The sequence below is a fragment of the Alloalcanivorax gelatiniphagus genome (assembly GCF_005938655.1).
GTDB lineage: Bacteria > Pseudomonadota > Gammaproteobacteria > Pseudomonadales > Alcanivoracaceae > Alloalcanivorax > Alloalcanivorax gelatiniphagus.
In genome coordinates, this window is the sequence record NZ_VCQT01000033.1 from 1 (window position 1) to 56,739 (window position 56,739).

Sequence of the window (56,739 nt, forward strand, 5' to 3'; positions counted from 1 at the left end):
CCGCGATGAACCTTTTTTTATGCCCCCTGCCCGGCCTCCCCCGATTCTCGACCAAGGTCTAATTCCCTCTCCGCCCCGGCCCCGGATAATAACCGCACCTCCACGGTGGCCGGGGAAACCGCCGTGTATCCGCCAGACTTTGCCTTGCTCCGCCGGTATTACGGCTCAGGAGAGTTTCCAAGGCGCCCCCTGACCGGGGCGCCTTCTCTTTTTTGGGGACGACTGTTTCGCCGCCGATGGGCGCCAGGGCACGGCAGCCGGATTATTGCCGTGTATACTGCCGGGATAACGAGTCACAGGCCCTAATAATGAAAATACTGATCGCCGACGACCATCCTCTTTTTCGCGCCGCCTTGCGCCAGGCCGTGGACGTGAGCTTCCAACGGGCCGAGATCGTCGAGGCGGACTCGTTGGCCTCCCTGGAGAAACTGGGCGAGGATCAGGTCCCCTTTGACCTGATTCTGCTGGACCTGCACATGCCCGGTACCCATGGCTTTTCCGGGCTGATCTATCTGCGCGAACTGTACCGCAAGGTGCCGGTGGTGGTGATCTCCGCCAACGAGGCGGTGGAAGTGGTGCAGCGCTCCCTGCAGTTCGGCGCCGATGGCTTTATCCCCAAATCCGCCTCGGTGGAGGCCATGACCCGGGCGCTGTCGCGGATCATGGACGGTGAACGCTGGGTGCCCGAGTACGCCCGCCGCCATGCGCCGCCGGACCCGGGAGAGTTCGCCGGCATGCGCGAGCGCATCACCCAGCTCACGCCGCAACAGTTCCGGGTCATGGGCATGCTGATGGAAGGCATGCAGAACAAGGTGATCGCCTACGAACTGGACGTCTCGGAAGCCACCGTCAAGGCCCATATGACCGCCATCTTCCGCAAGCTGGGGGTACGCAACCGCACCCAGGCGGTGCTGGCGTTGAAGGACCTGGCCATCGAACCGCCGGGCCTGGAATAGGCCGGCTAGAGCCCGCGCAGCACGTCGAGAATGGCCCCTTCGCTGACCGGCTTCTGCAGAAAGCCGATACCTCGCTCCTCCGCCTCGGCGCGGATGTCCGCCCGGCGGTCGGCGGTGATCAGCACCGCCGGCACCACCTCCTCCCAATGGCCGTCCAGGGCATCGATGACATGAAAGCCGTTTTCCCCGTCGTCCAGTTGATAGTCCACCAGCAACAGGTCCGGCTCCGGTGCGTCGGCGGCCTTGCGCAGGGCCTCCTCCCGGGAGCGGGCGGTGATCGGGTCACAGCCCAGCGCCCGCAGCAGCGCCTCCAGGCTGGCCAGCAGGCCGGGATCATTGTCCACGCAGAACACCCGGGTGCCGGCCAGATCGCGCCGGTCCGCCAGCGGCGCCGGTACCGGCGCCGGGGCCGGCGGCTGGGCGGAGTCGGCGGCGGCCAGCGGCACATACACGGAGAACACCGTGCCCCGGCCCGGCCAGGAATCCACCGTGATGCGGTGCCCCAGCAGCCGGCAGATGCGGTCGGCGATGGCCAGCCCCAGGCCCAGGCCCTTGACCTGCCGGCGGCCCTGCTGGGGCAGCCGCATGAATTCATGGAACACCTTGGTGTGCTGATCCTCGGGAATGCCCGGGCCGGTGTCCCAGATCTCGATGCGCAGGGTGTCGCCGCGCCGGCGGCAGCCGAACAGCACCCGCCCGCGCTCGGTATAGCGGACCGCGTTGGACAGCAGGTTTTGCAGCACCCTTCGCAGCAGCGCCTCGTCGGTGCGCACCCGCAGATCGCTGAACACGGTGTGCAGGTCCAGGCCCTCGGCCCGGGCCAGCACGCTGAACTCCTCGCCGAGCTGCTCCATCAACGGCCGCACCGCCACCACCGACGGGTGCGCCTGCATGGTGCCTGTGTCCAACCGGCTGATTTCCAGCAGCGCCGAGATAATCTGCTCGGCGGCCCGCAGGGAGCTGTCGATGTGCCCCAGCACCTGGCGCTCGTCGCCGAACTGTTCGCCGCGCTGGCCGAGGCGCTGGGACAGGGACGAGGCGAACAGCTGGGCGGCGTTGAGCGGCTGCATCAGGTCGTGGCCGGCGGCGGCCAGGAAACGGGTCTTGCCCTCATTGGCCTGCTCCAGCTGGCTGTTCACCTCGGACAACCGGCGGGTGCGCTCCGACACCATTTGTTCCAGGTTCTCGTTGATCTGCCGCAGGGCGATCTCGTCACGCTTGCGCTCGGTGATGTCCATATAGGTGCTGACGAAACCACCGCCTTCCATGGGGTTGCCGCGCACTTCCACGATCACGCCATTGGGCAGCTCCCGCTCGAAGCTGTGGGCGCTGCCCTCGCGCAATAGCTGCACCCGCTTGAGCACGTCCTGTTCCAGATCGTCGCCGGCGTAGAAACCGCGCTCCGCGTTGTGCCAGTACACCTCCTCGATGGGACGGCCCAGGCGGATAAAGCCTTCCGGGTAGCCGAACAGATTCACGTAGGCCTGGTTCCAGGCCACGATGTTCAGGTCCCGGTCCACCACGCAGATGCCCTGGCTGATGGTCTCGATGGTGGTGCGCAGAAGCTGATGGTTGAACTGAATCAGCTGCGACGCCTCGTCCATGATGCGCACCATGTCATCACGGCGCACACTCTGCTTGCTGAGCAGCGACCCCATCACGATGCGCGCGGTGGACGCGCCCATGGCACCGGCCAGCAGCCGCTCCACGTAGCGCACCAGATGCAGCGGCGCCGGCAACGACGGGTCCTCGGAAATCTGCCGGCGGTGCAGATAGTCGAAAAACAACGGCCGGGCCCGGGGGTGGCCCAGACCGCGCTCGCACACCTGCAGCAGTTCCCCGGTGGTGATCAGCGGATGGCCCATGCCCTCGCGCCACCAATCCGTGGGCGTGTCCACGAAGCGGGTGGCCTGGGTTTCTTCCAGCGGGCTATGGGTGGCCCGTCGGGAAAAATAAATATAGGCCAGCAGGTTCAGGCTCAGGCTCCAGAACACCCCATGGGTCAGGGGCTCCAAGCCCTCGATACCGAACAAGGCGTTGGGGCGCAGTACGCCCAGGCCGAGCAGGCCGTGAAGGTTCAGGTAGCCGACCCAGTCCATGGGCAGCACCAACGGCAGCAGCAAACAGTAAAACCACACCAGGAAGCCGAGGATCAGCCCGACGAAGGCACCGCTCTGGTGGCCGCGCCGCCAGTACAAACCACCGAGCAGCGCCGGCGCCAGCTGCGCCACCGCCGCGAACGACAGCAGGCCGATACGGGCCAGCCCCTCGAAGCGGTCGATCAGAAGATGGAACAGGAACGCCAGCGCCAGCAGCACCACGATGCTCAGCCGCCGCAGCAGGCGCACCTGGTTGCTCAGGTCGGACAGTTCCTCGTCGCCCTGGATGCGGTACTGCACCCAGGCCGGCATCAGCACCTCGTTGGTGAGCATGATCGCCAGGGCCATGGTGGACATGATCACCATGCCGGTGGCGGCGGCGATGCCGCCGATGAACGCCAGCAGCATCATGCCGTTGTTGCCGGTCGCCATGGGCAGCGACAGCATGTACATATCGGCCTGCGCGGACGGGTTCTGGGTAAGCAGGCCGGCGGCCACGATGGGAATCACGAACAGGGCGAACAGGGCCAGGTACAGCGGCATCAGCCAGCGCGCCTTGCGCAGATGTTGCAGGTCGTTGTTTTCCACCACCCCGGCATGGAACTGGCGCGGCAGGCAGAGAATCGCCAGCATCGACAGCAACAGGGCGGTGACGAAGTTCTGCGAGAACAACGCCGGTTCGAAGGTGCCGCGAATGCGCGGCGACGCCATCATGTTGCGCCACAGATCCAGGGGCCCGTTGAACACCACGAACAGACAGAACAGGCCGATGATCACGAACGCCACCAGCTTGATAAAGGACTCGAAGCTGACCGCCAGCATCAGGCCGGACTGGTGTTCGGTGGCGTCGATATGGCGGGTGCCGAACAGCAGGGTGAACACCGCCATCAGCGCCGACACCGCCAGGGCGATATCCAGGGGCGGCGTGGCGCTGGCGCCCACCACATGCTCGAAGGACAGGGTCACCGCCTTCAGCTGCAAGGCGATGTAGGGCAACACGCCGACAATCGCCACCACCGTGACCAGCACCGCCAGCTGCCGGGATTTGCCGTAGCGCGCCGCCAGAAAGTCGGCGATGGAAGTGATGTGGTGCTGCTTGCCCACCGACACCAGCTTGTAGATCAGCTCACCGCCCAACAGCATGGTGAGGATCGGCCCCAGATAGATGGGCAGGTAGGTCCAGCCACTGTGCGCCGCCTCCCCCACCGCGCCGTAGAAGGTCCAGGAGGTGCAGTACACACCCAGCCCAAGGCTGTAAGTCCAGGCATTGTTGACCACGCGCAGGCCACGGCGCTCGGCGCGATCGCCCCACCAGGCGATGATGAACAGCACCATTACATACAACAGGGCCAGCAGGCCCAGCTGCCATAGACTCAACAAGGTGTCACCACTGAAACAGAACCTGACAGAACCGTACCACCACCGCCAGGATCAGCACCAACAAACCGGCCCGCTGTATCTTGAACTCCACCACCGAGAGCGTCATGCCCCGGGTCCAGAATCGCAGCACGCCGCCCCAGTCGCCGGTGCGATGAATGTAGTGGCCATAGGCGAACAGCACCAGCGCCAGGCCCAGCAGCAACAGAACACTTTGCAGATATGCCATCAGAGGTCTCCTTGGCCGGTGGCGGCCATGGGATTCAGTTTCAGGTACATCAGCGCCGCCGTGGTGGCGTCCCCCCGGGCGGTGTGGCGGCCGATCACCGGCACCCCGAGTTTGCCGGCCACCTGTTCGAAGCGCAGGTCCGGCAGACCATTCGGGCTGCGGTAGTGCTCGCGCTTGCGGAACAACGCGGACAGTTCCACCACCGGATTGGGCAGTTCAAAGCCCAGCGCCGGTCGCAGATAACGATTGATCACCGCCAGGTCGAAGTCCACGCACCAGCCCACCAACGGCCGGTTGCCGATAAACGCCAGCAGCTTTTCCAGCGCCTCGCGGACCTGTATCCCCTGGGCCAGATCCACGCCGCGCAGGCGGTGAATACAGATCGATTCGCCGTCCAGGCTGGCCGGCGCCGCCAGATGCAATTCCAGGGCGGCGCCGGCGCACACCCGGCCACCGCGAATCGGCACCGCCGCCACCGAGACCAGCTCCGCCCGGCGCGGGTCCAGACCGGTGGTTTCGCAATCCAGCGCCATCAACTCATGGCCGTCCGGCGCCTGGAACAAATGCCCGTAGGGGCCGTTACCATGGCGGCGTTTCTGAACCAGTCTTTTCAGCACGGCAATACTCCCTATGCCTCAGTATTCGAGATGGAAACGCCGGGACAGGCGTTTCTTGAATTCATTGACCACCTGCAGTGAGTCGCGCAGCAGATCCCGCTCCAGGGCGGACAGGCGTTCCACCAGCAGTTGATTGCCCGGCGGGTGCTCCCGATCCTGGCCCTCGCCTTCCAGGCGGGCCAGTTGCTGGCGCAGGCGCAGTTCCGCGAACAGCGCCATGGCCTCGCCCAGCTCCTCGGCGAACCCGGCGTCCAGCTGCCCGGCGTCCACCAGCTTTTCCAGCCGCGCCAGGGTACCGGTCTCGGTGATGCGCTGTTCCAGGCTCATGGCGCGCACCCCATGCACCACCGGGAACAATCCGCCCTTCTTGATATCGATGCCCTGGTCGGGCTTTTTCAGGGCGCCGAACCAGTTCAGGGGTGTGGAGAACTTCAAGGACGGGCGGGCGAACCGGGACAGCAGAATCTGGTCGCCGCTGCAGCGCTGGAACAGCGTTTCCCGCAACGTATCCACCAGCTCGGTGCGGCCGGCCACCGGGTGCGCGTCGATCAGAATGGCCAGGTTCATCATCGCCGCGTCGTCGCCCTGCCCGGCCCAGCGCGACACCTTGGCGCGCCAGTCGGACACCGACCCCACCCACTCCGGGTTGGACACCATGATATTGCCCGGGCAGCGTGGATAGCCCAGGGTCAGCAGGGTCTCGGTGAAGCGGCGCATGTGCTCGTCACGGTCCGGCCAGTGGGCGGCGTCGTCGAGAATCAGGGCATTGTCCTGGTCGGTCTTCAGGATCTGCTCGCCACGGCCCTCGCTGCCCAGCACCAGCAGACAGCCATGGTCCTGGCTGGCCTCCGGCACCACGAACTGAAACGCCTTGCTGATGATGCGGCCGTTCAGCGCCGCCAGCAGGTCCATGGCGAAGCGCATTTTCACCCCCTGGGCCATCAGCGCCCGGATCAACTCCGGCAGGCGGGCGCTGGCCAGGGACAGCGCTTCCAGATTGTCGGCGCGCTCCACTTCCAGGCCGACCACATAGGAGCGGCTGGAGAAAAAGCTGAGCACATCGGTAAGTTCCACCACCCCCACCGGCTTGCGCCCTTCCATCACCACCACCCGCTCCACTTCATGGCGGGTCATGCTGACCAGGGCGGCGAACAGGTACTCATCCGGCGGCACCTTCACCAGCCGGAAGGTGGCCAGGGACAGGGCCGGCGACGCCGGTGTCAGCCCCTCGTCCACTAGCCCCCGCAGCAGGTCGGTCTTGGTGATCACGCCGACCCGGCCGTCGCGCTCCACCAGCAGGCTGTCCGCCTGCCGTTGGTTGAGCGCCGCCACCGCCTGCTGCACGGTGCCGCCGGTGGGCAGCACCAGCGGCTCACGCATGCACTGGTGCACCCTGGCGAGCATGAAGCCGGCCATGGTGACGCCGCCTTCCCGGCGTTCCGCCAGCAGCCGGTTCTTGCCGGCCAGACGTTGGCGAAAGTGGTCGGCGAATGCCGGCTGCTCCTCACAGAGGGTTTTGAACAGCGCGGCGGGAATCAGATAACAGAGGGTTTCTTCCTCGGTAATGAAGCGGTAGCGGCTGCGGCCATTGAGCACGCTCAGCGCGCCGAACACATCACCGGCGGTGTACACGCCCAGGCGCCCGGCGTCCGCCGGCAGGGTCGGGTCCAGTTCCAGTACCGCGCCCTTGTGCACCACATAGACGTAATCCGAGGGCCGGCGGGCTTCCAGCAGCACCTTGCCGGCTTCGAAGAACGCCATTTCCATGGCCGCCTTGAGCCGCTCCCGATGGGGCTCGTCCAGCAATGAGAAAGGCAGTTGTTCGAAATCCAGGTCGATCATGGCGATGCACCGGGTATTACAACGGCAATCGGGGCGGCGCCGCGCGCCACCCCGATAATTACTTTACTCCGTTTTCCGTGACCGGGCGTCAGTGGGCGTGGGCCGCACCGGAGCCGCGCGGTACACGGATGTCCTCGACGATATGCTGGATGTGCTCCGGCGGCGGCGCGGTGACGCGGGACACCACCAGGGCAACGATAAAGTTGAGGATCATACCCACGGTACCGATGCCCTCCGGCGATACGCCGAACAGCCAGTGGGCGGCGGTGTTCATCTCCGGGGCCACGAACTTGAAGTAGACGATGTAGCAGAACGTGAACGCCAGGCCCACGGCCATGCCGGCAATCGCCCCTTCCTTGTTCATGCGCTTGTAGAAGATGCCCATGAGAATCACCGGGAAGAAGCTGGCCGCCGCCAGGCCGAACGCGAAGGCGACCACCTGCGCCACGAAGCCCGGTGGATTGATGCCGAAGTAACCGGCGATGATGATCGCCACCACCGCCGCCAGCCGCGCGGCCAGCAGTTCCTGCTTCTCGCTGATATTCGGCTTGAGGGTCTTCTTGAGCAGGTCGTGGGACACCGCCGAGGAGATCACCAGCAACAGGCCCGCCGCCGTGGACAGCGCCGCGGCCACGCCACCGGCGGCCACCAGGGCGATCACCCAGGCCGGCAGATTACCGATCTCCGGATTGGCCAGCACCATGATGTCCCGGTCCACATAGATTTCGGAACCGTTGTCCGTGGGCGTATTGGTAATCACCCGCTGGCCCACCGGCCCGGTGGCTTCCTCACGGCTGCCGGCGAAGGTCGGTGCGCCCTTGAAGGGGTCGCCGGCGGCCATCTGCACGCGGCCGTCGTTGTTCTTGTCCAGCCAGCCGATCAGACCGGAGTTTTCCCAGTTGTAGAACCAGTCCGGCAGTTGCTGGTATTCGGCGTTGTTGACGGTTTCGATCAGGTTGGTACGGGCGAAGGCACCCACCGCCGGTGCGGTGGTGTACAGCAGGGCGATAAAGAACAGCGCCCAGCCGGCGCTGATGCGCGCGTCGCGCACCGTGGGCACGGTAAAGAAGCGCACGATCACATGGGGCAGACCGGCGGTGCCACACATCAGGGCGGCGGTGATAAAGAACACGTCGATGGTGCTCTTGGAGCCGTCGGTATAGGCGCCGAAGCCCAGGTCCTGAACAATCTGGTCGAGGCGGTCCAGCAGGTACACGCCGGTGTCGTTGCCGGCGGCGTCGAGCACGGTGGCGCCGAAGCCGGTCTGCGGCAGCACATGGCCGGTCATCATGATGGACAGGAACACCGCCGGCACCAGGAAGGCGAAAATCAGTACGCAGTACTGGGCCACCTGGGTGTAGGTGATGCCTTTCATGCCGCCGAGAACGGCATAGAAGAACACGATGGCCATGCCGATCACCACGCCGGTGTTCACATCCACTTCCAGGAAGCGGGCGAACACAATGCCGACGCCGCGCATCTGCCCGGCCACATAGGTGAACGACACGAAGATCACGCAGATCACCGCCACGGTGCGGGCCACGTTCGAGTAATAGCGGTCACCGATAAAGTCGGGCACCGTGAACTTGCCAAACTTTCGCAGGTAGGGGGCCAGCAACATGGCCAGCAACACATAGCCGCCGGTCCACCCCATCAGGTACACCGAGGCGTCGTAGCCGGCGAAGGCGATGATGCCGGCCATGGAGATGAAGGAGGCCGCCGACATCCAGTCCGCCGCGGTGGCCGCCCCGTTGGCCAGCGGCGATACCCCGCCCCCGGCCACATAGAACTCTTTGGTGGAACCCGCCCGTGACCAGATCGCTATGCCGATGTACAGCGCGAACGATCCGCCCACAAATAGATAGGTGAGAAATTGAACATCCATCTTTCAGTCCTCTTTGTTATTACTCTTCGTGGACGTCGAATTTGCGATCCAGCTTGTTCATGGAGCGCGCGTACATGACGATCAGCACCAGGAACACATAGATCGAACCTTGTTGCGCGAACCAGAAGCCGAGCTTGAAACCGAAGAACTGAATGTTGTTGAGCGCATCCGCCAGCAGGATGCCGCAGCCATAGGACACGACGAACCAGACGACCAGATAACTCAGAATCAGCTTTACGTTGGCGGCCCAGTAGGCGCGGGCATTTTCTTCTCTCATTGGTCTACCCCTCTGCGTACTCACTGGAAAACTCTTGCGAGTCTTGCAGCAGAGACTAAACAAAGGGGTGGTTGCCCACAGTATGACTTTAGTCGAAGGGCCCGAAGCGGCTCAGGCGGGGGATCCGGTGACGGGTCGGGCGGCGGGTCGGGAGGGCAGCCGGGTGGCGGCCTGATGAAGTGCCTCGGCCAGGGGTTCGATAAGGGTTTCCCGTTTTACCGATTCCAGCAGCGGCCCGGCCTCGGGCCAGCGGCGCCGGGAGTAGCTCAGCCACTGTTTCACCCGGCCGCACAGCTGGGCGTCGGTACCGGTGCCGACAATGCTGTCGGCGAAGCGACACAGCACCGCCAGCACCTGGTCCCAGGTGGCCGGCGCGCCGGCCTGCCCGTGCTGGTCACGCAGCTCCCGGCATAGCAGCGGGTTGGCAACCGCGCCGCGCCCCAGCATCAGGTCCTGGCAGCCGCTTTCGCGCTGGCAGCGGCGGGCGTCCTCCAGGGTCCAGATTTCGCCATTGGCGATTACCGGCACGGTGACCGCTTCCCGAATATCACCGATGCGATCCCAGTAGGCCGGCGGCCGATAGCCCTGGCGCTTGGTGCGCCCGTGCACGGTGAGCCAGGCGGCGCCGGCACTCTGCACGCCCCGGGCGTTGTCCAGGGCCCGCTGGTCGTCGTCGTTGCCGAGTCGCATCTTCACCGACACCGGCACCGTGGCCGGCACCGCCCGGCGCACGGCGGCGGTGACCGCGTGCACCAGCTCCGGTTCGTCCAGCAGCACCGCGCCACCGCGATGGCGGTTCACGGTTTTCGCCGGGCAGCCGAAGTTCAGGTCGATGGCCGGTGCTCCCAGCTCCACCGCCAGGGCCGCGTTGTCCGCCATGCAGGCCGGGTCCGAGCCCAGCAACTGCAGGTGCACCGGGGTGCCCGCCAGGGTGCGGGCGCCGTGGCCCAGTTCCGGGCACCAGCGGTGCAGCACCCGGGGCGGCAGCAGCTCGCCGTTGACGCGCACGAACTCGCTGACGCACCAGTCGTAGGCGGCGCAGGCGGTGAGCACCTGGCGAACCCAATAGTCCGCCAAGCCCTCCATGGGGGCGAGGATCAGTTTCATGGGCGCGGAGTATACAGCAGGGAGGGTGGGGGCAATGAACCCCGCCGGTACCGCAAGCGAAACGCCATAGATATAAGGAGATCAGAGGAAGAAGCCGCTTGCGACGACCCGGCGGGCATTTCACTATAGGTGGCCCCTGTTCGCGGCGGAAGGCCGTGGTTAGACCCATTTGGAATGAGGAATTTGCCCATGAGTACCTACCAAGGCGGCTGCCTGTGCGGCAAGGTGCGCTACCAGATTCGCGGCCCCTTTCATCAATTCCATCTATGCCACTGCTCCCGCTGCCGCCGCTTCAGTGGCACCGCCCATGCCGCCAACCTGTTGGTGCCGCCGGACCACCTGGAGTGGCTGGAGGGCGAGTCGCTGGTGCGCCGCTTCGATCTGCCCGGGGCCAAATTCTTCGCCCGCGCGTTCTGCACGGAATGCGGCAGCATGGTGCCCCATGCCCGCCAGGACGGCAGCCTGGCGGTGGTGCCGGCCGGCGGCCTGGATCAATCTCCGGAAATGGACCCCAACGACCATATTTTCTGGGATGACCGGGCCGACTGGTACGAACACGGCCTGGGCGCCAAGAAGTACCCGCAGGGCCCCCAGGGCTGATGGCCCGAATTGACCACCCCGGTGGCGCTGCGGTACCTTGGCGCCCCCGTTCCGAGAGAGAGCCCCATGGCCAACGAAGCCCCACAACTGGAACAAGCCCTGGACAACCTGGAAGCCCTGGTGGAGCGGATGGAGTCGGGTGAACTCACCCTGGAAGAGTCCCTGGCGGCCTTCGAACAGGGGGTCAAGCTGACCCGCGAATGCCAGCAGGCGCTGACCCGCGCCGAGCAAAAGGTGCGCATCCTGCTTGATCAGGACCCGGAGGCCGAGCCGGCCCCCTTCGAGGGCGACGCCCCGGCCCCCTAAACCGCCGGAAAGTGCATGGTGAAGGTGGTGCCCCGGCCCTCCTCGCTCTGACACTCGATGACACCGTGGTGCTTGTCCACCACGGTCTTCACGAACGCCAGTCCCAGCCCCACGCCACCGGCCATATTGGCGCTGTCAAAGCGCCGGTAGAACTCGAACACCCGGGGCACCCAATGGGACGGAATGCCCACCCCCTGGTCGCTGACCCGGCAGAACACCCGGCCGGCCTCGTACCACACCGACACCGTCACCGCCGACCCGCGCGGGCTGTATTTGATGGCGTTTTCGAGCAGGTTGAACAGCGCCCGCACCAGATAGGACGGGTCGCCGTACATCAGCGCCTTTTCATCATCGATCACCCCGGTTTGCAGCCGGATCGACTTGCTCCGCGCCAGCGGCCAGGCCCGGTCCAGGGCCTCCAGAGCCAGGTGCGCCGGCAGCACTTCCTGAAAGCGCAGGGCGCCGAATTCCACCTTGGCCAGCTGCATGAAATCCTCGGTCATTTGCAGGGCCAGACTCATCTGGCGTCGCAGGCGCCCCAGGAATTCCTCTTCCGGCAGCGCCGCCGGACTGCTCTGCAGGTCCAGCAACGCCATCACACTGGCCTGAGGGGCCTTCATGTCGTGGGATAGAAAACGCAGCATATGGGCGCGCTGTTCGGCGGCGCGGCGCTCGCCGGTCATGTCCACCAGACTCACCAGCCAGCCGTGCACCCGGGCCGCCTCGGCGGCATAGCGCACCACATCCAGGCGGAAATGCCGGCCGTCCCGGTCCACCAGGGTTTCCTGGTCCCAGCGGCTGATGTCGGTGCCCCGGTTCGGCTCGGTCAAACAGGACGGGCAGCCGTCCAGGGCGCACAGCTCCCGCAGGGCGGCTCTCAGCAGTATCTTTTCCGGTTGCTCCCGCAGTTGCAGCCATTGCCGGGCGCGACCGTTGGCGATCAGCACCCAGCCGGCGTCATCCACCAGCAGGGTGATCACCGGCAACGATTCCAGCAGGTCGTTGACGAACCGGCTGGAGGCGCGCAGCCGGTTCAGCCCGCCCTCCAGCAGGGCGATTTGCCGGTGGGTGCGGCTGCCCCAGCGCACCGGCGCCCGCGGGCGTGGCACCGGCAGCCGGTTGGGTTCCAGGTCGAGCCGGTCGATCTGGCGACTGAACCAGTTCAGCGTCACCGCGCTGCTACGCCAGGACCACAGCACATAGAGCAGCACCGTGCCCAGCAACGACGCCATCGGCGGCCACCACAGACCCAGCTCCAGCCCGGCCCAGGAGACCGTCGGTATCAGCACCAGCATCGCCAGGAAAGGCCCGTGCACCCGCTCCAGGCGGGTCAGCACCACGATGCCGGCGAGCAGCAGCACCGGCAACAGCGACAGCAGCACCCGCCAGGGCACCGACATTTCCTCGATCACATAGCCGCTCAGCAGGCCATCCAGCAGGTGCGCCTGGATTTCCACCCCGGCCATGCTGCCCCAGCGCCCGGAAACCGGCACCGCGTAGCGGTCCCCGAGGCCGGGGGCGGTGGCCCCCACCAGCACGATGCGGTTCTTCAAAAAGCCGTTCGGCACTTCGCCGTTGAGCACGCTGACGTAGGGCACCTCGGGGTAACGCCCGCGCGGCCCCCGGAAAGGAATGCGCACCACATGGTCGGCGAACCAGTGCCCGCCCGCCGGCATCGACTCGCCGGGCATGGTGGTGGGCACTTCGCCGCGCAGCGCGGCGTAGACCCGCCAGGCCAGCTGCGGCCACCAGCGCTGGCCATCCCATTCGCGCAGGGCCACGCGGCGAATCACGCCGTCGGTGTCCGCCGCCGCGTTGATGTGGCCCAGGCCGGCGGCCGCCTGGCGGATCACCGGCACCGGCTGCACGAACTCCGGCGCTTCCCCCGGCGCCGACATGGATGCCCGGAACACCGGCACGAACACCCGCCCCTGGTCGGCCATGGCCCGGGCCAGGCGGCTGTCCGCCTGCGGCGCGCCGGGCTCCACCAGCAGAATATCCAGCAGTACCGCGCGGGCATCGCCCAGGCGTTCCAGCAGGCGCCCGTGCACCTCCCGACTCCAGGGCCAGCGGCCCAGCTCCCGCAGGCTGCGGTCATCGATGGTGACGATCAGAATGTCCGAGGCCGGCGCCCGCTCCGAGACCCGCATCAGCAGGTCGTAGAAGGGTTCGTTGAATGCGGACAGTTCACGGGAGGCGAACCAACCGGTGAAAACCAGGACCAGCACCAGCAGCGTGGCGCCATCAAGCGAAAGGCGTCTGAACAACGCCGCCTTGCTGTCCGGCGTCATGATCGCCGCACGCCGTATCTACTCAATCCGGCCTCCCCTCGTTCCAATAGATGGTTCCAAATAGATGGTTCCAATAGATGGTTCCACTCAATGATTCCAATCAGCTGCCACAAGCACGGTTCGCGATCAGGGGGGACGGCGAAAAAACAGCACCGTTTTGCCGGGCAGGCCTTCAATGCCGTAACCGTCGATGGCGGTGAGCCGCAGGTAGTAAGCACCGGGCTTGACGCCGCGCAAATGAAACTCGCCATCCTCGGACACCTGTTCCTTGACCAGCGAACCGAAGTCCTGGTCCAGGGACATCTGCAGCCGATAACCATGGGCATTGGGCAGCCGCCGCACCGTTGCGAACAGCTCATCGCCGATGCCCCGCCAGGTGGGCTGGAACACCGGCGCCGGCAACAACGGCGTACGCACCACCTGGCCATCGCCGGCCAGCCATAGGCCTTCGCCATCGGCGACCTGCTGCCCGGCGGCACTGCCTCCCGATAGAGCCACCAGACCGTCGAGGACGCTGGTGGTCACGCCGCCGCGCTGGGCGCGCACCCGGAAATGGGTTCCGCGCACCCCGATCACCCCGGCCGGGGTCGAGATCTGATAGTGACCGTCGCCATGCTGAGGCATGACCCGGGATTCAATGCCGCCGCTCATCAGCTCCAGCAGCACGCCACCGGTGTCCTCATTGGTGCTCAGGCGGATGCGGGTGTTGGAGGGCAGCACCATGCGCGAGCCGTCGCCCAGGCGCAGGGAAACAAAGGCAAAGGGCCCGGTGGTCAGCAGCTCCCCCACTTCGAGGGTATCGCCGACCGCCAGGGGCCGGCGCCCATGCTCCGCGTTTTCTCGCCAGGCGCGCCCCTCCAGATGGGTCACCTCCAGGCGCACCGAGGTCAGTTTAAGCACCATGCCCGGCCGCAGCGTGCGGGGATCGTCGATCGGGTTGATCCGCAGCAAGTAGCGCCACAGATCACTGTCTCCCCAATAGTGCTCGGCGATGCTCCACAGGGTCTCGCCGGGCAGCACCCGGTGCTCGGTGGCTGGCGCCGAGGGCGGTGCTTCCGCCTGGGCCCGTCCGCCGAGCAATACCATGGCGACCATGGCGACGCGGGCCCCGGCCAGTACCAATCCGTTATTCAGGTGCTCCTGTGGCATGGATGCATTCGCCTCAACCGCCACCCCTAGCGGTATTCAATGGTGAAGGTGGCCAGCGCCCGGGTGCGGCCCGCGCGCACCACGGGTCCGGTCTGGTAATAGCGGGCTTTCAGCGGCAGATTGAGAACCTGGCTCGGGTCGCCGGCCACCACGAAACCCAGGTCCACCGTCTCGCCATTGTTAATGGCGCCATTGTCCCGTCGATCAAGCAACTGGATGCCCACTCCGGTGGCGGCCTCGGCGTCGTTATCCACCTGGATCACCCCGGGGGCACCGGAGGCATCCGGCGTATAGGCAAACGAGAGGCGCACCAGATCCTGGCCCATGGTGGGCCCCGCGCAATGGAGCTGGATGGCGAAGTCCTGCTCATTCAGCGTGCTGCCGGGGCCTTTGAAGGAGGCCGCCGAGGTGGTGCCGAAATTCACCGCGATGTTACGTGATCCGGCGTCCACCTGGCAGGCCGAGGAAATAATGGTGATGGCGTTGGCACTCAGCGATGAAGTGAGCATGGGCCGTCCCGGGCCGCTGCCATCCATGTAGTAGTTGGTGTAGCGGCCCGCCGCCAGCGAACCGGAGCCGGTGGCCGGCGCGATCTTGATCACTTCCACCCGGAAAAAGCCTTCACTGAGCCGCAAGCTGGTGGTGTTGTATTGAAAGGAGTGCGGGTAGTACACCACCTGGTTATTGGCCTCCAGGCGCCGGGACAGGCGCACGCCGATGCCATCCACATTGGTGGTGTAAATCCGGTTGTCCAGGGCGCTGGGGGAACCCTGCAGCATCTCACCGATGGTGGAGCCCCGGATAAAACAGTCGCCCACATTTTCGATGGCGCGAATCGGAAATTCCCGTTCTTTCAGCACCTGGCCCACGGCGGCATCCGGCGGCACGATCACCTGCCCCATCACCATCTGGATATCCTGGGCGTTGACGCCCCAGGACACATTGCAGGCCGCCCAAACCGACGCCGGCGTCAGCCACAGCAAGGCCAGCCCGGCCATACGCCCGATCATGTCAATCTTCACAGCGTGCCTCCAAATGCAGATAAGGGCGCTCCGCTTCCGCCCGCGACCGGGGCGGCAGCCGGTAGTCGATATAACAGCCCTCCCCGCCGGCCCAGGAAACGCGCAACCGGCCCTGCTCTTTTTCCGTGCGCAGATAGACCACGCCACCCTGGCCGACCAGGCCCACCGGCTGGCCCGCCGGGTCCAGGACCTGGGCCCCGAACGGCAACGGCCGGCCGCCGTCACGCCGCGCCCGGATCAGCAACGCCCGCCCACTCACGGTTTCGAATTTCAGACGCGCCACGGCGCCGGCGTAGGGGGCCACCTGATGCTGGCTGGTTTTCAGCTCCACGCTGTCGTCCATGTCGTTGGGGTCCAGGGTGACGGTGTTCAGGCGGTAGGGGGACACATAGGGCACCAACCCGTAGCCGTTCCGGTCGATGCGCGCCCCGGACATGTTCATCACCCGCGCGCCCACCGCCTCCGGCGCCTCCACCAGCACCATGGTGTCGCCGCGCTGGGGGCTCACGGTCACGCCACCGGAATGGGCCACCACCGTACCACTGGCGCCCACGCTGGCCTGGCGGTAATCCCGGCCCTCGCTGTAGCCCGCCCGCAGAGCGGTATAGGGTGACAGGTACTGGGCACCGAGTTCTCCGGAGGTGCCGCCGTCGGCCCGGTCGCTGGCGGCCACGTTATAGACCAGATTGTTGTCCACCCCGGCGCTGCCGGTGAGACCCAGGCGGCTGCTTTCATAATCGTCGGAACGGGTGGTGGCGCTGCCCATCAGACTGACCCGGGGGCTGATGCGATCCAGGGGCACGGAGAAGTTGAGGCTGTAGCGGTTGTCCTGGCGCTGGAAGGCGTCCTCGGTGCGGAGCATGGAAATGCCGTAATGGAGCCCCCGGTAGCTGTTGTTGTAACCGACCTGAATCTGCCGGGTGGTGCCCCAGCCGCTCCAGTAATCGCGCCGCGAACCGGTCAGGTACAGGGAGCCCCGGCGCCCGCCCAGGCTCTGGTTCAGGGTCAGCTGGAACTGGCTGCGCTGGCGCAGCACCGCCTGATAACCCAGGCCCCGCTCTTGGTAATCCCGGGCCTGGATGGCATCGCGCAGGCTCATGAATCCGGTGGTCGAGTAGCGGTACGCGGCCACCGTGATATTGGTGCCGCTTTGCGGCAGAAACTTGGCGTAACCGAGCCGGTAGCTTTGCCCGCGCTGGTCCTGATAACGGCTGAACTCACTGCGCGCGTGGGTAACGTCCACGGAGAACGCCCCCACCGGCGTGCCCACGGCCACGCCGCCCAGCCAGGACTGGTAGTCATCACTGACGCTGGTTCCGGCGTAGCCGGTAAGGCGGTTGCTAAGCCCGCGCTGGTAGGTGCCCTGCACCAGCCAGGGCTCATCGTCCAATGCCGCCTCCCGCACTTCGCCGGCGGTGAGGCTGTAACGGCTGGTGCCGGGCCGCAGCATTTGCGGCACCGAGGCAAAGGGCACCCGGAAGCGCTGCTCCGAGCCATCAGCCTCACGCACGGTCACGTCCAGGTCGCCGCCATAACCGGTGGGATAAAGGTCATCGACGACAAAGGGGCCCGGCGACACCGTGGTGCGATAGATCACCTGTCCGTTTTGCCGCACCTCCACCAGGGCGTTGCTCTGGGCCACGCCACGCACCACCGGCGCATAGCCGCGCAGGGAATCCGGCAGCATGCGGTCGTCGGAAGCCAGCCGGGCGCCACGAAAGCCCATGGAGTCAAACAGGCTGCCTTCGGTATAGGCATCGCCCAGGGTCAGCATCCCTTGCACCGACGGCAATGGCCGGCGCAAATAGGTGGCGGTGCCGCGCCACTCACTGCCCTCCCCGGAGCGCCGGGACAGGCTGCCGTCATGGCGAGCCTGCCAGGGGCCCAGGTTGAGGCCACTGTTGATCATCAGATAGGCGCTGTCCTGATCACCGCCGCCGTGGTTTTCCATGTGCAGGGCATTAAAATTGTAGCCCACGAAGCCGGCGTTGATGCCCGGGTCCCAGAACGCCGGCGACACATAACCGCGCGCCTGCCGGCGCATGTTGGCCTGGGGAATGGTCAGATCCAGTCGCATGTTGCTGTTGTCGAAGCGCGCGGTGGCGCCGGGCAACCAGTCCTGCAACGAGCGGCACTCGTCTTCCAGGGCGTCGTCCACGCCGTCCACGGTGGCCAGGTCCACGCCATAGGCGGCAAGGCGGTCCAGCGAGAAACAGGTGTGCGCGTTGATCTGGCGCGGAAGGCCTGTTCGTTGCGGCCTTTCCAGCTTCCGTTAACGTACAGATCCAGATAGTAATCACCGGCCAGCACCGGGTTACCATCGCTGTAACGGGAGACATCCACGCTGCGGGCGTCACCGCGCAGAAAGGCGCTGTTGAAGCTGACCACGGGCTCACCGCCCTCCGCCACCGGGGCCAGGCCACCGGTGAGCAGCAACACCATCACCGTACCGGGCGCCAGCAAGGCACGGACGTAAACAACGAAAAAGGATCTCACTGCGCGTCCCCCAATGGATGATTGGCACTAGCGAGCCAGGGGCACGGTCCGGGTGACCCGACCACCGAAATCGTTAATGGTGGTGATCTCGATGCTCTCGGCGGTTTCCGGCAGGTCCGCCGGCAGCGCGAACCGGGCACTACCCAGCGGGTCCAGCATGCTCCGGTCACCGAGCGGCACGGTCTGGTATCCGGCCGCCGAGGGAATACGCAGGCGGGCCAGGGACACATGGTAGGGGGTGGGGTTTTCCACCCGCAGCGCCGGCCCGCCGCCCTCCGGCGCCGTCAGCGACCAGTTCAGCGACTCCGGCGCTTGATTGGCGTTGCCTTTCAAACCCCGGGGCCGGAAGAACAGCTTGATCCGCGAGCGCACCGCCAACTGCATGTAGTTTTGCGGCACCCTGCCATCGCCTTCCGGCAAGGGCGGTACATCCAGCACATTGAGCCAGTACACCGATTCCCGGTTCTCCGGCAGGTCCGCCTCGCCGGTGAACGCAATGCGCACCACCTGCCCGCTGGCCGGCTCGATACGGGATAACGGCGGCAATACCACGAACGGTACCCGCGCCGCCTCCGGCGTCACCCCGGCATCGCCGGCGTCGATCCAGACCTGCACCAGCGCCGGTGAATCGCCCTGGTTCATCAGTTGCACGGAAACATCCCGCTGGCTGGCCGGGTACACCACCCGGGTGCCACCGATCACCACACTGGCGGACGCCGAAGACACGCAGCCGATCAACCCCAGCAGGCACAGCGCGAGGTATCCTCCTACGCCATATCTCATAAGCGCCCCCCAAAAATTCCTTGCGGCGCCGGCGGCTTGAAACACCGGCGCCGCGCGTTGTTACTTGTAAATGATGGTGTACTGCACGTTGCTGGAAACGTCGCCGGCGCCGCTTTGGCCGGTGGCGTAGTACTCGGCGTAGTAATGGAGGTCCGCCCCGCCGCCGCCGGCCGGCACCGTCACCCACTGGGAGTTCTGCTGGGCGCCATCACCACCGGCGGCGAGTATCGGCACGAACTGGTTGTTCTCACCGAGCAGTTGAATCTGCACGTTGGTTGCCACGGTGTTGCCAGCGGCCTGGTTGACCAGACGACCGGTCTCGAAATCCACGGACGGGCCGGGCTCGAAATAGGTGGCCACGTCGCCCTCGGCGCAATCACTGAGATTGATGGAGAAGGGCGTGCGACCGGCCACGTCACCGGCGGAGGCCAGGGTAGCGGCGGCCACGGTCGGCAGGGTCACGGTGAAATCGGCGCCCCCCGGCGTGGTGATGTTGCAGGTTTGATCGATGATTTTGCCGGTGAAGGTAATGGTGCCGTCGGCGGCCATGGCTGAGCCGGCGGCACACAGCAGGGCCGCCGCCGCCATTGAACGAAAAGTAAACATGGAGTCACCCCATAACGTGATTAACGCGAACGAAGAATCGGCCCGAAGGGGCCGGCGCGCCTTACCTTCCCGGGAGATATCCGGCTCGGGCTGCCGTTAATCGCCAAAATCAAGCAGAGGCCAATCCAAATCAGGGCGGCAAGGCGAGGGGAACATTAGGGAGGTGCTGAGGGGGCCGGCAACATAATGACACTTTTGTTCACACGGCATTCACGTTTGTTAATTTTGTCGTAGCTAAAAATGCTGATCTGGGACAACAACAGGCACTTAATCATTAATAAAGATAAGAATTTATCATTAATTCCAAACGTTTGAATCTGTTTTTTCGTCCTTCGCGGAATCGCGCTTTTCCGCCCCCGTTATTTTCACTGGAAGTGTTACCGAACCGTGCATCTCCGCGCGTTTTGGTATATTCATGCTGCCGGGTCAATGAAGAGTACCTTTTTTTTATCGATAATCTTCACTCTGATGCCTCCCTGATGAGACACCCACGGTCTTCAATCACTCAAAGGAACAGGGAAAATGCATATCGCAATATTGGACGATGACCCGGCGATGCGAGAGCAAGCTCACCAGGCTCTCGCCGATCCCTGGCGACAACAAAACCTGAGTTTGAAAATCTCCACGTTCTCCCAGGTTTCGGAATTCACCGCCGCGGCCATGCGGGATACCTTCGACCTGGCGATCCTCGACTGGGAATTGCCGGACGGCAGTGGTCTTAACGTGCTGCGCTGGCTGCGCTCCTACCTGGACACACCGCCCCCCATCATCATGCTCACGGTGCGCACCGGCGAGCAGGATGTGGTGGCGGCCCTGGCCAGCGGCGCCGATGATTTCGTCAATAAACCGTTCCGCCCCCGTGAACTGGCGGCCCGGGCCATGGTGGCCATGCGGCGCGGCAAGAACGGCGGCCGGGAACGGGACGCCGAGAACAATCTGACCCTGGGCAATATCCGCTTCGATACCCAGCGCCAGTGCATTTACCGCGATGATCACCCGGTCAAGCTGACTTACCAGGAATACCGGCTGGCGTTCCTGCTGTTCACCCATATCGGCAAACCGCTGGCGCGCAGCTACCTGTATGACTATGTCTGGGGGCGCGACGAGCGCTTCTCTTCCCGCACCCTGGATGTACACATCTACCGGTTACGACAAAAGCTCGGTCTGACACCGGATCACGGCTGGCGGGTGAACGCCATTTATGGCTACGGGTACCGTCTTCAGGAGGCGCTTGAATCGGAGGCCTGAAACGCTTTCCGAGCCAATTGACCGACCGGGGAGGCTCGCGTAACGTTGCCGCTCCCGGCGGACGGTGCCGATTCCCGTCCGCGTTACCCGCCGAGCCGATGACCGCCATGAGCGAGGAGCCCAGAGCCCTGGAACCCCTTCTTTCACCCTTCCGGAGCCGGGTGGAACAGGCCCTGTCCCGATACCTGCCGGACCCCGCCACCAGCGACAGCCCACGCCTGGCCGAGGCGATGCGCTACGCCGCTCTGAACGGCGGCAAGCGGATTCGCCCGATGCTGGTGTACGCCGCCTGCCGGCTGGCCGGCGGCGACCTGGAGCGCGCCGACGTGGCGGCGGTGGCGGTGGAGTCGGTCCACGCCTATTCCCTGGTGCACGATGACCTGCCGGCCATGGACGACGACGACCTGCGCCGGGGCCAGCCCACCTGCCACCGGGCCTTCGACGAGGCCACCGCGATTCTTGCCGGCGATACCCTGCACACCCTGGCGTTCGATCTGCTGGCCCGCGCCGGCGATTATTCCGACGCCGCCCGGGTGGCCATGGTACGGGTGCTGGGCCGCGCCGCCGGCGTCACCGGCATGGCCGCCGGCCAGATGCTGGATATGGCCGCCCATGGCCGCCTGCAGGACATCACCGCCCTGGAGCGCATGCATTACCTGAAAACCGGCCGGCTGATCACCGCCAGCCTGCTGCTCGGCTACCAGGCCGCCGACCGGCCGGACCCGGAGCTGGAGCAGGCCCTGATCGCCTTCGGCGACGCCATCGGGCTGGCTTTCCAGATCCAGGACGACATCCTCGACGTCACCGCCGACACCGACCAGCTGGGCAAGCCCAGCCGCTCCGATGAAAAACACGGTAAAAGCACCTTCCCCGCCCTGCTCGGCCTGGAGGCCAGCCGTCAGCGGGCCCAGGCGCTGTGTGACCAGGCCCGCGCCGCCCTGGACGGGTACGGCGAGGCCGCCCGGCCGTTGCAACAATTGGCGGACTTTATCGTCCAGCGCACGCACTGACGGCACGGCCACTGACGCCACATGCCCGTGACCGTTATACTCCAGCCCTTGTCATGCCGCCGCTGACTGATTCAGGCTCGAATTCATGCCAAAGACGTTCACCGACATCCCGCTGACCCGCCCGACCACGCCGCTGCTGGACCGCATCACGGTGCCGGCGGACCTGCGCGCGCTTCCGGAGGCACAGCTGGAACGGCTGGCCGACGAGCTGCGCGCCTATCTGCTCTACGCGGTGGGCCGCAGCGGCGGCCATTTCGGCGCCGGCCTGGGCGTGGTGGAACTGACCCTGGCGCTGCACTACCTGTTCGAGACGCCCCACGACCGGCTGGTGTGGGACGTGGGCCACCAGTGCTACCCGCACAAGGTGCTCACCGGTCGCCGCGACGACCTGCTCAAGGTACGTCAGCAGGGCGGCCCGTCCGGCTTTCCCAAGCGCGGTGAATCCGAGTACGACACCTTCGGGGTGGGCCATTCGTCCACCTCGATCAGCGCCGCCCTGGGCATGGCCCTGGGCGCCGAGAACGCCGGTGAGAAACGCCGCACGGTGGCGGTGATCGGCGATGGCGCCATGACCGCCGGCCAGGCCTTCGAGGCGCTCAGCCACGCCGCCCACACCCGCGCCAATCTGTTGGTGGTGCTCAACGACAACACCATGTCCATCGGCCACAACGTGGGCGGGCTGGCCAACTATTTCGCCCGCATCTGGGCCTCCAAGACCTACATTGCCCTGCGCGAGGGCGGCAAGAAGGTGCTCTCCGCCATGCCGGCGGCCTGGGACTTCGTGCGCCGCACCGAAGAGAGCATGAAGAACATGGTGAGCCCGGACATGCTGTTCGAGGCCATCGGCTTCAACTACATCGGCCCCATCGACGGCCACGACCTGGACGAGCTGACCGCCACCCTGGCCACCATGCGCGACCTGGAAGGCCCGCAGCTGCTGCACGTCTACACCACCAAGGGCAAGGGCTTCGGCCCCGCCGAGGCGGACCCGGTGGGCTACCACGCGATCAACAAGATCGAGCCCAAGCCCAAGGTGGCGGTGGCCAAACCGGCACCGGCGGTGGGCCCCAAATACCAACAGGTGTTCGGCGACTGGCTGTGCGATCTGGCCGAGCGCGACCACCGGCTGATCGGCATCACCCCGGCCATGTGCGAGGGCTCCGGCATGGTGGACTTCGCCCGCCGCTTCCCGGACCGCTACCACGACGTGGCGATCTGCGAGCAGCACGCGGTGACCCTGGCCGGCGGCATGGCCTGCGAGGGCCGCAAGCCGGTGGTGGCGATCTACTCCACCTTTCTGCAGCGCGCCTATGACCAGCTGATCCACGACGTGGCCTTGCAGAATCTGGACGTGACCTTCGCCCTGGACCGGGCCGGCCTGGTCGGCGAGGACGGCGCCACCCACGGCGGCGTGTTCGACCTGGCCTATCTGCGCACCGTGCCCAATATGATCGTGGCGGCGCCCTCCGACGAGAACGAGTGCCGCCAGCTGCTCTATACCGCCTGGCTGCACGAAGGCCCCGCGGCGGTGCGCTACCCGCGCGGCACCGGCCCCGGCGCCGCCATTCAGTACGCCATGACCGCCCTGCCCATCGGCAAGAGCCGCACCCTGCGCCAGGGCAAGGGCCCGGCGGCGCTGCTGGCCTTCGGCGCGCTGGTGCCGGCGGCCCTGGAAGCGGCGGAAAACTTGGATGCCACCGTGATCGACATGCGCTGGGTGAAACCCCTGGACCGGGAGGCGGTGCTGGACGCCGCCGCCCGCCACGACCTGCTGGTGACCCTGGAGGACCATCAACGCATGGGTGGCGCTGGCTCGGCGGTGAATGAGCTGGTGCTGGATGAGGGCCTGGCGGTGCCGGTGCTCAATCTGGGGCTGCCGGACCATTTCATCCACCACGGCAAACGGGAGGCCCTGCTGGCCCAGCAGGGCCTGGACGCCACCGGCATCGAAGCCAGCGTGCGCGAGCGCCTCAAACGCCTGGACAGCGCCCGCCCCCACCGGGCCTGAGGCCCCAGGCTGTTGTAGGAGCGGCTTCAGCCGCGATCAACCGGTGCGGCCATCGCGGCTGAAGCCGCTCCTACAACAGCCAAATCAGGGGCGGTTACGGCCGCCGGAACGCCGCCCACCGCACACCCGAACCATCACCCACAGCACCGCCAGCGCCAAAGCACCGGCCACCAGATCATCCAGCACGATGCCGATACCACCGTTCAGGTGCAGATCCACCCAGCCCACCGGGCCCGGCTTGAGCACATCGAAAAAGCGGAACACGGCGAACCCGGCCAGCCCCCAGACGGCACGCCGGGGCACCACCGCCAGCGCCAGCAGCAGCCCGCCCAGTTCATCCCAGACCACCGAGCCCGCGTCATGGACGCCCAGCGCCCGGGAGGCCAGCCCGCAGAGCGGTACGCCGGCCACAACCACCAGCGCCACCACCAGCAGATATTGGGGCCTGGGCAGCCGCGCCAGCGGCCACCAGACCAGCAGGAACAGCAGCGACGCCAGGGTGCCCGGCGCCCAGGGCGACAAACCGACGCCCAGCCCCTGGGCCAGCAAGACAAGAATGGATTCCGGGTGCATAGCGCGTTTTCCTTGGTCGATTTCGTGGGCACCGCCCAGCCGCTCCTACTGGAAATGGCGCCAGCCGGGGGCGGCGGCGGGGCGCTCGCTGCCGTCCGGGTCGCGCAGGCGCACCGGGCCCGGGCCGGTGATCCGGCCGATGGCATGGCTGCCCTCCGGCAGCGGCTCGTCGGCGGGCCAGGTAAACAGCAGCCGGTAATCGTCGCCGCCGGCCAGCTGCAAGGTCAGGCGGTCCTCCGCGTCCAGCGCCGCCAGCTCCGGGGTCACCGGCAGGGCACCGGTGTCGATCACCGCGCCCAGGCCGCCGCTGGCCTGGAGCACATGGCCCAGGTCTTGGAGCAGCCCGTCGGAGATATCGATGCAGGCCCCGGCCCGGCCGGCCAGGCGCTGGCCCAGGGTGAAATCCAGGTCCGGCGCGGCGAAGTGGCGGGCACTGTCCGAATCGCGCTGGCCGGCTTGCCAGTGCCGCAGGCCCAGGCCACCCAGGCCGGGCACGCCGCCCACCGCCAGAATCTGGCCGGGCAAGGCACCGTCGCGGCGCAGCACCTGATCGGCGCGCACCGCGCCGGTGGCCTGGATCGCCACGCTCAGCGGGCCGCGGGTGGTATCGCCGCCGACCAGCTCGATGCCGGCCCGGTCCGCCAGGGCGAACAGGCCCCGACTGAACTCCGCCAGCCAGTGCTCGTCCACTTCAGGCAGGGTCAGCGACAGCAGAAACCACAGCGGGCGGGCGCCCATGGCATACAGATCGGAAAGGTTCACCGCCAGGCAGCGGTGGCCGGTTTCGAAGGGGGGCAGGTCGTCGGGGAAATGGCGGCCGGCGATGCTGGTGTCCAGGGTCATCACCAGCTGTTCGCCGGCGGGCGGTGCCAGCAGGGCGGCGTCGTCGCCGGGCCCCAGCAGCACGCCCTCGCCGTCCGGGCCGGGGCGGCGGAAGTAACGTTCAATCAGGGAGAACTCATCCATGGCCCGCTCCCCGGCGGTTCAGGCGTCGCCGCCTTCCCCGTCGCCTTGCTGCTGGGTGTCGGTGCCCGGCTCACGGCGGCGATGGGCGGTTTCCGCCGAGCGCAGCCGGCGCGCCAGCTTGTCGAGCACGCCGTTGACGTACTTGAAGGAGTCCTCGGCGCCGAACACCTTGGCCAGCTCGATGCCTTCGTTGATCACCACCCGGTAAGGCACGTCCAAGCGTTCCTTCAGCTCAAAGGCGCCAAGCCGCAGCAGTGCCTTTTCCACCTGGGACAGCTCCTCCACGCGGCGGTCCAGGAACGGCCGCAGCGCCTCGTCCAGCTCGCCGACCTGGGTCGGCACGCCGTGCAGCAGATCATGGAAATAGGTGCGGTCCACCTTTTCCATGTCGTTGGTGGCCAGGAACTGCGCCTCGATGTCGCTCAGCGCGGTGCCCGCCAGTTGCCACTGGTAGAGCGCCTGCAGCGCGTAACGGCGGGCCTTGCGGCGCGCACTGGGGGAAGACGGAACGGTCATCAAAGCGCCTTGAGCAGGGAAACCATTTCCAACGCGGACATGGCGGCCTCTGCACCTTTGTTGCCGGCTTTGGTGCCGCTGCGCTCGATGGCCTGTTCGATGCTGTCCACGGTCAGCACGCCAAACGCCACCGGCACGCCGGATTCGTTCTGCACCGCGGCCAGACCCTTGGCGGCCTCACCGGCCACGTATTCGAAATGGGCGGTGCCACCACGGATCACCGCGCCCAGCGCCACCACCGCGTCGTAGTCGCGCTTGGCCAGCAGGTTCTTGACCGCCACCGGCAGTTCCCAGGCGCCGGGCACGCGGATGATTTCGATGTCGTCGCGGCTGACGCCGTGGCGTACCAGCGCGTCCACGGCGCCGGCCAGCAGGGCTTCCACCACGAAGCTGTTGAAGCGGGTCACCACCAGGGCGTAACGGCCGCCCACGTTGTTCAGGGTGCCTTCGAAGGTCTTGATGTCGTGCATAATTTCCGTCCTGCGGGCCGGTCGCGGTCGGCATGGCCAACGCTTGCGGCGGTTTCTATTGGCTGCCGGACGCTCAACGCTTTGTCAGTGAGTAGCGTCGCGCGTCCGGCGTCGGGCGTCCAGCGTGTTAGCTGTCCGCTTCCACGTATTCGGTGATCTCCAGGCCGAACCCGGAGAGCGCATTGAAGCGCATCGGCGAGCTGAGCAGGCGCATCTTGCGCACGCCCAGCGCCTTGAGAATCTGCGAGCCGGTGCCGATGTTGCGGTAGGCCCGGGACTCGCCCTTGGCCTGCGGGGCGGTGCCCTCGAAGAAGGCGCGCAGCCGGTTCAGGGAGGGTTCCTTGTCCTCGTCCTGGCCCAGGAGGATCACCACGCCGGCATCGGCCTCGGCCAGGGCTTCCAGCACCCGGTGCATGTTCCAGCCGGTGCGGCCATCGAGCTTGGCGCTCATCAGATCGCGCAGCGGGTCCACCTGGTGCACCCGCACCAGCACTTCCTTGTCTTCCCGGATCTCGCCCTTCACCAGGGCCACGTGCAGGTGGCCATCCACGGTATCGTTGAAGGCCACCAGCCGGAACTCGCCGTACCAGGTGTCCAGCGGGTGTTCGGACACCTGCTCGATGGTCTGCTCGTTGAGCGCCCGGTACTGAATCAGATCGGCGATGGTACCGATCTTCAGCTGGTGCTGCTCGGCGAACGTTTCCAGGTCCGGGCGGCGCGCCATGGAGCCGTCCTCGTTCATCACCTCGCAGATCACGCCGGCGGCTTCGCAGCCGGCCATAGCCGCCAGATCACAGGAGGCTTCGGTGTGGCCGGCGCGGCGCAGCACGCCACCGGGCTCGGCCATCAGCGGAAAAATGTGGCCGGGCTGAACAATGTCCGAGGCCTTGGCGCCCCGGGCCACCGCGGCCTGCACGGTGCGCGCCCGGTCGGCGGCGGAGATACCGGTGGTGACCCCTTCGCGGGCCTCGATGGACACCGTGAACTTGGTGCCAAAACCACTGCCATTGGCCCTCACCATCAGCGGCAGGTCGAGCTGTTCACAGCGTTCCTTGGACATCGGCATGCAGATCAGTCCGCGGCCGTATTTGGCCATGAAATTGATCGCCTCCGGGGTCACGTGCTCGGCGGCCATTACCAGGTCGCCTTCGTTTTCCCGGTCCTCGTCGTCCATCAGGATCACCATCTTGCCCTGACGGATGTCCTCGATCAGTTCTTCAATGCTGTTGAGTTGCATGAAACCTACCTTTTAACGCACGCCTTGCGTGCCGATGTTTGCGCACCAACTGGAGGCCGCCGACGGGTGCGGCGCCCGGGGCGGCTACTTCAGGAACCCGTGCTCACCCAGAAACGCCATGGAAATGCCCTGGGTGCCGGTCTGGGCGGCGCGCTCACCGAGCAGCAGCCGCTCCAGATAGCGCGCAATAATATCAACTTCCAGATTCACTGGCGTCCCCACCGCCCAATCGCGGATGGTGGTCATCTGCTGGGTGTGCGGAATGATGTTCAGGGAGAACACCGCGCCGTCCACGCTGTTCACCGTCAGGCTGATGCCGTCCACGGTGATCGAGCCCTTCTGGGCGATGTAACGGGCCAGCTCCGCCGGCGCCTCGATGTCGATGCGCACGGAGCGCGCATCCGGGGTCATCGCCTTGATGGTGCCCAGCCCGTCCACATGGCCGCTGACCAGGTGACCGCCCATGCGGGTGGAGGGCGTCATCGCCTTCTCCAGATTGACCCGGCCGCCGGTCTTGAGCTGCTTCAGGGACGTCAGCGACAGGGTTTCGCCGGACACATCGGCGCTGAAGGTATTGCCGCCGTCCAGGGCGGTGACCGTCAGGCAGACGCCGTTAACGGCGATGGAATCGCCCAGTTTGACGTCGCCGAAATCCAGTTCGTCGCTCTGGATGCGCAGCGTCACGTCCCCGTTGGCGGGGGTCAGCGCCGCCACCCGTCCCTGGGCTTCAATGATGCCTGTAAACATGACTGTACCTCTGTGCCGGATGCGGACGCCGGCGAAGACCGGCCGAGCGTGCGGGAGAACCGCCGGGCGCGCGGAAATATGCAGGAGGAGCGCAATCATAAACGCCCCGGGGGATTCAGTCCAAACCCGGGGCGCGGAAGGCGAAGGGAGCAGAGGGAACGGGAAGAGCTACCAGGTCAGGCGGCCGCTGAACAACGCCCCCTGGCTGTCATGCTCGCCGCCCAGGCGGCCCTGGTAGCCGGCCCATAGGGAGAGCGCCGGAGTCACCGCCAGGCCCACGCCGATATGGGGGGCCAGCTGCACCCTGTCGCGCTCGGCGCCGGCCACCCGGAAGCGACCCCCGGAGCCGACGAAGGCGGCGTCCTGCTCGGTACGGGTGTCACCGAAACCTCGCTCCACGGCCAGACCGGCGTTCAGGCTCAGGCGCCGACGCCCGACCCGGAAATGACGGGTGCCATCGATGCCCAGGGCCGCTTCCCCGATTCCCAGGGTGGTATCGTCCACGGCCAGGTCCAGGCCACCGGCGCCGGTTTCCGTGAAGGCGTCCCGTTTCAGCCGGGTCCAGGCCAGGCGCCCATAGGGTCGCCACACCACCTCGCCCCGAACCAGGTCCACGCCGGCTTCCAGATCCACCCGCAAGCTGCGCAGGTCGCTGTCGGACCGGGCCCGAGCACCGCCGGCGGCGGCCCGGCTGTGATCCACCCGGGCACGACCATAGTTGAGATCCCCCCTGGCATAGCGGCCGTCACTCCCCTGCCAGCGTCCGTAGAGGCCGGCGAACCAGGCCTTCAGGTCACCGTCCGCGTCCCGGTTGTCATAGTGGAAATCCCCCTGCCCGCGCCCGGCGGCGGCGCCCAGCAGCCAGTCGCCCCGGCGGCCGTCCACGCCCAGGGCCAGCTGCTCGCCGCGGAAGGTGTAGCCGGCGTTGCCGGTGGGAAATTCACCGTCTTCCTGGTAGCGGGACGAGCCCGCCTGCACCCAGACGCCGCCGTGCTCACCGGCGCCGTCATCGGCGGCCCGGGCCGGCGACAGTGCGGCCGGGGTAATAGTGCGTTCAGCGCCGGCACCGGGCGCCGCCAGCGCCTGCAACCCCCGTTGTAAGCGCTGGTGGAGCGAGGCCCGCGAGCCGCCGTCCAAGGCACCGCCGCGCTGGCGCAGAGCGTCCGCGAACTGACGCTGCAACGCCACCGCCACGGTGGGGCCGGCCAGCAGGCTGTCACCGCTCATCGCCGTCAACGCCGCCGGCACCCGGGTGCCGCTCAGTGGCAGCAGATACTGTTGCGCGGCCTGGCCGGTGGGCAGGCTTTCCGCGTAGGCCGCCACCGACCGTTGATTGTCAGTGCCCGCCATGCTGGCGAAGCTCACGTTGTTGCGGGCCAGGCTCAGCGTCACATCGTGGCTGCCGTACACCAGCGACGGATCAAGAAAGGCGAAGTCCGAGGACACGCCGTCGAATTGGCCGAGGATCCCGCCATCGGCGCTGAGAAAGGTGTATTGGCTGAGCGGGCGATAGCCGCCGGCGGCCCCAACATGAATCACCGAGCCGGCCAGGCTGGCCTTGCCGGATACTTCGATCCGGTCACTGTCGGCACCGGTCGGATCCACTTCCACCGCCAGGGTGGCGCCGCTGTTCAGGGTCAGGTCGCCGTCCACGGCCAGGGTGCCAATGGAGTTGCCGGCCGCCAGGGTGGCACCGCTTTCCACCACCGTGGTTCCGACCGTGCCGGTGCCGCCCAGGGTGGCGCCATCGGCCACGGTGATGGCGCTGTTGTGCCAATCGCCGTTCACCGCCAGGCCGCCCTGGCCGATCCGCGTGGCGCCGGTGAAAGCGGTGCCATCACCGCTCAGTGCGAGCCAGCCGGCGCCGGTCTTGCGCAGCGCGCCGGTGCCGGCGAACCCATTGCTCAACACCGCATCGGTGGTCTGGTCGATAACCAGGGCGGCGTTATTAATGATGTCACCGCTGCCCAGGCTGGCGGCGGAACCGGTAAGCGTGCCGCCGCTCACCGTCAAACCGCCGCTGAACGCGTTGGTGCCGGTAAGCACCAGGTCCCCGGCCCCGGTTTTCTCAAACGCGCCGCTACCCAGCAGGGCACCGTTCCAGACCAGGGCATGACCGGCGTCGGTCACATCCAGGGTGCCGCCGCCCGTGCCCAGTTGAAGGCGGCGGGCGCTGTCGGTGAACGCCGTGCCGGTAACGATCAGCGTGCCGCCGTCGAGGCCCAGATCACCGCCGCCCAAAGCGCCACCCGTGGCCACCGACAGGCCACCCTCGCGGACCAGGGTGCCACCGGCATGATGGTTGGTGCCGCTCAGGGTAAGCACGCCGGCGCCGTTTTTTTCCAGAATACCGGCGCCGCTGACGGTGCCGGCATAAACGCCGTCGGCACTTTGCTCAAAACGCAGCACGCCCTGGTTGGCCACATCCCCCCGCAGAGCCTCGCTGTTCCCGGCCAGAGTACCGGCTTCGATAGACCAGTCCTGGGTACCGGTGCCGGTCAGCCGCCAGGTGCCGGCGCCGCGCTTGGCGAAGCCCTCGAAACCCTGAAACGCCGTGCCGACCTCCCCCAGATCGAACACGCCGTCGTCGCCGCCCCCCAGAGCCAGCACATCATTGCCGCCGTCGGCGCGGACCCCGCCGCGCTGCTGGAAACCGCTCAACAGCGTGAGCCGGTTATCGCCGCCGATGAAATGGATAGCGGCCGCCCGGTTGCTGCCGTTACTGCGGGTGCCGCCGCTCACCGTGCCGCCCAGGGTGACGTCCAGATTCTCGCCGCTGACACCGACGCCGCCATCCGCCACCATGCCAAAACCGACAAACCCACTGCCGCCGCCTTGCACCTCGGCGCCGTCGGCAATCAGCAGGTCGCCACCGGCCATGACGATGCCGGCGCCGCCATCGCCGCTCTGGGCGCCATCGCCACCCCGGCCGCCAACCACCTCGCCGCCGAGAATTTCGACACTGCCACCGCCGGTGAGGCGCAAACCCACGCCGCCGTCGGCGCCGTCGCCCCCGGAACCGACGCTGTCGCCGCCCCAACCACCGTACAGGCCACCCGAGAATTGACGCACGCTGACCGCGTTGTCGATCCACACCGCGTCACCGGCGGCGCCCCCGTCGCCACCGCGCTCCCCCAGGCCGCCGTCGCCGCCGAGGATGTCGCCCCGGTTGATCAGCGTGGCGCCGGCCATGCGCACACCGGTACCGCCGTTGCCACCGGCCCCACCGGCGGCGGGATAGTCATAGGTACTGCCTGCGCCGCCCTCGCCACCGTAACCACCCTGGATATAGCCGCCGGCGCCATTGGTCAGGGTGCCGCCGCCGTCCATGTCCCGGAAGGCATCACCGCCGTCGCCGCCTCTTCCCCCTTCGCCGGCCAGGTAATAGTCGGAAAAACCGCCTTCCCCCCCGTCCCCGCCGTACAATTCACCGGCATTATGGGTGCTGAGATCCACGCCCTGCCGCACCACGCCATGGCCACCGGCACCGCCGTGCCCGCCGTCGTCGAAAGGCCGGGCCAACACCGTGTCCAGCCCCAGGGTCGCAAGCGGCGAGCCGTTCACATCCCGCATCTCGATGTTGTAAAGATAAAACGTCTGACGGATCGAAAGGCTGTCATTGCCATAGCCGCCGTCGCTGGCATAAGCACTGATAAGACCGTAGGCGAAGGCGCTGTTGATCTTGCCGGCGAGGTCCACCGAGGTGTCGGTGGCACTGATCTCGATGGTTTTGGTCACGCCATCAATGGTGATAGCAAATTGGTCGCCGGGATTGATCCCGGCCTGCCCCGCCAGTGGCGCCGAACCGTCCAGACCGAAGGCGACGGTATTCGCGGCATCGGAATAGCCATCCAGCGAATGCCCCTGCCCCCCCACGCCGCCGTCATGCACGGTGCCCGCGGCGATGGTCAGGGACGCATCGGCATTGACCACGGCGCTACCGCCCTCGCCCCCCGCGCCGCCGCGCACGCCGTCGGAACCGGTGCCTCCGGACCCTGGCGTGCCGGATACCGCCGACGCCATCGCCGGCAACAACGCCAAGGAAAAACACAACCCGACACGTTTTTTTCGGTGAAAATCAGCCCCCCAAGGGCCGGAAGGAAAACAGGACATCGCAGCCTCGATTCGGTATTTTTATCAACGATGGGGCGAAAAAATAGCAAGCCGATGATCGCGTCACCACGACGCCGTTTTATGAATTTCGTGAAAGTTATCATCTAAAAACGACAACAGGGATGATCCAAAAAGGGGGACCCGGTGAGCAGCGAAAACACGTCCAAAAGCACTGTCCACGCACTGGAAATGGGGGGCGGGGAGCGGTTCGAACTGCCCGGTGTACGCGGACGAATGGAACGGCTGGAACTGGCCAGCGGGCTGGTGTTGTACAGAGTTGATTATCGGGCCGGAGAAGACTGCACCCTGCAATTGGACCGCCCCACCTTCCAGCAACCCTGGATCGGGAGCATTTTTCATATTCAGGGCCGCTCCGGCATGGAACTCCCGGATGGCAGCCGCCATGACGTCAGCCCCGAGCGCGCCCTGCTGGTGCGCACCGACATCAGCGGCACCTGCTTTCATCTCAGCAGTGGCGAGCAGGTTCGCCACATTGGAGTTGCCTGCACCCTGGACGTGCTGCGCGACCACCTGGACGGCGAGCTGCCGGCGACGCTGACCCCCTTCCTGGGCGGCTTTGGCGAACAGGTCGTGGTCCGCGCCTTGCACCCCAGCGGCCGTATGCGGCAGCTGGCCGCCAGCCTGTTCGCAGTGCACGCCCAGGGCCTGTGCCGGGGCATGAAGATGGAAGGCGCGGCCCTGCTGTTTCTGTCGGAAATTCTGGAAAATTATTGCGACAGTCCGGTCACCGAGGAGCTGCCCGCCTGGGAAGAGCAGGCGTTCCTGGAAATCCGTGACGCCATTGTCGATAACCCGGGGGCGCCGTTATCCATCCCGGCTCTGGCGGACCGCGCCGGCCTCTCCGAAAGCCGCCTCAATCAGTTGTTCCAACACCGGGAAAAACGCTCCTGCGCGGAGTTCATACGCGGCGAACGCCTGGACCAGGCCCAGCGACTGCTGGAAACCGGCGACGCCCCGGTCAAGGTGGTGGCGGCGCAGGTTGGCTATGGACACGTCAGCAATTTTTCCCGCGCCTACCGCGCCCGCTTCGGCGAGCCGCCGGCGCGCACCCTGCGCCGGGCATTGACCCGCTAAGCCCGCGCCGGCGGGCGCCGGTTCGACGGGACCGGGAAAAACATGCACTATTTGCCTGCCTCGAACCCGACACTCCCATCAACCGTGTCCCCCGGGCCGGCGCCCGCTTGACGCCGGCCCCGATCATTGGAGGAAACAGGGGTAATGAAAAAGCAAGACAATGCACCCATGAATCCGCTACCACTGGATTCTGAAACCATGCCGCTTTGGAGCCGGGCCGGCTTTTTGATTCGCCGTCTCAACCAGATCCACTACGCCATGTTCCTCAGTGAATGCGAAGAGTTCGACCTTACTCCGGTGCAGTACGGCATTCTCACGGAACTGCGCGAACACCCGGATATCGATCAGATTTCGCTGGCCCAGGAAGTGGGCATCGACCGCAGCAATGCCGCCGATATCCTGCGCCGCCTGGAGAAACGGGGCCTGGTCAGCCGCCACCCCAGCCAGCGCGACCGCCGCATGAAGCTCAGCCGCCTCACCGCCGAGGGCGAGCGCATCACCCTGCGCATGTACGACAGCATGCGCCGCGCCCAGGACAAGCTGTTGTCGCCGCTGCCGCCGGAAGATCAGAACGCCTTTATCATGATGCTGATGCGGCTGGTGAGCGCCAACAATCACCTGGGCCGCGCCGTGTTCCATCCCACCTGACCGCCCACCGCCCGTGTTTGCCCGTTTATCCCGCCTTTTGGGAAGCACACTGACTATTGGCCTGATCAATGACAAGGGCATAAAAGGCAATTACCTTTAAATACAATAACTTATAGGTATTTTCCGGGCTTTCCACTTCCTTGAAATTAGGAAGTATACTGATATATATTGCGATGAAAGGCCCCTCCCGGTGTGCAGCCGGAGCGCGGGCCCTTCGCTTTGCTATCAGGAGAGGCCCATGCCCAGCACCTTTTTGTACGGCCGCAATGTCCACGCCAACGGCATCCGCCAGCACGTACTTCGCTACGGCGGCCGGGGCCCGGCCCTGCTGCTGATTCCCGGCATCACCAGCCCGGCGGTGACTTGGGGCTTCGTGGCGGAACGCCTGGGCCGGCACTTCGACACCTGGGTGCTGGACGTGCGCGGCCGCGGCCTGTCCGAGAGCGGCGCCCATCTGGATTACGGACTGGACGCCTGCGCCGACGACGTGCTGGCGCTGATCTCCGCCCTGCAGCTGCGGGACGTAACCGTGGTGGGGCATTCCATGGGCGGCCGCCACGGCATTCGCGCCGTCAAACGCGGCGGCGCCGACAGCGGCATTGCCCGGCTGATCATGGTGGACCCGCCGGTGTCCGGCCCCGGACGTCGTGAATACCCCAGCGCCTGGCCCTGGTACCAGGACTCCATCGTCGAATGCGAAAAAGGCATCGACGGGGAGCGCATGCGGCACTACTGCGCCACCTGGAGCGACGAGCAGCTGCGGCTGCGCGCGGAGTGGCTGCACACCTGTGATTTACGCGCGGTGAAGACGAGTTTTGATGGCTTCCACCAGGATGACATCCATGCCGACCTGCCCGCCCTGACCCACATCAAGACCGGATTGATGGTGGCCGGCCGGGGCGGCGTGATCCAGCCCGAAGACGAGCAAGAACTGCGCGGCCTGCTGCCGGCCCTGCGCATCGCCCGCACCCCCGACGCCGGGCACATGATTCCCTGGGATGACCTGGAGGATTTCTTCCGCGCCCTCGGCGAACTGCTCGATCAACCGCTGTAAGCGCTCTGACAACAAGGACACGCGCCATGACTACCTATCGCATCGGACAAATCGTTCCCAGCTCCAACACCACCATGGAAACGGAAATTCCCGCCATGCTGCGAGCCCGGGAGAGCCGTTACCCGGAACGTTTCACCTTCCATTCCAGCCGCATGCGCATGCACAAGGTGACCCCGGAAGAACTGAAAGCCATGAACGCCCAGGGTGCGCGCTGCGCCGCCGAGCTGGCGGACGCCCGGGTGGATGTGATGAGCACGGCCTGCCTGGTGGCGATCATGGCCCAGGGTCTGGGCTATCACCGCCAGACCGAGGAAGAACTGCGCCAGGCGGCCCGGGAGAATCACTGCCAGGCGCCGGTGATGACCTCCGCTGGTGCCCTGGTGGAAGGGCTGCATATTCTCGGCGCCAAAAAAGTGGCGCTGCTGGCCCCCTACATGAAACCGCTCACCGAAAAGGTGGTGGCCTATATCGAGCATGAGGGCGTGGCGGTCAGCGACTGGCGCTGCTTTGAAATCCCCGACAACCTGGAAGTGGGCCGCCGCGATCCGCTCAAACTGATCGAGGACGTGGCCGAGCTGAAAACCAGCGGCGTGGACGCGGTGGTGCTGTCCGCCTGCGTGCAGATGCCGTCGCTGCCGGCGATCCAGACCGTGGAAGATGCGTTGGGCATTCCGGTGGTGTCCACGGCGGTGTGCACCGTGCGCGGCATGCTCGACCGGCTCGGCCTGGAACCGGTGGTGCCCGGCGCCGGCGCCCTGCTCAGCGGTCGCTATCCGACTCCGGAGGCGAAGGCGTCATGAGCACCGCCAGCGACAACTACGCCGGCGTCTGGGACACCCGCATCGGCTTCGGGCAACGCCCGGCGCTGATCAGCATCGACTTCATGAAGGCCTACACCACCGAGGGCGCCGACCTGTACGCCCCCGGTGTGGTGGACGCCCTGCCCCAGGCTGCCCGCGCCCTGGCCGCCGCCCGTGATCACCGCCTGCCGGTGATCCATACCAATATCCGCTATCAACCCGGCGGTTTTCTGGACGGCGGGATCTGGGTAAAGAAAGCGCCGGTGATGAAAGCCATGGTGGACGGCAATCCGCTGGCGGAATTCTGCGATGAAGTGATCCCCCGCGACGACGAGCTGGTGGTCACCAAGCAATACGCCAGTGCCTTCTTCGGCACCTCCCTGGCCGCCACCCTCACCGCCCTGGGCATCGACACCCTGGTACTGATCGGCTGCTCCACCAGCGGCTGCATCCGCGCCTCCGCGGTGGACGGGCTGCAGCACGGCTTCCGCGTCATGGTGCTGCGCGACGGGGTCGGCGACCGCCACCCGGCGCCCCATGAGGCCAACCTGTTCGACATCAATGGCAAGTACGGCGACGTGATCGACACCGCCGAGTTCCTCGACCATCTCCAGCAAGCAGGATCCAAGCAATGACAACGATTAAGAAAATCGCCCTGGAAGAACATTTCATGGCGCCGGGTTTCCAGGAATACACGGCCATGTTCTTCGACAAGATCGGATCGGCGGATCAACAGGACCTGGCCGCGCGCCTGGACGACTTCGACCAGCTGCGCCTGGAAGAGATGGACCGGCACCACATTGAAACCGTGGTGCTGTCCCAGTCCGGCCCGAGCGTGCAGGCGGAAGCCGATACGCAACGGGCGATCCGCCGCGCACGGGAAAACAACGACTACCTGGCGGATCGCATCGCCCCCCACGGCAACCGTTACGCCGGCTTCGCCACCCTGGCCATGCAGGACCCCAAGGCGGCCGCCGACGAACTGGAATACGCGGTCCGTGAACTGGGTTTCAAAGGGTCCCTGGTGAACGGTCACACCAACGGCGTTTATTACGACGACCCGGCCTACGACTCATTCTGGGAACGGATGCAGGACCTGGACGTGCCCCTGTACCTGCACCCGATCAACCCCTGGAAGGAAGTGGATTCCATGCGCGGCCATCCGGAGCTGGCCGGCGCGGTGTGGGGCTGGGGCGTGGAAACCGGCACCCATGCGCTGCGTCTGTTGTTCGGCGGCGTCTTCGACCGCTTCCCGGATCTGAAAATCATCATCGGCCATATGGGCGAAGGCCTGCCGTTCATGCGCTGGCGTTTCGACAGCCGCTTCCCGGTCTATGCCCAGGGCGTGACCCTGGAGCGGGCGCCGTCGGAGTATTTCGGCCGCAATATCGTGATCACCACTTCCGGGGTGTGCTCGGCACCGACCCTGATGGCGGCCATCGGCGAGATGGGCGAGGACAGCGTGCTGTTCTCCGTGGACTATCCCTACGAATCCACGGAACTGGCCACCCGCTTTATCGACGACGCGCCGATGAGCGATGAAGTGCGCGCCAAGGTGTGCCGCGACAACGCCAAACGCCTGCTGAAACTCTGAATCATCACGGGCGCCATGGACGCCCGACGAAAAAAAGCGGGCAATCGACCCGCCATATGAATCAAGGCGGTGCACCAGCACCAATAAAGTGCTCTAGCATACAAAAAAGTCGGATGTTTACCGGGCCGTGTCTGGCACAGCAATTGCTTTTGACATCTTGGGCCACTCGGCTCCCGGTAATAGATCAGCATACTGACTATTAACAACAGGCGTTCAGGGATGAACCGGATTCCGTTCCCGGTTTTCGACCGAATCGCACATAAAAGGTACTGAAAATGAAAGCATACGCAGCCCTACGCCACGCGCTTCTGATCGCCACCACCCTGGCCCTGACCCTCCCGGGCCTCGGCCACGCGAATGCCCGCGTCGGCCATGTGGAAGCCGCCGACCAGCCATTGGACAAAGTGCTCAAACTGAGCGCCAAACAGATCGCCGAAAAAACCGATGGCCGTGTGGAATTTTCCGTCTTCCCCTCCTCCCAGTTGGGCAACGCCCGCGCCATGACCGAGGCGGTACAGCTTGGCATGCAGGATGCCGTGGTGGTGCCCGCCGCCTTTATCGGCGGCTTCAACCCGCTGGTTTCGATCCTCGATATTCCCTACCTGATTCCCACCAACGACGCCCAGGCCGATGCCCTGCGCAAGAGCGAGTTCGGCGTTGCCCTGCTGGATTCCTTCAAGGAAAAAGGCTTCGAGGCCGTGGCCCTGTGGCCCGGTGGCTTCAAGCACTTCACGTCCAACAAGAAGCTGGAAGGCATCGACGATTTCAAAGGCCAGAAATTCCGCATCATGGATTCCCGGGTGCTGCGCGCCCAGTTCGAAGCCGTGGGCGCCCAGGCCATGCCGATCCCGTTCGGTGACGTGTACACCTCGCTGCAAACCGGCGTGGTGGACGGCCAGGAAAACCCGCTGGATTCCATCGCCCGGATGAAATTCCACGAGGTGCAAAAGTACCTGCTGCTGTCCGCCCATGGCGTGGTGGAAAACGTGGTGCTGTTCAGCCCCACTTTCTGGGCCGGCCTGTCCGACCAGGACAAGAAAATCGTGCGCCAGGTGTTCGTCGACAATGCGGTGGAGCTGGCCCGGGTGAAAGCGGAAAACCAGAAGCAAGCGCTGAAGGAAATCGAAACCGCCAACCTGACCATCAACAAACTGGATGACGCCCAACAGCAGGCCCTGCGTGAAAAAATGTACCCGGCGGCCCGCGATGCCTTTCTCAAGCAGGCGGGCAGCCAGGGGCAAACGCTGATTGACCTGTACGAAAACGTCTACAGCGACATCACCCAGTAACGGCCGCCGGAGCACGATCATGTGGACGAAACTCTGGGCCGCCCTGGCCTCGGTGGAACGGGTACTGCTGGTCTGTCTGATGCTGGCGCTGCCGGTGATCTACGGCATCAATGTTCTGCTGCACAACCTCGCCCCTGGTCTGGCCCGGCATCTGGACGGCGTCGATGAACTGTCCCGCTTCATTCTGGTGTGGCTGGTGTGCGTCAGCCTCGGCTACACCATGGATAAAGGCCGCCATGTGTCGATGAACCTGCTGCAACGGTTCATCGGCCGCTCCCTGCTGTTCTGGGTGCAGCGCGTTATCGATGTGATCGGCGCGCTGTTCTGCGCCTACATGGCGTACATCGGCTGGCAGTTCCTGCAACGCATCATCGCCACCGGCCAGGTAAGCAATACCCTGGATGTTTCCATGGGCTGGCTGTACGCCGCCCTGCCCCTGGGCATGGTGCTGCTGACCCTGCGTTATGTGCGCTATGTGATTTTCCCCTCACATCGGCCGGCGCTCGACAGCACCGACTAGCCCCCGGCGACCAGGACTTTTTATGAAACCATTTTTTCTCACCGTCGTTGCCGTGGCCCTGTTCGTGGCGGGCGCGGAAATCTTTCTGGTACTGGGCGTTTCCGGCCTGCTGGGCAAGCACCTGTTTCTGGAAAACCTGCCCGACATCGTGATGGTCCAGAAGATGATCGGCGGCATCAATCAGTCCACCCTGCTGGCGATTCCGTTGTTCGTATTCGCCGCCGAGTTAATGGCCCGGGGCAGTATCGCCGCGCGCCTGACCGGCATGGTGGAGGCCTTTATCGGCCACCGCCGTGGCGGCCTCGGCCATACCACCACCGGCGCCTGCTTCGCCTTCGGCGCGGTGAGCGGCTCGGCACCGGCCACCGTGGCCGGCCTCGGCAAAATCCTGTTTCCCCGGCTGATCGCCACCGGTGCCAGCCGCTCCTTCGCGGTGGGCCTGATCGTGGCCACCGCGGAGATTTCCCTGCTGGTACCACCGAGCATCACGCTGATTATCTACGGCTGGCTCACCGGCACCTCGATCATTGATCTGTTCGCCGCCGGCCTGGCGGTGGGTACCCTGTTGGCGGCGGCCTTCACCGTGTACGTGCACATCAAAAGCCGCAAGGAAACCGCACCGCTTGGCGAAAAGGCCAGCCGCGAAGCGCGCTGCAAGGCGGTACAGGCGGCGCTGCTGCCCATCGGCATGCCGATCATCATTCTTGGTGGCATCTACAGCGGCCTGTTCACCACCACCGAGGCCGCCGCCGTGGCCGCGCTCTACGCGCTGCTGGTGGAGACCCTGATCACCCGGGCGTTGAGCTGGAAAGGCGTGGCCCAGGTGGCGGAATCCTCCGCGCTGATCACCACCACCCTGTTCATTATTCTTGCGGTGGGCAGCTTCGCCAGTTATCTGGTCACCGTGGCCGGCGTGCCGGCGTCCATCGGCGCCTTTATCGCCGGCGCCGACATCAGCGCTTTGCAATTCCTGCTGATCGTCAATGTGGTGTTTCTGATCGCCGGCATGTTCATGGACCCGGTGTCCATGCAGATCGTGCTGGTGCCGGTGCTGGCGCCGGTGGCCATGGCCCTGGGCGTGGACCCGGTGCAGTTCGGCATTATCGTGGTTCTGAACGTGGCCATCGGCACCATCACGCCGCCGTTCGGCCTGGATCTGTTCGTCGCCTCCAGCGCGCTGCGCGTACCGGTCACCGAGATCATCGCCGGTGTCTGGCCGTTCCTGCTGGTCAACCTGGTGGTGTTGATGCTGGTCACCCTGTTTCCGTCCGTATCCACCTTCCTGCCACATCTGCTGCATGACTAACCGTGGTGGGCGGGTGGATTTTTTTGTACTATTAGGAAGTATACTGATTAAATTGTGAGGTTGATCTCCATGGCCTGGACCCCAGTGAAGGGCGCCGACGCACTGTCTCCTGATGGCGGCGTCATGGCCGTTACCATCGACAAGATACCGGTGGCCCTTTATCGATTTGGCGAGGACTATCTTGCCACCGGCAATATCTGCACCCACCAGTTCGCGCTGCTCAGCGACGGCTTCGTGGAAGACGGTTGCGTGGAATGCCCGCTGCACCAGGCGCGCTTCGACGTGCGTACCGGCAAAGCCCTGTCCGGGCCGGTGAACAAGGACCTGGACACCTACGCGGTCAAAGTGGAAGACGGCCAGGTGTTCGTGGATGTCACCCGCCCCGCGGAGATTGCCGAGACGCCCGCCGACAACCGCATCGCCATGACCGAACAACGGGATCAACGCTGCTTCGTGATCGTCGGTGGCGGCCAGGCCGCCGCCAGCGCCGCCCGGGCGCTGCGCGATGCCGGCTTCACCGGCACCGTGAAACTGTTCGCCCGGGAACAAGCGTTGCCCTATGAACGCCCGCCTCTGTCGAAGGCGATCCTGCTGGGCGAGGCGCCGCTGCACGGCCCCACTCTGCTGGACAGCGCCGACGCGGCTGAGCTGAACATCGAGCTCCACCTGGGCGTCACGGTCACCGATATCGACGCGGAGCGGAAAGTCCTCACCGCCAGCAACGGCGACAACCACGCCTACGATCAACTGCTGCTGGCCACCGGCGCCTCGCCCCGGCCGCTGCCGATTGCCGGCGCGGATCTGCCGGCGGTGCATAGCCTGCGCACCCTGGAAGACGCCATCGCCTTCAAGCGTGCCCTGCAACCGGGCCGCCATATCGCCATTATCGGCAGTGGTTTTATCGGTCTGGAAGTGGCGTCGGCGGCCCGCCAACGGGGCTGCGAAGTGACCCTGGTGGAAGCCGCGCCGCGCATCTGCAGCCGCGCCCTGCACCCCATGGCGGCGCTGCGTGTGCATAAGCTGGCGGAACAGAACGGCGTGCGCATTCTCACCGAGGTGCAGACCACCGCCTTTGAGCCGGCCGACGGCGGCGTGGCCCTGAAACTGAACAACGGCGACACCCTCCAGGCGGACAGCGTCATGGTCGGCATCGGCGTGATTCCGGAAACCGCCCTGGCGGAGAGCCTGGGCCTGGAAATCGAAAACGGCATCGTGGTGGACCGCTTCGGCCGCACCGGCCTGGACGGCGTGTTCGCCGCCGGCGATGCCGCCGTGACACGCCGCCAGGACGGCACCCTGCTGCGCCTGGAGTCCTGGCAGAACGCCCAGGAACAGGCCGCCGCCGCCGCCCGCACCATGGCCGGCCAGGACACCGCCCACGATGCCGTGCCCTGGTTCTGGAGCGACCAGTTCGGGCACAACATCCAGATGCTCGGCCTGCCCACGGCGGACGACCAGATGGTCGCCCAACCCGGATCCAACGGTGCCGAAACCCTGTATTTCCACAACGGTGAACGGCTCACCGGGGTGATCGCCTTCAACGATCCCGGTGCCATCCGCCGTGGCCGCGAATGGCTGCGCCGCGGGTTGTCCGTGGACGCCCTGAACCGCCTTTTGGAAAACACCGCCGGCGGCGCCGGTGAGTCCCGTCTGCCCGCCCAACTCCGGAGAGGAACGATGAGCGATCTGTCCAACTACTATGTCTGGCCCCGGGAAGGTCTGACCCGCGTGCCGGACTGGGTGTACACCGACCCCTACATTTTTGAGCTGGAGGTGGAGCGCATCTTCCACGGGCCCACCTGGAACTACGTGGCCCTGGAAGTGGAAATCCCCAACGCCGGCGATTTCAAGCAAAGCAACGTGGGCCCCACTCCGGTGGTGGTGAGCCGCGACCAGGACGGCGACATCAACGTGTTCGTCAACCGTTGCTCGCACCGGGCCGCCCAATTCTGCCGTGACCTGCGCGGCAACGCGGAAGAGTTCGTCTGCCCGTACCACCAATGGTCCTACGATCTGAAGGGCAACCTGGCCGGGGTGCCGTTCCGGCGCGGCGTGGACGGCAAGGGCGGCATGCCCAAGGACTTCAAGACCTGCGACCACGGCCCCACCAAGCTGAAGGTGACCACCCGCCATGGCGTGGTGTTCGCCTCCTTCGATCACGATATGAAGCCGCTGGAGGACTACCTGGGCCCGGACATGCTGCGCGAGTTCGACGCCACCTTCGACGGCCGCGAGCTGAAACTGCTGGGCTATTACCGCAACTCCCTGCCGGGCAACTGGAAGCTCTACCACGAGAACCTCAAAGACCCCTACCACGCTACCCTGCTGCACACCTTCCTGGTCAGCTTCGGGCTGCTGGTGGCCGGCAACAAGTCGCAGATGATCTGTGACGAGACCGGGCTACACGGCGCCATGGCTTCGGCGAAAAGCGACGGTGGCACCGTCAGTGAGGAAAACCAGAAAGAGATGCGCGCCTACCGGCCGGAATTCCAGCTGGAGCGGGAAGACATGCTCGACTTTATTCCGGAGTTCAACTCCCAGTGGAGCGTCACCATGCTGACGATCTGGCCCAACCTGATCGTGCAGCGGGAAATGAACACCCTGGGCGTGCGCCAGATCGTGCCCAGCGGCCCGGACGAGTTCGTGATGAACTGGACCATGTTCGGCTTCGCCGACGACGACGAGGAAATGACCCGCCACCGCCTGCGCCAGGGCAACCTGATGGGCCCGGCCGGCTTCCTCGGCCTGGAAGACAACGAGGCGATCAAATTCGTCCAGGACGGCATGAAGCGCACCCAGCCCGGTGAGCATCTGGTGGCGTTGGACCCGGACACCCCCACCGGCACCGCCGACACGCTGATTTCTGAATCCGCCATCCGCGCCATGTACCAAAGCTGGCGCCAGGCCCTGGACATCGAATAAGGGAGACCGTTATGGAAGCGATCAAGAAAAACCCGGCCGCTCCCGGGCTCGACCAGGGGCAACTGGTCCATGCCATCGAGCGTTTCAACACCGACTACTGCCGGGCCCTGGACGACGGGCGCCTGCACGACTGGGTGGAGTTCTTCACCGAGGACGCCAACTACGTGGTGTCCGGCCGTGAAAACCACGACGCCAATCTGCCGGTGGGGCTGGTCTACTGCGAAGGCAAGGGCATGCTCAAGGACCGCGCCCTGGCGATCCTGGAGACGTCCATGTTCGCGCCCCGCTACCTGCGCCACTTCGTCACCAATACCTACGCGGAGCCCCAGGACGACGGCACCATCGTCGCCGGCGCCAACTATATGCTCACCCAGGTACTGATGGACCAGCCCACCGCCACCCTGCATCAGGTGGGCTGCTATCTGGACCGCTTCGTGTTTGAGCAGGGCGAATTGAAGCTCAAGGAACGGCGGGCGATCTACGACAACCTGCTGCTGAACAACGACCTGGTTTATCCGGTGTAACCCTCTTGGCGCGCCCGCGTGGCGCGCTTTTTTTATTGCATCGCCCCGCGGCAGGCCGCTTTTACGAAACCGGTTTGGCGTGGGGAAAGCGCGGCGCGTCACCGGCAAGCCGACACCAGGGCGCCTGTTCCGCCACATAGGCATGCGACGCCACCGGCACGGTCACCGGCGGGTCGATCACACCGGCCCGCAGCCGCCGCACCTCGGGCTTGTCATCACGGCGGCTGTACAGCGGCGAACCACAGCGCAGGCAAAACGCCCGGTATTTGCCGGGGGAGGAAGAAAACTCCGTGATCAGTTCACTGCCCGTCTCGAACCGCAACGCGGAGGTGGCCACCGGCGTGATCGCCGCGAAGGCCGCGCCCTGCGCCCGCTGGCATTCCCGGCAATGACACACCTGAATCGGCGCCAGGGCCTGGTCGATCTGGAATCGCACACCACCGCACAGGCAGCGACCGGTATGACTTGTCATTTCAGCACCCGCGTTTTCCGACTGAGGTGGAGAGGATCATGTCCAACCTGACCGGCACCGGCAAGGCCGGGCTGGCTGCCTTCGGCTGCCTGCTGCTGGTGGGCACCTTTCTCGGCCTGTCGCTGATTCTGGCCAAGCTGGCCGACCAGGCCGGCGCGCCCCGGCTCACCTTTCTGATGGTGGGCATCGGCGGCGCCGGCCTGATTCTGATCGGGCTGTCCGCCCTGGCCCGCCAGCCCATGCCGATCAACCGGCGTACCCTGGAATACGGGCTGGTGTCCGGCTTTCTGCTGGCGGCGCCCACCTCCCTGGGCTTTCTGGCGGTGCGCCATGTGGGCGCCGGCTACCTGTCCATGAGCTTTGCCTTTCCGGTGCTGTTCACCTGGATCATCGCCACCGTGATGCGCCTGGAGCGGGTGCGCTGGCTGCGACTCGCCGGTGTCGCTCTGGGCCTGGCCGGCGGCCTGTTGCTGGCCGCCGCCAAGGCCGGCAACGTCAGCGCCTCACCGGGCTGGGCCCTGCTGGTGCTGGCCATGCCGATGATGCTGGCCGCCGGCAACGTGTACCGCTCTCTGCGCTGGCCGGCCAACACCTCGCCCCTGTTTCTGGCCGGCCTGATGGAAATCGGCGCCGCCCTGATGCTGGTGCCCTGCGTGCTGTTGCTGGAGCAGGGACGCAGTGGCGAACTGCTGGCCAGCCGCGAAACCACGCTGCTGCTGTGGATCGAGGTGGCGGTGTTCGCGGTGCTCTACTCGTTCTATTTCGTGCTTCAGAAGATGGCCGGCCCGGTCTACCTCAGCCAGATCGGCACCGTGGCCGCCGTGGTCGGCACCCTGATCGCCATCCTCGCGCTGGGGGAAGCGCCGCCGCCGTTTCTCGGGCTGGCGGTGCTGCTGGTGGCCGGCGGCACCCTGCTGTTTCATCGCGGCGCCCGATCCTGAGCCGCCGGTTACAACGTTAAAACCTGCCAAATTTCGTGCAAAGTGCCCAACGTCGGTCGAGTCCGGACCGCTTCAATGGTACAAACCGTCTATCGAAGACAACGAGATGGTCATGCGCGAAGAAAAAGACGTTTGGTACGGCACCCCCTCCCAGGTGGTCAACCTGGGCACTTTCATTGTGTGCGGGCTGCTGTTTTTCCTGGTGATTCCCCTGTTCATCGCCCTGTGGCGCTGGCTGGAAGTGAAATACACCAAGTACGAACTCACCACCCAGCGCCTGCGCACCCGTTACGGCGTGCTCAACCGCAAAACCAACGAGCTGGAGCTCTACCGGGTGCGCGACTATCAGTTTGAAGAGCCCTTCTTCCTGCGGCTGTTCTCCCTGGGCAATGTGATCCTGCGGACCTCCGACCGCAGCAGCCCGGTGGTGGTCATCAGGGCCATCGAGAACGGCGAGGAACTGCGCGAGAAGCTGCGCCAGTACGTGGAAGAATGCCGCACCGCCAAGGGCGTGCGCGAATTCGACGTGGAATAAGGACCGCCATGCCCCCCTTCGACATTATCCTGCTGATCGTCGGCCTGGCGCTGCTGGTCCTCGGCGCCGTCTCCGGCATCGCCCTGTTCGCCCGCGCCGTCAAACTCTCCGACAAATTCGGCGACGAAACCAACATCGGCACCCTCTGGGGCCTGTTCTTCCTCGGCCTCGCCGCCGGCCTCCTGATGATCTGGATCGCCCTCCCCTGACCCCCACCGGGGTCGGACCTCGGGGAACCCCGGGGTCGGACCTCGGCTACTTATTGATTTATAAGAACTTTCCCGATTTTTAAGCGGGTTTTTGGCCCTTAGAGCGCCTGTATGACGCCCGAAAACGGCGTTTAAGAAAGCAGCCAGGACCGAATGTCCGCTAAATCAAGGAGTTGTCGAGGTCCGACCCCCACCCAAAAAGGGTAGAATGACGCCTGTCAGGGCCTGTCTATCGGCGGGCTCTTCGTGCATCAGGCAGGACACGCGGCCAACCATGAACATTACCCCCTTTCAGGCGCTGGCCTGCCCGTTGGATGGCGAGCCACTGCGGCAATGTGACCGCACCTGGCGCTGCGCCGGCGGCCACAGTTTCGATATCGCCCGCCAGGGCTACGTTCACCTGCTGCCGGTGCAACGCAAGCGTTCGCGGGACCCGGGCGACAGCGCGGAAATGGTGGCGGCCCGTCAGCGCTTTCTCGCCGCGGGTCATTACCGCCCGATTGCCGAAGCGGTAAGCCGCGCGGCGCTGGAAGGGCTACCCGACGATGCGATGGCTCACTGCCTCGATGCCGGTTGCGGCGAGGGCCATTACCTGCGTGAGTTGGCCCGTTTCGCCGATGGAAAGACGTCCCTTGCACTGCTCGGGTTGGATATTTCCAAACCGGCGGTGCTGGCCGCCGCGAAACAGGATAAACGGGCCCGTTGGGTGGTGGGCAGCAACGCCAGGCTCCCCGTGCTACCGGACACCCTGGACCGGTTGCTGTGCCTGTTCGGCTTTCCCGTATATGACGAGTTCGCCCGGGTGCTCAAGCCCGGCGGCGTGCTGTTGCAGGTCGATGCCGGGCCCGATCATTTGCGTGAGCTGCGCGAGATCATCTATCCGACCCTAAAGCCGGAGCGCGGGGGCAACCCGGAAACGCCACCGGGCTTTACCCTGCTGGGGACCGAGACCATCCGCTATGCGCTCAAGCTGGACGGCGCGCAGCCCATCGCCGACCTGCTGGCGATGACACCACACCTCTATCGCGCCAGTGCCGAAGGCCGGGCGCGAGCGGCAGCGCTTGAAACGCTCAACCTCACCGTGGATGTACGCCTGATGCGATTCGAGCGTGACGCGGCAAGCGCATCCTCGTAACGCGCAAAATGCGGTCCGATCAGGGCATCGGAAGCTATTAAATCAATGGGTTACCGAGGTCCGACCCCACCGCGATCGCACCTGGTCTACCCACCGGAACGGCTCAAGGAACCGGCGATTCTAGCGGTGCGCGATTGGGTGCTGGGTTTATAGATGGCTCTTCAGTAGTTGAGGCGCATCGCCTCTATCGGTATCACCAGCACACTGGCAGCCACCACTCTCCGCCTCGCTCCATTCAACGGAGGCACCGATTTCCTTTGCCCGGTAGCGGATATTGGTCAGCCTCATGCTCACCCGGTTGCTTTCATTCGGCAGCCCCGGCCCGCCGTCGCAGATGCGTAGATCAATCATGCCGTTACTGGTATCGCTGTGGATTCTGACAACACCCTGACTTACATGTTTGATCCGGCGCAATTCACTGGATGACCAATGAAAAAGGGGCTTCCAGAAAAATATTCTTTTCCCCGTCAAACTATTCTCCCTCTAAACATGGGCACGCCTACTTCTCCACGTTTTTCCAACCAAACTCTTCAAGCTTTTTTTCTAGCTTATAGAACCACATGAATAAAAATGTAAAAGCCGACAATGCCACAGCACAAATGATAGAAAAATAAAAAAAGGAACTCGCAATCATAAAAATAAAAACAAAAAAAGAAATGACATAAGAAAAAGAAATTGCAAATCCAAAACAAGGATCAGCAAACAAAAGAAATCTCACAGGACGACATAGATAAAGAGACAGGGCAGTAAAAACAAAAACGCCAACACCAATAAGAACGCTACCAAAATAATGGTAAAACAAAGTAGGAGTCATGACGAGAAAGCCATACATTATGTCCACCCAGGCAACCTCAACACTCATGTATTCCTTTTTTTCCATTTTTATTCCAGCTTATTTTGAAAAAAATATGATGCCATTGATGAATGCACACTCAAAATAGCCGCACCCATACCCCCCGGAAGGGATTTGATAACCGACGACCCAACAACACCTAAAATATCTGCGGCAACACCATAGTTCGCGCCCGGCTGCCCCAGGAAAGAAGCTGCTGAGGAACTAATTATAGACCCATACCCCAAGTTGCGCTAACAGATGAACTGAGCATGCCCCCACCACCCAAAATAGCAAGATGAGTAGCTCCTAAAAGGTTTGCACCTTTATAAAAACCAGAATTAACATTGTACCCCGCGTGACCAAGTCACAAATTAACCTCATCTGTCGAACCAAACGACAAGCCACTTCCATAACCTGTTAAAAACTCTACAACCTCTTGAGGAAGTGAAGGCTGAGGCCCATTAGAACGATTCCTGCAGGGACGCCCAGTGCAAGCGGGCCTTCCTGACATCTGGTTAAACAAATATCCCATGGCACCCGTTGCAGTCCCGACTGCGAACTTACCTCCGGTTACCTGAGAGACAGAGCCGCTCACAAAAGCCGCTGCGATGGTACCTCGGGTGGGTCTCACCGGGGTCGGACCACAGCTACCTATTGATTTATGAGTACTTCCACGGTTTTCAAGCGGCTTTTTTGTGCTTAAACCGCCGATATGGGCCCGGAAAGCGGCGATTAACAAAACAACGCGAAATGGATGCCCGTTAAAAAGCGCCGATTTGCCGCCCAAAACAGCCCTATAAGGCGGCAAATACAGGCCTCCCGGGGTATCTATGTCTATTAAATCAGAGGGTTACCGAGGTCCGACCCCGCCCCCGGAGGGGCCGGCCGGCGCCGGGCGGCGCGGCCGGTGGCGCGGTGAGCGCGCGTTCGGGCGGGTTATTTCGGGCGGTTGTCGAAGACGTGTTTGGCCTTGCCTTCGGAGCGGGCCAGGGTGCCGGGGGCGGCCAGGTCCACCTTGGTGCTGATGCCGATGTGGGTTTTGACCCGGTGCTGCAGCTCCTTGATCACTTCCACGGACAGGGTTTCCGCCTGGGGCGCGGCTTCCGGTTTCAGTTCCACGCGCACTGTGACGTGATCCAGGTTGCCTTCCTTTTCCACGTGGATTTCGTAGTGCGGGGCCAGGGCCTCGATCTTGAGGATCTGTTCTTCCACCTGGGTGGGGAAAACGTTCACGCCACGGATGATAAGCATGTCGTCGCTGCGGCCGGTGATCTTGTCGATGCGGCGCATGGGGCGGGCCTGGCCGGGCAGCAGCCGGGTCAGGTCGCGGGTGCGGTAGCGGATGATCGGCAGCGCTTCTTTGCTGAGCGAGGTGAACACCAGCTCGCCGTATTCGCCGTCGGGCAGCACTTCGCCGGTTTCCGGGTTGATGATTTCCGGATAGAAGTGGTCTTCCCAGATGGTCGGGCCGTCCTTGGTTTCGATGCATTCCATGCCGACGCCGGGGCCCATCACTTCGGACAGGCCATAAATGTCCAGTGCGTGGATGCCCAGGCGCGCTTCCAGTTCCTCGCGCATGGTCTGGGTCCAGGGCTCGGCGCCGAAGATGCCCACCCGCAGGCTGGAGGCTTTCGGGTCCAGACCCTGGCGCTCCATTTCATCGGCGATGTTGAGCATGTAGGAGGGCGTGACCATGATGATGTCCGGCTTGAAGTCGTTGATCAGCTGGACTTGCTTCTCGGTCTGGCCGCCGGACATGGGGATCACGGTACAGCCGAGACGCTCGGCGCCATAGTGGGCGCCCAGGCCGCCGGTGAACAGGCCGTAGCCGTAGGCCACATGCACCTTGTCGCCGGCATGGCCGCCGCCGGCGCGGATCGAGCGCGCCATCACGTCGGACCAGACGTCGATGTCGTTCTGGGTATAAGCCACCACGGTGGGCTTGCCGGTGGTGCCGCTGGAAGCGTGCACGCGTACCACTTCGCGCATGGGCACCGCCACCATGCCGAACGGGTAGTTGTCGCGCAGGTCGTTCTTCACCGTGAACGGGAAGTGTCGCAGGTCGTCCAGGCTGCGCAGGTCGTAGGGGTGCACGCCAGCGTCATCAAAGCTGTTCCGGTAGAACGGCACGTTGTTATAGGCGTGGGTAAGGCTCCAGCGCATGCGGTCGAGCTGCAGTTCGCGGAGCTGGGCGACGTCGCTCATCTCCACCGAGTCAAAACGATTCTCAAGGTTGAATGGCATATCCATCTCCGCCTCCGGGGCCCTCGTGAATGCGCAAGGCGAGGGCCCTGCTTTTTGCTGTCGTATGGGTTTGTTTTAGTTAAGTCTTTCAATGATTACCGCGATGCCCTGGCCAACGCCAATGCACATGGTGCACAGCGCGTAGCGGCCCTGGCGGCGCTCCAGTTCATGGAGGGCGGTGGTCACCAGGCGGGCACCGCTCATACCCAGGGGATGCCCCAGGGCAATGGCGCCGCCATTGGGGTTCACATGCTCGGCGTCGTCCGGCAAGCCCAGCTCGCGCAGCACCGCCAGGGACTGGGACGCGAACGCCTCGTTCAGCTCGATCACATCCATGTCCGCCAGCTTCAGGCCGGTGGTGGCCAGCACCTTGCGGGTGGCCGGCGCCGGGCCGATACCCATGATGCGCGGTTCCACGCCGGCGGTGGCCATGCCCAGCACCCGGGCGCGGGGCTTCAGGCCCCAGCGTTTGGCCGCCGCTTCGCCGCCCATCAACAGGGCGCAGGCGCCGTCGTTAACGCCGGAGGCATTGCCGGCGGTGACGCTGCCGCCTTCGCGCCGGAACGGCGTGCCCAGCTTGGCCAGCGCCTCCAGGGTGGTCTGCGGGCGCGGGTGTTCGTCGTCGCGGACGATCAGCGGGTCCTGCTTACGGCGCGGCACGCTCACCGGCACGATCTCGTCGGCGAAGGTACCGTCGGCCATGGCCCGGCCGGCCTTCTGCTGGCTGCGGACGGCAAAGGCGTCCTGGTCCTCGCGGCTGATGTTGAACTGCTCGGCCACGTTCTCGGCGGTTTCCGGCATGGAGTCGATGCCGTACTGGTCCTTCATCAGTTTATTGACGAAGCGCCAGCCGATGGTGGTGTCGAAAACGTCCGCCTGGCGGGAGAACGCCTGCTCCGCCTTGCCCATCACGAACGGTGCCCGGGACATGGATTCCACGCCACCGGCGATCATCAGCTCGCCCTCGCCGCAACGCAGGGCGCGGGCGGCACTGCCCACCGCGTCCATGCCGGAACCGCACAGGCGGTTCAGGGTGACACCGGGCACCGCCACCGGCAGGCCCGCCAGCAGCGCACTCATGCGCGCCACGTTGCGGTTGTCCTCACCGGCCTGGTTGGCGCAGCCGTAGAACACATCGTCCACGCTGCTCCAGTCCACATCGCTATTGCGTTCCATCAGCGCCTTGATCGGGATCGCACCCAGATCGTCGGCACGCACGCTGGCCAGGGCACCACCGTAGCGACCCACCGGAGTGCGGATGGCGTCGAAAATAAGTGCGTCGCTCATGCGCCGCCCTCCTGTTCATGAATCACCGGACCACGGATTTTGTAGGACTTGCCACGGAACAGAGCCACCAGCTCGCCGTCACCGTTGGTGACGCGCACGTCGTAGACGCCGGTGCGGCCCTTGCGGGTTTGCTCGCGGGCGTCGGCGGTGAGGGTGTCACCCAGCTTGCCCGGCACCACGTATTCAATGGAGCAGCCGGAGGCCACGGTGGCTTCATTGTAGGTGTTGCAGGCGAAGGCGAAGGCCGAATCCGCCAGGGTGAAGATATAGCCACCGTGGCAGGAATCGTGACCCTGGATCATGGTCTCGGTGATCGACATGGTGAGCACGGCGTGGCCCGGCTCGATGGTGTCCAGGCGGATGTTCAGCGCCTGGCTGGCGCGGTCACGGGCAAACATGGCGTCGGCGCATTGCCGTGCCAGAGCGCCGGCATCCACCGTGGCGGAGGATTCGGGCATCATAACTCTCCCTACTGCGTATGGCTTTTATTCTGAGACCGGCCCACCGTTGGCGAGCGCCGGCCCGGGGCGTTATTCGCCCTTGAATTCCGGTTTGCGTTTTTCCATGAAGGCGGCGACGCCCTCGCGGTAATCGGCGGTGCGGCCGGCCTGGCGCTGCAGGTCGCGCTCCAGGTCGAGCTGGGTGTCCAGGTCGTTGGTGCCGCTTTCGTTGAGCGCCTGCTTGATCAGCGCCAGCCCACGGGTGGGCTGGGTGGCCAGATGGGCGGCCAGGCCGGCGGCCTCGTCACCCAGGGCCTCATCGTCCACCACCCGCCAGATCAGCCCCCAGGCTTCCGCCTGCTCGGCGCTGAGCTTGTCGCCCAGCATGGCCAGGCCCTTGGCGCGAGCCAGGCCCACCTGCCGGGGCAATTGCCAGGTGCCGCCGGAATCCGGCACCAGGCCGATTTTGGCGAACGCCTGGGTGAAGCTGGCGGAGCGCGCCGCCAGCACCAGGTCGCAGGCCAGGGCGATGTTGGCGCCGGCGCCGGCGGCCACGCCGTTGACCGCGCACACCACCGGCACCGGCAGGGCGGTAAGGGTGCGGATCAGCGGGTTGTAATAGGTCTCGATGGAATAGCCCAGGTCGGGCATGTCATCACCGGGGGCTCCGTCTTTGGGAGAAACAGCGCGGTCGGACAGGTCCTGGCCGGCACAGAAGCCACGGCCGTTGCCGGTGAGCAGCAGCGCCCGGCAGTCGCCGGTTTCCACCGCCGCCTGCACCTCGGTGAGCGCCTGGCGCACTTCCTGATGCATGGCTTCGTTGAAGCTGTTGAGGCGGTCCGGACGGTTGAGAACCAGGGTGGCCACGCCGTCGCGGAGCGAAAATTCGATGGTGTCGTAGGCCATGGTGCGCCTCTTATCTCTCGTGACAGATGACGTGCAAGGAGCTTCCGAGCATAGCTCAAACATGACACCAGTCAATACACTATACACACATTCGTGTATCGCATTTATATAACAGGCGATTCATTTTTTCCTTTTATTTTCCATTTTTTCATTTAAATACAATAAGTTATCTTCTTGGTCCCGGCGCACCCCTTCGTGTTACACGATTCCCCCTTTGCCCATGCATTAGAGGTCATGTAGCTTATTTGGCTCCAGAACACGGCCCCGGCCACGCTTTCCCATGGAGACCCGCCATGCCCTGTTATCAGCTTGAAGGCATCACCCCGGTGGTGCACCCGGACGCCTACGTGGACCCCACCGCGGTACTGATTGGCGACGTGATCGTTGGCCCGGATTGCTACGTCGGCCCCTGCGCCAGCCTGCGCGGCGACTTCGGCCGCCTGATCCTGGAACGCGGCGCCAACCTGCAGGACACCTGTGTGATGCACGGTTTCCCGGGCACCGACACCATCGTCGAGGAAGATGGCCATATCGGCCACGGCGCGGTGCTGCACGGTTGCCGTATCGGCCGCAACGCCATGATCGGCATGAACGCGGTGATCCTGGATTACGCGGAGATCGGCGAGTCATCCATCGTCGCCGCCGGCGCCCTGGTCAAGGGCCGCTTCACCTGCCCGCCCCGCTCCATGGTGATCGGCGCCCCGGCGGTGGTAAAGCGGGAACTCAGCGACGAAGAGGTGCGCTGGAAATACGAAGGCACCCTGGAATACCAGGAACTGGCGCGTCGCTACCAGCGGGCAATGAAGCCCTGCGATCCGCTTACCGAAATGGAAGCGGACCGCCCGCGTATGCATACCAATAAGATTGCGCCTAAGGGGGAGAAGGCCGCGGGGTAAGAGGAGCTGCAAGCTGCAAGCTGCAAGCTGCAAGCTGCAAGCTGCAAGCTGCAAGCTGCAAGCTGCAAGCTGCAAGCTGCAAGCCAGGACAGCGTGACGCCCTCTCAGAGCCCGTCAAGCCTCAATGGAGGTGTTTTGCCTGTAGCTTGAAGCTTGACGCTTGTGGCTTGAAGCCCGCCTATTCCAACCCACCAAACCGCTGATAAAAACTTTCGCCGGCCTCGGGCAACGGCCCCTGGGCGGTTTCGGCGTGTTGGCTGACCCAGGTTTCCGCGCCCTGGCCGGTGAGGCGGTAGAGGTTGCGTGCCAGTTGGCGGGCGGCGCGGCCTTCCCAGTCGGCGGGGAGCAGTTCGTCGGGCAGCAGCGGGTCGCGGAGCAGCAGTTTCCGGTATTCGTGAATCAGCAGGGTGCGCGCCAGGAAGCACTCCCGGGGCGGCAGGGTCTTTTCCTTGCGCATCTGATTCCAGAGCGGCCGGAACTGATCGAGGAAGTCCCGGTAGCCGTCGGCCAGCTGATCCAGGTTCCAGGCTTCGCGCACCAGGCGGCGCAAGGGCCGGGTGGCGAACTGGTCCACGGTGTCGGTCTGGAAAAGAATCACGTCATCGAGAGCGCCCAGCTCCTGCAGGGAGGCATTCAGCTCGGCACGGTCCACGCCCGGGTGCGCCAGCACCGTGGGCGCGAAGGCACCGAAGCCCATCCATTCCAGTTCCTGGCGCACATCCCGGCGGCGGTCGGCGTCCAGCTGGTTGAGGACCACCAGGGTCCAGGCACCGTCCCAGGCTGGCTGGTCACCGGAGTAAACGCGCTTGAAGGCTTTTTCGAAGCGGCGCCGGCCGGCGCCGGTGAGGCCGTAGTAGCTGCGGCGCCCGACTTTTTCGGCGATCAGCCAGCCCTCACGGGTGAGGCGGAACACGGAGGTGCGCACCAGGCGCTGGTTGACGCCCATGGGCGCCAGCAGTTCAATCAGGCTTCCCAGCCAGACGGTGCCGCCCCGGGGCACGATGGCATCGCCGAAAACCGTGATGATCAGCGATCCGGTGCGCAGCGGCCGGCGCTGCTGAAAGCGTTTGATCAGCGTTTCCAGATGATCGGACTGCAGGTCCAAAACCCTATCCCCTTATGCACCAACGGGCCGTCGAAAAGATTCGACATACTACCAAACGGCCTATCTATATGACACAAACAACACACGAATTCCACGCTAAAACCGGGACTTGGCGGCTTAGGTCCACTTTTATGACACATTAAACGCCGTATTGACTTGCATGGCGTATCGCTTTATACCTGTGCCTATCGTCGGGTCTGGATGGGACATCGCGGCCCGCAATAAGAACAACTGGCATACGCTTATAGGTGCGATAATGAAAAGAATGCTGAAACAGCTGGCCGCCGGCGCGGTCACCGCTCTCGGGCTGAGCCTGGCCACCGTACCGGCCCAGGCCGCCGACACCATCCGTATCGGCTCCTTCCTTTCTGTTACCGGACCGGCGTCCTTCCTGGGCGATCCGGAATTGAAAACCCTGGAGCTCTACATCGACAAGATCAACAGCAGCGGCGGCGTGCTCGGCAAAAAGCTGGAGCTGATCCACTATGACGACGCCGGTGACGCCTCCAAGGCGCGTACCTTCGCCAACCGGCTGCTGCGCCAGGACCGGGTCGATCTGATCGTCGGCGGCTCCACCACCGGCGCCACCATGGCGGCGGTGCCGTTGATCCAGCAGGCCGGCGTGCCGTTCATTTCCCTGGCCGGCGCCGAGACCATCACCACCCCGGTGAAGAAGTGGGTGTTCAAGACGCCGCAGTCCGACCGCCAGGCCGCCCGCCGTATCCTGATGGACATGAAGGAACGGGGCTTCACCAAGATCGGCCTGATTTCCGGCACCGGCGGCTTTGGCGCTTCCGGCCGTAACGTGACCAAGGAAGAGGCCCCCAACTTCGGTATCGAGATCGTCGCCGACGAGACCTACAACCCGAAGGACACCGACACCACCGCCCAGCTCACCCGTATCCGTAACACCGACGGCGTGCAGGCGATCCTCAATTTCGACTTCGGCCAGGGCCCGGCCATCGTTACCCGCAACTACGCCCAGCTGGGTATCGAGCAGCCGTTCTACCAGTCCCACGGCGTGGCCTCCGACAGCTTCCTGGAGCTGGCCGGTGACGCCGCCGAAGGTCTGCGTCTGCCCGCCTCCGCGCTGCTGGTGGCGGACAAGCTGCCGAAATCCGATCCCCAGTACGATGTGCTGAATCGCTACAAAAACGATTACGAAAGCCGCTACAACGAGTCGGTTTCCACCTTCGGCGCCTACGCCTACGACGGTCTGCAACTGGCGGTCCAAGCGCTGATGAAAGCGGGCAGCACCGACAAGGCCAAGGTGCGTGACGCCCTGGAGAGCATCGACGGCGCGGTGGGCGTGACCGGTACCTACCGGATGAGCCCCGAGGACCATATGGGCCTCGACGCCGAGTCCTTCCGCATCCTCGAAGTGAAGGACGGCGACTGGGCGTTGGCGGAATAATTCCAGGGCCTAATCGCGGCTGAAGCCGCTCCTACATC

51 protein-coding genes and 1 pseudogene are annotated in these 56,739 nt (G+C 65.0%); 23 read left to right on the forward strand and 29 right to left on the reverse strand.

Features of this window, described 5'->3' with window-relative positions:
* Positions 1 to 305: 305 nt before the first annotated feature.
* Positions 306 to 956 carry a response regulator gene (locus FGS76_RS10310; protein WP_205717243.1) on the forward strand — a complete coding sequence of 217 codons (651 nt, stop codon included), beginning with the start codon at positions 306 to 308 and terminating at the stop codon, positions 954 to 956.
* Positions 957 to 961: 5 nt separating this feature from the next.
* Here the strand turns inward: FGS76_RS10310 and FGS76_RS10315 are convergent, their stop codons facing one another.
* From FGS76_RS10315 to FGS76_RS10345, 7 genes are all read right to left on the reverse strand, one after another.
* Complete coding sequence (locus tag FGS76_RS10315; RefSeq protein WP_240692501.1) at positions 962 to 4,432, reverse strand: hybrid sensor histidine kinase/response regulator; 3,471 nt, start codon at positions 4,430 to 4,432, stop codon at positions 962 to 964.
* A 7-nt stretch (positions 4,433 to 4,439) separates the two neighbouring features.
* Positions 4,440 to 4,661 (reverse strand): hypothetical protein, encoded by a 222-nt coding sequence (locus FGS76_RS10320; RefSeq protein WP_138772561.1) that lies wholly within the window; start codon positions 4,659 to 4,661, stop codon positions 4,440 to 4,442.
* Complete coding sequence (locus FGS76_RS10325; protein WP_338081329.1) at positions 4,661 to 5,278, reverse strand: 3'-5' exonuclease; 618 nt, start codon at positions 5,276 to 5,278, stop codon at positions 4,661 to 4,663. Before FGS76_RS10325 ends, FGS76_RS10320 begins: the two co-directional genes overlap by 1 nt.
* An 18-nt stretch (positions 5,279 to 5,296) precedes the next feature.
* Positions 5,297 to 7,120 (reverse strand): DUF294 nucleotidyltransferase-like domain-containing protein, encoded by a 1,824-nt coding sequence (locus FGS76_RS10330; protein ID WP_138772563.1) that lies wholly within the window; start codon positions 7,118 to 7,120, stop codon positions 5,297 to 5,299.
* Between the two features lie 88 nt (positions 7,121 to 7,208).
* Positions 7,209 to 9,005 carry a sodium:solute symporter family protein gene (locus FGS76_RS10335; RefSeq protein WP_138772564.1) on the reverse strand — a complete coding sequence of 599 codons (1,797 nt, stop codon included), beginning with the start codon at positions 9,003 to 9,005 and terminating at the stop codon, positions 7,209 to 7,211.
* Between the two features lie 19 nt (positions 9,006 to 9,024).
* On the reverse strand, positions 9,025 to 9,282 hold the full coding sequence (locus FGS76_RS10340; protein ID WP_138772565.1) for a DUF4212 domain-containing protein: 258 nt from the start codon (positions 9,280 to 9,282) through the stop codon (positions 9,025 to 9,027).
* Between the two features lie 111 nt (positions 9,283 to 9,393).
* Positions 9,394 to 10,389: a tRNA dihydrouridine synthase gene (locus FGS76_RS10345; RefSeq protein ID WP_240692502.1), complete on the reverse strand. Its 996-nt coding sequence runs from the start codon at positions 10,387 to 10,389 to the stop codon at positions 9,394 to 9,396.
* Positions 10,390 to 10,578: 189 nt separating this feature from the next.
* Here FGS76_RS10345 and FGS76_RS10350 point away from each other — a divergent pair, with 189 nt between their 5' ends.
* Both FGS76_RS10350 and FGS76_RS10355 read left to right on the forward strand, forming a co-directional pair.
* Entirely contained in the window at positions 10,579 to 10,989 is a 411-nt protein-coding gene (locus tag FGS76_RS10350) for a GFA family protein (RefSeq protein ID WP_138772566.1), read from the forward strand.
* A 66-nt stretch (positions 10,990 to 11,055) separates the two neighbouring features.
* Entirely contained in the window at positions 11,056 to 11,295 is a 240-nt protein-coding gene (locus tag FGS76_RS10355; protein WP_138772567.1) for an exodeoxyribonuclease VII small subunit, read from the forward strand.
* Here the strand turns inward: FGS76_RS10355 and FGS76_RS10360 are convergent.
* From FGS76_RS10360 to FGS76_RS10385, 7 genes and pseudogenes are all read right to left on the reverse strand, one after another.
* Positions 11,292 to 13,586 (reverse strand): CHASE2 domain-containing protein, encoded by a 2,295-nt coding sequence (locus FGS76_RS10360; RefSeq protein WP_138772568.1) that lies wholly within the window; start codon positions 13,584 to 13,586, stop codon positions 11,292 to 11,294. The two genes, FGS76_RS10355 and FGS76_RS10360, sit on opposite strands and share 4 nt — an antisense overlap.
* A 126-nt stretch (positions 13,587 to 13,712) precedes the next feature.
* Positions 13,713 to 14,735, reverse strand: coding sequence for a FecR domain-containing protein (locus FGS76_RS10365; RefSeq protein ID WP_138772569.1), 1,023 nt, complete (start codon positions 14,733 to 14,735; stop codon positions 13,713 to 13,715).
* A gap of 26 nt (positions 14,736 to 14,761) precedes the next feature.
* On the reverse strand, positions 14,762 to 15,745 hold the full coding sequence (locus tag FGS76_RS10370; RefSeq protein ID WP_138772570.1) for a fimbrial protein: 984 nt from the start codon (positions 15,743 to 15,745) through the stop codon (positions 14,762 to 14,764).
* Position 15,746: 1 nt separating this feature from the next.
* Positions 15,747 to 17,801 (reverse strand): fimbria/pilus outer membrane usher protein, encoded by a 2,055-nt coding sequence (locus FGS76_RS10375; RefSeq protein ID WP_338081331.1) that lies wholly within the window; start codon positions 17,799 to 17,801, stop codon positions 15,747 to 15,749.
* A pseudogene (locus FGS76_RS19675) lies at positions 17,775 to 18,199 on the reverse strand (FimD/PapC N-terminal domain-containing protein); the annotation flags it as partial. The gene FGS76_RS10375 and the pseudogene FGS76_RS19675, both read right to left, overlap by 27 nt.
* A gap of 81 nt (positions 18,200 to 18,280) precedes the next feature.
* Complete coding sequence (locus tag FGS76_RS10380) at positions 18,281 to 19,036, reverse strand: fimbria/pilus periplasmic chaperone (protein ID WP_138772571.1); 756 nt, start codon at positions 19,034 to 19,036, stop codon at positions 18,281 to 18,283.
* A gap of 60 nt (positions 19,037 to 19,096) precedes the next feature.
* Entirely contained in the window at positions 19,097 to 19,642 is a 546-nt protein-coding gene (locus FGS76_RS10385) for a fimbrial protein (protein WP_138772572.1), read from the reverse strand.
* A gap of 522 nt (positions 19,643 to 20,164) precedes the next feature.
* Between FGS76_RS10385 and FGS76_RS10390 the strand changes: the two genes are divergently transcribed.
* The 3 genes from FGS76_RS10390 to dxs all read left to right on the forward strand — a co-directional run bounded on the left by FGS76_RS10390 (position 20,165) and on the right by dxs (position 23,908).
* Entirely contained in the window at positions 20,165 to 20,890 is a 726-nt protein-coding gene (locus FGS76_RS10390) for a response regulator transcription factor (RefSeq protein ID WP_138772573.1), read from the forward strand.
* 107 nt (positions 20,891 to 20,997) lie between these two features.
* Positions 20,998 to 21,900: a polyprenyl synthetase family protein gene (locus FGS76_RS10395; protein ID WP_138772574.1), complete on the forward strand. Its 903-nt coding sequence runs from the start codon at positions 20,998 to 21,000 to the stop codon at positions 21,898 to 21,900.
* Positions 21,901 to 21,985: 85 nt separating this feature from the next.
* Positions 21,986 to 23,908 (forward strand): 1-deoxy-D-xylulose-5-phosphate synthase, encoded by a 1,923-nt coding sequence (gene dxs, locus FGS76_RS10400; protein ID WP_138772575.1) that lies wholly within the window; start codon positions 21,986 to 21,988, stop codon positions 23,906 to 23,908.
* Positions 23,909 to 23,992: 84 nt separating this feature from the next.
* Here the strand turns inward: dxs and FGS76_RS10405 are convergent, their stop codons facing one another.
* From FGS76_RS10405 to FGS76_RS10435, 7 genes are all read right to left on the reverse strand, one after another.
* On the reverse strand, positions 23,993 to 24,481 hold the full coding sequence (locus FGS76_RS10405; protein WP_138772576.1) for a phosphatidylglycerophosphatase A family protein: 489 nt from the start codon (positions 24,479 to 24,481) through the stop codon (positions 23,993 to 23,995).
* Positions 24,482 to 24,526: 45 nt separating this feature from the next.
* Positions 24,527 to 25,447: a thiamine-phosphate kinase gene (thiL, locus tag FGS76_RS10410; RefSeq protein WP_138772577.1), complete on the reverse strand. Its 921-nt coding sequence runs from the start codon at positions 25,445 to 25,447 to the stop codon at positions 24,527 to 24,529.
* Positions 25,448 to 25,465: 18 nt separating this feature from the next.
* On the reverse strand, positions 25,466 to 25,963 hold the full coding sequence (nusB, locus tag FGS76_RS10415; RefSeq protein ID WP_138772578.1) for a transcription antitermination factor NusB: 498 nt from the start codon (positions 25,961 to 25,963) through the stop codon (positions 25,466 to 25,468).
* On the reverse strand, positions 25,963 to 26,433 hold the full coding sequence (gene ribH, locus FGS76_RS10420; protein WP_138772579.1) for a 6,7-dimethyl-8-ribityllumazine synthase: 471 nt from the start codon (positions 26,431 to 26,433) through the stop codon (positions 25,963 to 25,965). The genes nusB and ribH overlap by 1 nt, the downstream gene beginning before the upstream one ends.
* A 127-nt stretch (positions 26,434 to 26,560) precedes the next feature.
* Positions 26,561 to 27,670 (reverse strand): bifunctional 3,4-dihydroxy-2-butanone-4-phosphate synthase/GTP cyclohydrolase II, encoded by a 1,110-nt coding sequence (gene ribBA / locus FGS76_RS10425; RefSeq protein ID WP_138772580.1) that lies wholly within the window; start codon positions 27,668 to 27,670, stop codon positions 26,561 to 26,563.
* A gap of 84 nt (positions 27,671 to 27,754) precedes the next feature.
* Entirely contained in the window at positions 27,755 to 28,417 is a 663-nt protein-coding gene (locus tag FGS76_RS10430) for a riboflavin synthase (RefSeq protein WP_138772581.1), read from the reverse strand.
* 168 nt (positions 28,418 to 28,585) lie between these two features.
* Positions 28,586 to 32,470, reverse strand: a complete 3,885-nt coding sequence (locus FGS76_RS10435) for an autotransporter outer membrane beta-barrel domain-containing protein (protein WP_138772582.1) — start codon at positions 32,468 to 32,470, stop codon at positions 28,586 to 28,588.
* 204 nt (positions 32,471 to 32,674) lie between these two features.
* On the opposite strand from FGS76_RS10435, the gene FGS76_RS10440 reads away from it, so the two are divergent.
* The 11 genes from FGS76_RS10440 to FGS76_RS10490 all read left to right on the forward strand — a co-directional run bounded on the left by FGS76_RS10440 (position 32,675) and on the right by FGS76_RS10490 (position 44,282).
* On the forward strand, positions 32,675 to 33,625 hold the full coding sequence (locus FGS76_RS10440; protein WP_240692503.1) for an AraC family transcriptional regulator: 951 nt from the start codon (positions 32,675 to 32,677) through the stop codon (positions 33,623 to 33,625).
* 144 nt (positions 33,626 to 33,769) lie between these two features.
* Positions 33,770 to 34,273 carry a MarR family winged helix-turn-helix transcriptional regulator gene (locus FGS76_RS10445; RefSeq protein ID WP_205717240.1) on the forward strand — a complete coding sequence of 168 codons (504 nt, stop codon included), beginning with the start codon at positions 33,770 to 33,772 and terminating at the stop codon, positions 34,271 to 34,273.
* A 238-nt stretch (positions 34,274 to 34,511) separates the two neighbouring features.
* Positions 34,512 to 35,327, forward strand: a complete 816-nt coding sequence (locus tag FGS76_RS10450) for an alpha/beta fold hydrolase (protein WP_138772583.1) — start codon at positions 34,512 to 34,514, stop codon at positions 35,325 to 35,327.
* Between the two features lie 26 nt (positions 35,328 to 35,353).
* Positions 35,354 to 36,127 (forward strand): maleate cis-trans isomerase family protein, encoded by a 774-nt coding sequence (locus FGS76_RS10455; protein WP_138772584.1) that lies wholly within the window; start codon positions 35,354 to 35,356, stop codon positions 36,125 to 36,127.
* Complete coding sequence (locus FGS76_RS10460; protein ID WP_138772585.1) at positions 36,124 to 36,762, forward strand: N-carbamoylsarcosine amidohydrolase; 639 nt, start codon at positions 36,124 to 36,126, stop codon at positions 36,760 to 36,762. The genes FGS76_RS10455 and FGS76_RS10460 overlap by 4 nt, the downstream gene beginning before the upstream one ends.
* On the forward strand, positions 36,759 to 37,721 hold the full coding sequence (locus tag FGS76_RS10465; RefSeq protein WP_138772586.1) for an amidohydrolase family protein: 963 nt from the start codon (positions 36,759 to 36,761) through the stop codon (positions 37,719 to 37,721). The genes FGS76_RS10460 and FGS76_RS10465 overlap by 4 nt, the downstream gene beginning before the upstream one ends.
* Before the next feature lie 275 nt (positions 37,722 to 37,996).
* A complete protein-coding gene (locus tag FGS76_RS10470; protein ID WP_138772587.1) occupies positions 37,997 to 39,010 on the forward strand; it encodes a TRAP transporter substrate-binding protein in 1,014 nt (337 codons plus the stop codon).
* A 19-nt stretch (positions 39,011 to 39,029) separates the two neighbouring features.
* Positions 39,030 to 39,530 (forward strand): TRAP transporter small permease, encoded by a 501-nt coding sequence (locus tag FGS76_RS10475; protein WP_138772588.1) that lies wholly within the window; start codon positions 39,030 to 39,032, stop codon positions 39,528 to 39,530.
* 22 nt (positions 39,531 to 39,552) lie between these two features.
* Entirely contained in the window at positions 39,553 to 40,836 is a 1,284-nt protein-coding gene (locus FGS76_RS10480) for a TRAP transporter large permease (protein WP_138772589.1), read from the forward strand.
* A 69-nt stretch (positions 40,837 to 40,905) separates the two neighbouring features.
* Positions 40,906 to 43,758: an FAD-dependent oxidoreductase gene (locus tag FGS76_RS10485; RefSeq protein ID WP_138772590.1), complete on the forward strand. Its 2,853-nt coding sequence runs from the start codon at positions 40,906 to 40,908 to the stop codon at positions 43,756 to 43,758.
* A gap of 11 nt (positions 43,759 to 43,769) precedes the next feature.
* Positions 43,770 to 44,282, forward strand: a complete 513-nt coding sequence (locus FGS76_RS10490) for an aromatic-ring-hydroxylating dioxygenase subunit beta (protein ID WP_138772591.1) — start codon at positions 43,770 to 43,772, stop codon at positions 44,280 to 44,282.
* A 61-nt stretch (positions 44,283 to 44,343) separates the two neighbouring features.
* Here FGS76_RS10490 and FGS76_RS10495 read toward each other — a convergent pair whose 3' ends face one another.
* Complete coding sequence (locus FGS76_RS10495) at positions 44,344 to 44,754, reverse strand: GFA family protein (RefSeq protein WP_138772592.1); 411 nt, start codon at positions 44,752 to 44,754, stop codon at positions 44,344 to 44,346.
* A gap of 38 nt (positions 44,755 to 44,792) precedes the next feature.
* Between FGS76_RS10495 and FGS76_RS10500 the strand changes: the two genes are divergently transcribed.
* The 4 genes from FGS76_RS10500 (at position 44,793) to FGS76_RS10515 (ending at position 47,574) form a co-directional block, all read left to right on the forward strand.
* Positions 44,793 to 45,695: a DMT family transporter gene (locus tag FGS76_RS10500; RefSeq protein WP_138772593.1), complete on the forward strand. Its 903-nt coding sequence runs from the start codon at positions 44,793 to 44,795 to the stop codon at positions 45,693 to 45,695.
* A 112-nt stretch (positions 45,696 to 45,807) separates the two neighbouring features.
* Positions 45,808 to 46,230: a PH domain-containing protein gene (locus FGS76_RS10505; RefSeq protein WP_138772594.1), complete on the forward strand. Its 423-nt coding sequence runs from the start codon at positions 45,808 to 45,810 to the stop codon at positions 46,228 to 46,230.
* Between the two features lie 8 nt (positions 46,231 to 46,238).
* Positions 46,239 to 46,439, forward strand: a complete 201-nt coding sequence (locus tag FGS76_RS10510) for a hypothetical protein (protein WP_138772595.1) — start codon at positions 46,239 to 46,241, stop codon at positions 46,437 to 46,439.
* Positions 46,440 to 46,713: 274 nt separating this feature from the next.
* Entirely contained in the window at positions 46,714 to 47,574 is an 861-nt protein-coding gene (locus tag FGS76_RS10515) for a putative RNA methyltransferase (RefSeq protein ID WP_138772596.1), read from the forward strand.
* A gap of 147 nt (positions 47,575 to 47,721) precedes the next feature.
* Here FGS76_RS10515 and FGS76_RS10520 read toward each other — a convergent pair whose 3' ends face one another.
* From FGS76_RS10520 to paaG, 6 genes are all read right to left on the reverse strand, one after another.
* Positions 47,722 to 48,045, reverse strand: a complete 324-nt coding sequence (locus tag FGS76_RS10520) for a sensor histidine kinase (RefSeq protein ID WP_138772597.1) — start codon at positions 48,043 to 48,045, stop codon at positions 47,722 to 47,724.
* 28 nt (positions 48,046 to 48,073) lie between these two features.
* Positions 48,074 to 48,454, reverse strand: a complete 381-nt coding sequence (locus FGS76_RS10525) for a hypothetical protein (protein WP_138772598.1) — start codon at positions 48,452 to 48,454, stop codon at positions 48,074 to 48,076.
* Between the two features lie 891 nt (positions 48,455 to 49,345).
* The gene (gene paaK / locus FGS76_RS10530; RefSeq protein WP_377900293.1) at positions 49,346 to 50,653 is read right to left on the reverse strand and encodes a phenylacetate--CoA ligase PaaK; all 1,308 of its coding nucleotides are present in this window, start codon (positions 50,651 to 50,653) and stop codon (positions 49,346 to 49,348) included.
* Positions 50,654 to 50,728: 75 nt separating this feature from the next.
* Complete coding sequence (pcaF, locus tag FGS76_RS10535) at positions 50,729 to 51,940, reverse strand: 3-oxoadipyl-CoA thiolase (protein WP_138772600.1); 1,212 nt, start codon at positions 51,938 to 51,940, stop codon at positions 50,729 to 50,731.
* Positions 51,937 to 52,398: a hydroxyphenylacetyl-CoA thioesterase PaaI gene (gene paaI, locus FGS76_RS10540; protein WP_338081330.1), complete on the reverse strand. Its 462-nt coding sequence runs from the start codon at positions 52,396 to 52,398 to the stop codon at positions 51,937 to 51,939. Before paaI ends, pcaF begins: the two co-directional genes overlap by 4 nt.
* Before the next feature lie 72 nt (positions 52,399 to 52,470).
* Positions 52,471 to 53,286 carry a 2-(1,2-epoxy-1,2-dihydrophenyl)acetyl-CoA isomerase PaaG gene (gene paaG / locus FGS76_RS10545; RefSeq protein WP_138772602.1) on the reverse strand — a complete coding sequence of 272 codons (816 nt, stop codon included), beginning with the start codon at positions 53,284 to 53,286 and terminating at the stop codon, positions 52,471 to 52,473.
* Positions 53,287 to 53,579: 293 nt separating this feature from the next.
* Here paaG and FGS76_RS10550 point away from each other — a divergent pair, with 293 nt between their 5' ends.
* Positions 53,580 to 54,182 (forward strand): phenylacetic acid degradation protein PaaY, encoded by a 603-nt coding sequence (locus FGS76_RS10550; protein ID WP_138772603.1) that lies wholly within the window; start codon positions 53,580 to 53,582, stop codon positions 54,180 to 54,182.
* A 178-nt stretch (positions 54,183 to 54,360) separates the two neighbouring features.
* On the opposite strand, the gene paaX is transcribed toward FGS76_RS10550, so the two are convergent.
* Positions 54,361 to 55,287, reverse strand: coding sequence for a phenylacetic acid degradation operon negative regulatory protein PaaX (gene paaX / locus FGS76_RS10555; protein WP_138772604.1), 927 nt, complete (start codon positions 55,285 to 55,287; stop codon positions 54,361 to 54,363).
* Positions 55,288 to 55,543: 256 nt separating this feature from the next.
* On the opposite strand from paaX, the gene FGS76_RS10560 reads away from it, so the two are divergent.
* Positions 55,544 to 56,701, forward strand: coding sequence for an ABC transporter substrate-binding protein (locus FGS76_RS10560; protein ID WP_240692504.1), 1,158 nt, complete (start codon positions 55,544 to 55,546; stop codon positions 56,699 to 56,701).
* Positions 56,702 to 56,739: the final 38 nt, after the last annotated feature.

What these genes read in the sequence shown, in the direction of transcription:
- FGS76_RS10320 (WP_138772561.1), bottom strand. Translation starts at nt 4,661, where the DNA reads ATGGCATATCTGCAAAGTGTTCTGTTGCTGCTGGGCCTGGCGCTGGTG.
- FGS76_RS10330 (WP_138772563.1), bottom strand. Translation starts at nt 7,120, where the DNA reads ATGATCGACCTGGATTTCGAACAACTGCCTTTCTCATTGCTGGACGAG.
- FGS76_RS10335 (WP_138772564.1), bottom strand. Translation starts at nt 9,005, where the DNA reads ATGGATGTTCAATTTCTCACCTATCTATTTGTGGGCGGATCGTTCGCG.
- FGS76_RS10340 (WP_138772565.1), bottom strand. Translation starts at nt 9,282, where the DNA reads ATGAGAGAAGAAAATGCCCGCGCCTACTGGGCCGCCAACGTAAAGCTG.
- FGS76_RS10345 (WP_240692502.1), bottom strand. Translation starts at nt 10,389, where the DNA reads ATGAAACTGATCCTCGCCCCCATGGAGGGCTTGGCGGACTATTGGGTT.
- FGS76_RS10350 (WP_138772566.1), top strand. Translation starts at nt 10,579, where the DNA reads ATGAGTACCTACCAAGGCGGCTGCCTGTGCGGCAAGGTGCGCTACCAG.
- FGS76_RS10355 (WP_138772567.1), top strand. Translation starts at nt 11,056, where the DNA reads ATGGCCAACGAAGCCCCACAACTGGAACAAGCCCTGGACAACCTGGAA.
- FGS76_RS10360 (WP_138772568.1), bottom strand. Translation starts at nt 13,586, where the DNA reads ATGACGCCGGACAGCAAGGCGGCGTTGTTCAGACGCCTTTCGCTTGAT.
- FGS76_RS10365 (WP_138772569.1), bottom strand. Translation starts at nt 14,735, where the DNA reads ATGCCACAGGAGCACCTGAATAACGGATTGGTACTGGCCGGGGCCCGC.
- FGS76_RS10370 (WP_138772570.1), bottom strand. Translation starts at nt 15,745, where the DNA reads ATGATCGGGCGTATGGCCGGGCTGGCCTTGCTGTGGCTGACGCCGGCG.
- FGS76_RS10375 (WP_338081331.1), bottom strand. Translation starts at nt 17,801, where the DNA reads ATGCGCCGGCAGGCGCGCGGTTATGTGTCGCCGGCGTTCTGGGACCCG.
- FGS76_RS10380 (WP_138772571.1), bottom strand. Translation starts at nt 19,036, where the DNA reads ATGAGATATGGCGTAGGAGGATACCTCGCGCTGTGCCTGCTGGGGTTG.
- FGS76_RS10385 (WP_138772572.1), bottom strand. Translation starts at nt 19,642, where the DNA reads ATGTTTACTTTTCGTTCAATGGCGGCGGCGGCCCTGCTGTGTGCCGCC.
- FGS76_RS10390 (WP_138772573.1), top strand. Translation starts at nt 20,165, where the DNA reads ATGCATATCGCAATATTGGACGATGACCCGGCGATGCGAGAGCAAGCT.
- FGS76_RS10395 (WP_138772574.1), top strand. Translation starts at nt 20,998, where the DNA reads ATGAGCGAGGAGCCCAGAGCCCTGGAACCCCTTCTTTCACCCTTCCGG.
- dxs (WP_138772575.1), top strand. Translation starts at nt 21,986, where the DNA reads ATGCCAAAGACGTTCACCGACATCCCGCTGACCCGCCCGACCACGCCG.
- FGS76_RS10405 (WP_138772576.1), bottom strand. Translation starts at nt 24,481, where the DNA reads ATGCACCCGGAATCCATTCTTGTCTTGCTGGCCCAGGGGCTGGGCGTC.
- thiL (WP_138772577.1), bottom strand. Translation starts at nt 25,447, where the DNA reads ATGGATGAGTTCTCCCTGATTGAACGTTACTTCCGCCGCCCCGGCCCG.
- nusB (WP_138772578.1), bottom strand. Translation starts at nt 25,963, where the DNA reads ATGACCGTTCCGTCTTCCCCCAGTGCGCGCCGCAAGGCCCGCCGTTAC.
- ribH (WP_138772579.1), bottom strand. Translation starts at nt 26,433, where the DNA reads ATGCACGACATCAAGACCTTCGAAGGCACCCTGAACAACGTGGGCGGC.
- ribBA (WP_138772580.1), bottom strand. Translation starts at nt 27,670, where the DNA reads ATGCAACTCAACAGCATTGAAGAACTGATCGAGGACATCCGTCAGGGC.
- FGS76_RS10430 (WP_138772581.1), bottom strand. Translation starts at nt 28,417, where the DNA reads ATGTTTACAGGCATCATTGAAGCCCAGGGACGGGTGGCGGCGCTGACC.
- FGS76_RS10445 (WP_205717240.1), top strand. Translation starts at nt 33,770, where the DNA reads ATGAAAAAGCAAGACAATGCACCCATGAATCCGCTACCACTGGATTCT.
- FGS76_RS10450 (WP_138772583.1), top strand. Translation starts at nt 34,512, where the DNA reads ATGCCCAGCACCTTTTTGTACGGCCGCAATGTCCACGCCAACGGCATC.
- FGS76_RS10455 (WP_138772584.1), top strand. Translation starts at nt 35,354, where the DNA reads ATGACTACCTATCGCATCGGACAAATCGTTCCCAGCTCCAACACCACC.
- FGS76_RS10460 (WP_138772585.1), top strand. Translation starts at nt 36,124, where the DNA reads ATGAGCACCGCCAGCGACAACTACGCCGGCGTCTGGGACACCCGCATC.
- FGS76_RS10465 (WP_138772586.1), top strand. Translation starts at nt 36,759, where the DNA reads ATGACAACGATTAAGAAAATCGCCCTGGAAGAACATTTCATGGCGCCG.
- FGS76_RS10470 (WP_138772587.1), top strand. Translation starts at nt 37,997, where the DNA reads ATGAAAGCATACGCAGCCCTACGCCACGCGCTTCTGATCGCCACCACC.
- FGS76_RS10475 (WP_138772588.1), top strand. Translation starts at nt 39,030, where the DNA reads ATGTGGACGAAACTCTGGGCCGCCCTGGCCTCGGTGGAACGGGTACTG.
- FGS76_RS10480 (WP_138772589.1), top strand. Translation starts at nt 39,553, where the DNA reads ATGAAACCATTTTTTCTCACCGTCGTTGCCGTGGCCCTGTTCGTGGCG.
- FGS76_RS10485 (WP_138772590.1), top strand. Translation starts at nt 40,906, where the DNA reads ATGGCCTGGACCCCAGTGAAGGGCGCCGACGCACTGTCTCCTGATGGC.
- FGS76_RS10490 (WP_138772591.1), top strand. Translation starts at nt 43,770, where the DNA reads ATGGAAGCGATCAAGAAAAACCCGGCCGCTCCCGGGCTCGACCAGGGG.
- FGS76_RS10495 (WP_138772592.1), bottom strand. Translation starts at nt 44,754, where the DNA reads ATGACAAGTCATACCGGTCGCTGCCTGTGCGGTGGTGTGCGATTCCAG.
- FGS76_RS10500 (WP_138772593.1), top strand. Translation starts at nt 44,793, where the DNA reads ATGTCCAACCTGACCGGCACCGGCAAGGCCGGGCTGGCTGCCTTCGGC.
- FGS76_RS10505 (WP_138772594.1), top strand. Translation starts at nt 45,808, where the DNA reads ATGCGCGAAGAAAAAGACGTTTGGTACGGCACCCCCTCCCAGGTGGTC.
- FGS76_RS10510 (WP_138772595.1), top strand. Translation starts at nt 46,239, where the DNA reads ATGCCCCCCTTCGACATTATCCTGCTGATCGTCGGCCTGGCGCTGCTG.
- FGS76_RS10515 (WP_138772596.1), top strand. Translation starts at nt 46,714, where the DNA reads ATGAACATTACCCCCTTTCAGGCGCTGGCCTGCCCGTTGGATGGCGAG.
- FGS76_RS10525 (WP_138772598.1), bottom strand. Translation starts at nt 48,454, where the DNA reads ATGGAAAAAAAGGAATACATGAGTGTTGAGGTTGCCTGGGTGGACATA.
- paaK (WP_377900293.1), bottom strand. Translation starts at nt 50,653, where the DNA reads ATGCCATTCAACCTTGAGAATCGTTTTGACTCGGTGGAGATGAGCGAC.
- pcaF (WP_138772600.1), bottom strand. Translation starts at nt 51,940, where the DNA reads ATGAGCGACGCACTTATTTTCGACGCCATCCGCACTCCGGTGGGTCGC.
- paaI (WP_338081330.1), bottom strand. Translation starts at nt 52,398, where the DNA reads ATGCCCGAATCCTCCGCCACGGTGGATGCCGGCGCTCTGGCACGGCAA.
- paaG (WP_138772602.1), bottom strand. Translation starts at nt 53,286, where the DNA reads ATGGCCTACGACACCATCGAATTTTCGCTCCGCGACGGCGTGGCCACC.
- FGS76_RS10550 (WP_138772603.1), top strand. Translation starts at nt 53,580, where the DNA reads ATGCCCTGTTATCAGCTTGAAGGCATCACCCCGGTGGTGCACCCGGAC.
- FGS76_RS10560 (WP_240692504.1), top strand. Translation starts at nt 55,544, where the DNA reads ATGAAAAGAATGCTGAAACAGCTGGCCGCCGGCGCGGTCACCGCTCTC.